This is a genomic window from Streptomyces flavusporus, assembly GCF_046267975.1.
GTDB classification, from domain to species: domain Bacteria; phylum Actinomycetota; class Actinomycetes; order Streptomycetales; family Streptomycetaceae; genus Streptomyces; species Streptomyces flavusporus.
The window spans coordinates 6,070,001-6,127,671 of the sequence record NZ_CP176503.1 but is presented as its reverse complement, the minus strand read 5'-3'; the positions used below and the strand labels follow the sequence as shown (position 1 = coordinate 6,127,671).

Below are 57,671 nucleotides of genomic sequence, written 5' to 3'. Positions count from 1 at the left end.
CCTTGACCGGGGCGCCCGGCGGGGCCCACTCGCGCCCAGGCCGGGCGAAGGGGCCGATCAGTTCCTTCTTCTTGGTGTCCACGCTGATCACCGGGTCCCCGGCGTGGAGGAACTCGGCCACCGTGTCGTTGAGGTGCCGGAACTGTGCGTCCCTGTCCCGGTGGTGGCTGCCGGCCAGCACCCGCGCGTTGCCGCGCAGGCTGAACCCGGCCGCCTTCAGCAGGGCCGCGACGGTGTCGCGGCCCGCCTTCCGGCCCTGGGCGGCGAGCTCGTCCGCGAGGCGGCGCAACGATTTCGTCGTCCACGTCAGCGGCTTCATCGGATCGCCCTGCGTGCTGTCTTCGACCAGCTCCAGCAGGGCCGGCATCAGACCCGGGTCCTTTGTCGCCAGGGCGGGGCGGCCCGCCCCCGGCCGTCGCACCCGCCCGTCCGGTTCCTCGCCCGCAGCGAGATCGGCCAGGCCGCGGCTGACGCAGCCCTTCGAGACGCCCGCGGCCCGTGCCACCGCAGCGATCCCGCCGTGCCCGAGTTGCCGGGCCTCCGCGGCGTACAGGATCCGGCGCTGCCGCTCGTTCAGATGCGGCGTCACCGCCTCCAGCTTCTCCTGCAACGACCCGATCGACCCATCGAAGCGCCCCATACCGCATCAACGAGCCCAACTACCGCAAGAGACGCACTAATTCATCGACAGGCCCCTTCGTCCCTCGGTTGGTGACCTCGAACTCGGCGGAGAAGTCCGCCGCGCATCCGCTCTCCGCACCCCAGGCGTACAGGCCGGTGACCTTTACCCCGTCCTCGCCCGGACCCTCGAGGGAGGGCAGGGGAAGCAGCGTCGGCGTACCGGAGGGGGTGACGGACGGCTCGGAGGACGGCGGCGGACTGCCGTACTGCGAGAAGTCGGACGGGCACAGCGCGTCGGCTCGGACCCGACCGTCGCCGCCGGCACCCGTCGCGTCGTCGCCCTGCGAGGCGCTCTGGGAACCACACGCGGCAAGCAGCAGAGCACCGGCGAGGGCGGCGGGAACGGCGCGCGAGGCGGTAGGCATCCGCCCACCTCACCAGGGCACGCACCCACAGGCTGTGGCGGAACCCACACCTCCGGTCACAGCAGTGTCACAGATCACTCTGGACAAGGCCGTCGCCGCCCACAGCGTGACGAGGATCAGCAGGAACAGGCAATGCCGCCGTGCTTCGCGATTCCGGCACGACAAAGGCCCCGCTGCCCGGAGGCGGCGGGGCCTTTGCCCACATGGGTCAGGGAGGTTCGGAAACCTCCCGATCGTGGAGATGGCGGGAATCGAACCCGCGTCCAACGGTGCAGAATCAGGGCTTCTCCGTGTGCAGTCCGCTGTGATTTTCTCGGCCCCGGCGATCACGCGAACAAGTCGCCGACGGGCCCAGTCACTGTTTGGTTTCCCTCTTCACCCCGTGACCGGGATCAAGGTTTAGTTCCCTAGCTGATGCCAGGATCCGGGTCGGGAACAGCCCCGGGCTGACACTTCGCAGGTCGCTACTTAGGCAGCGAGGGCGAAGGAATCGCGCTTGGTGTTGGCGATTATTTTTTGCGACATATGGTTTACGAGATCATTGCCGCTTCCTCGACACGCTTCCCCTGCTTCAACAGCCGCTGTCGAAACCGATCATCCCCATGTTGATTTTTCAATGCGCCCACCGGGCCGGCCGGTGTTGGTGCCATCGTACGTGACCAACGCACGACGATGCCACTGTATTCCGGCCCGTCAGGCGCTCCGCTGTCGCCGCTTTGCCGCCGCGATCGCCCGGTCCGACTCCCGCCGGTCCTGCTTCTCCCGCAGGGTCTGGCGCTTGTCGTACTCCTTCTTGCCGCGCGCCAGAGCGATCTCGGCCTTCGCGCGACCGTCCTTGAAGTACAGGGCGAGGGGCACGATCGTGTGACCCGTCTCCTGTGACTTGGCCTCCAGCTTGTCGATCTCCTCGCGGTGCAGGAGGAGCTTGCGCTTGCGGCGCGCGGAGTGGTTGGTCCAGCTGCCCTGGTGGTACTCGGGGATGTGGGCATTGTGCAGCCATGCCTCGCCCCGGTCGATCTGGACGAAGCCGTCGGTCAGCGATGTCCGCCCCTCGCGCAGCGACTTGACCTCGGTGCCCATGAGGACGAGGCCGGCCTCATAGGTGTCGATGATGGCGTAGTCGTGCCGGGCCTTCTTGTTCTGGGCGACGATCTTGCGCTTGCCGCCCTTCTCGCCGTCCCTGGCCTTCGCGGTCGCCCCGCCCTGCTTGGGCTGGGACTCCTTCGGTACGTACATTCCCTTGCTCATAGTGCCGTCCATTTTCGCACTACCGAGGGGGTCCGGGGGAAGCCGATTTACGGTGCGGGCGGCTACTGACCGAGACCCGTCAGGACCGTCTCCGCCCGCTGCAGCGCCTGCCGGTCGGCCTCCAGGTCAGGGGTGATGCCGTGGCCGTCGACGCTGCGGCCGGCGGGCGTGCGGTAGTGGCCGACGGTCAGCTCGGCGACGGAGCCGTCGGGCAGCCGGCTCGGCATCTGGACCGAGCCCTTGCCGAAGGTGCGGGAGCCCACGACGACCGCGCGGCCGCGGTCCTGCAGGGCGCCGGTGAGCAGCTCGGCCGCGCTCATCGTGCCGCCGTCGACGAGCGCGACCAGGGGTCTGGTGGTGTCGCCGCCGGGTTCGGCGTGCAGGGCGCGCTGCTCGCCGTCGATGTCGTAGGTGGCGACCAGGCCGCCGTCGAGGAAGGCGGAGGCGGCGGTGACGGCCTCGGTGACCAGGCCGCCGGAGTTGCCGCGCAGGTCGAGGATGATCCCGGAGGCGGCCGGGGCCTGTCGTACGGCGTTGCGGACGATGTCGCCGGAGCCCTTGGTGAAGGCGCCGACCCTGATGGCGGTGACGTCGTCGGAGAGCTTCTGGGAGGTCACGGAGTCGGTGGAGAGGCGGGCCCGGTGCAGGGCCTGGGTCCACGCGCGCGTGCCGCGCTCCAGACCGAGGCGGACGGACGTCCCGGCGGCCGCGTCGATGGCGTCACCGCGCAGTAAGGAGACGACCTCGGTGACGGGACGCCCGTCGACCTTCGTGCCGTCGATGCTGCGCAGCCGGTCGCCCGCGCGGATGCCGGCCGCGGCCGCGGGTGAACCGGCGGCCACCTCGGTCACCTTGATCCGGCCGTCCCGCTCGCGCCGCGCCGACAGTCCGACGCCGGTGTACTCGCCGTCGAGGGCCTCCTCGAACTCCTCGTACTCACCCCGGGAGTAGACGGCGTCCCAGCGGTCCCCGCTACGGCTGACGGCGCGCTGCGCGGCCTCCATCGGGGACTTGCCCTCGGCCATGGCCTCGGCGGCGGCCTCGGTGACCTCGTCCGGCCGGGCTGCGGAGGCGGCGGTACGGGTGGCGCCGGGGGTGGGCTTGCGGTCCGACGTCGGCAGCGAGCCCGTGGCCGCACCGGCGACGAGCACGCTCGCGAACACCAATGTCAGGGCGGCCCCACGGCGCAGGCGGCGGGGCTGACAGAACGGGTCGGGACCTGACATGCCGGTGAGTCTAGGACAACGCGAAGGGCCGCACGGCGGGTTGACCGTACGGCCCTCTTGGCATGCGTCACACCTTCAGGTACTTGCGCAACGCGAAGAACGCGGCCAAGGCAGGCATCAGCAGACTTGTCGCAAGAATGAGTGGGAGCTTCGTCAGAACGGCGTCCCAGCCAATGAAGTTGATCAGATTCAGCTTCTCGGACAGCGCGAGCCCGTGATCGATGATGAAGTACCGCGCGATCACCAGGAACGCGCAGGCGACACCGCCGCCGATGAGTCCGGCGACCGCGGCCTCCATGATGAACGGCGCCTGGATGTAGAAGCCCGAGGCGCCGACCAGGCGCATGATCCCGGTCTCACGCCGTCGGCTGAACGCCGAGACGCGCACGGTGTTGACGATCAGCATCAGCGCGACGACCAGCATGAGCGCCATCACCGCGCGCGCGGCCCAGTTCATGCCGTTGAGCAGCCCGAACAGATTGTCCAGAATGCCCTTTTGGTCCTGCACCGACTGCACACCGTCCCGCCCGTTGAAGGCGGTCGCGATGACTTGGTACTTCTCCGGGTCCTTCAGCTTGATGCGGTACGACTCCTGCATCTGGTCCGGCGTGAGGGAGCTGGCCAGCGGGGAGTCGCCGAACTGCTCCTTGTAGTGCTTGTACGCCTGGTCCTGCGACTCGTGCGTCACCGTGTCGACGACCGACATCTTCTTGAGGTCGGTGAGGATCTGCTCCTTCTGCTCCCCGGTGACCGCACCCTTGGCGCAGTTGGGGTCGGACTCGGCGTCGCTCTTGTTGCAGAGGAAGATCGAGACGTTGACCTTGTCGTACCAGTAGCCCTTCATGGTGTTCACCTGGTCGCTCATCAGCAGCGAACCGCCGAACAGGGCCAGGGACAGGGCGACCGAGACGATGACCGCGAAGGTCATCGTCAGATTGCGGCGGAGACCGACACCGATCTCCGACAGAACGAACTGGGCGCGCATGGCGTCTGCTTCAAGCCTTTCCGTGGACGTCTGCGAGGGGTCTGCGGTTGCTGTCTCAGTGCTGGTAGCCGTAGACGCCGCGGGCCTGGTCGCGGACGAGGCGGCCCTTCTCCAGCTCGATGACGCGCTTGCGCATCTGGTCCACGATGTTCTGGTCGTGCGTCGCCATCACCACAGTGGTGCCCGTCCGGTTGATGCGGTCGAGCAGCTTCATGATGCCGACCGAGGTCTGCGGGTCGAGGTTGCCCGTGGGCTCGTCGGCGATCAGCAGCTTGGGCCGGTTGACGAAGGCCCGCGCGATGGCGACGCGCTGCTGTTCACCACCGGACAGCTCGCCCGGCATCCGGTCCTCCTTGCCGCCGAGCCCGACCAGTTCGAGCACCTGCGGCACGGACTTGCGGATCTCACCGCGCGACTTGCCGATGACCTCCTGCGCGAACGCGACGTTCTCGCCGACCGTCTTGTTCGGCAGCAGCCGGAAGTCCTGGAACACCGTCCCCAACTGCCGCCGCATGTGCGGCACCTTCCAGTTGGACAGACGGGCGAGGTCCTTGCCCAGGACGTGCACCTGCCCGTGACTGGCCCGCTCCTCGCGGAGGACCAGCCGCAGGAAGGTGGACTTTCCGGAGCCGGAGGACCCCACGAGGAACACGAACTCGCCCTTCTCCACTTCCAGGGAGACATCCCTGAGTGCGGGGCGGGTCTGCTTGGGGTAGACCTTGGAGACGTTGTCGAATCGGATCACGGATGCACCACGGGTCGCCGGGGGTAGATGTGCGTGACCATACGCGACCCGGGTGGGGGTGCGCAGTCGCCGGGAGGGGTTGTACCGGGGTTGTACATTTTTGTGAGGGACGGTGCCTCTTGAAGACTGCGGTGCGGCGTCCCCAAGGGGCGCGGGGCTGTGTCGACATGCGGCTCCGCCGCGTGGGCGCGACCAGCCCCCACAACCCGCAGCCGCGAGACAACGCAAAACCACCCCTATCGGACCGCCCCGCGCACCCTCCGGAGGAACCTGGCACAGTGGAGTGGGGAACATTCACGTACCTACAAGCGTTGTCCCGGTGGAACCGTTGGCTAGGAGGGCGAGCGCATGACGTACGACCGGCTGGTGTGCGCGAATTGTGCGTCGCCCGTCAGCGAGGGCCGCTGCCCCGTGTGCCGGGCCAACCGCGAGCGGCTGCAGCAGGAGAACCCGTTCGCCGCGCTGAACCCGATGACGCTGATCGCGCTGCTCGCGGTGCTGATCGCGGCGGTGGCTCTGCTGGCGCACCAGACCGCGTGATCCGGTAATCCGCGCGGCCGTCGGAGACAGCGACTGTCAGAGACATACGAAGGGCCCGGAGCCTGCGCTCCGGGCCCTTCGCTGTACGTCGTGCGTGCGTTCCGTACGACGGTGACTACTGACGGCTACCGTCAGGCAGCCGCACCACCACGGCCGCCCACGAGACGCGGCAGCACACGGAAGCCGATACCGCCGGCGATCATCGTGGCGGCACCGATGACCAGGAACGTGGTCTGCGCGGCACCCGTCTCGGCGAGCTCCTCGCCGCCACCCTGGGCCGAGGTGTCGGCCGAGGGCTCCGTACCGGTGTCGGTGAGGGCCGAGTCGCCCTCACCCTGGGCGGCGTCGCCGGAGCCGCCGTCGGGGTCGGTGTTGTTGTTGCCGCCACCGTTCCCGTTGCCCGGGCCGCCGGTCGGCTCGTCGGTCGGCTCCTCCGTCGGCTCTTCGGTGGGCTCCTCCGTCGGCTCCTCGGTGGGCTCGGTGGGCTCATCCGTGGGATCGGTCGGCAGGTCCGTGGGATCCGTCGGAAGATCCGTCGGGTCCGTCGGCAGGTCCGTCGGCACCGGCGGGTCCGTGGGAAGCTCGGTCGGCGTCGGGGACGGCGTGGCGCACCCGATACCCAGGAAGCCGCAGTCGTCCGCGGAAGCGGCACCCGCGGCGGTCAGCGAAGCGCCGGCGGCGATCACCGCACCGGCAGCGAGCCGCGCGATACGGATCCGCGTCTTGTTGGTCATGTGGTTGCTACCCCCAGTAGCTGATCGTCAGTGAGGCGGCGCTCGGGGCCGTGATCGACGGAGACAGCTATGGTGAAGCCCCCCGGTTCACATGCGCCCCAGAGATACGCATGCCACGCTTCACCCTTCCCATTTTTCAAAGCAACGTCAAGGCCGGTGCGCGCGCGATGTCCAGTTACGCCTTCTTTGCCGGGGGTTAAAGCGTGTGAGTGTGATGTAAAACCCAGACATGCAGGAACAGAAAAGGCAACTGCCGCCGAAAGGGCGGCAGTTGCCTTGTCGACAAAACGCTTCGCTTACTTCTCCTGCTGCTTGCGCCAGCGAATTCCAGCCTCCAGGAACCCGTCGATCTCGCCGTTGAACACGGCCTCGGGGTTGCCGACTTCGTGCTCGGTGCGCAGGTCCTTGACCATCTGGTACGGGTGCAGCACGTACGAACGCATCTGGTTGCCCCAGGAGTTGCCGCCGTCGCCCTTGAGGGCGTCCATCTTGGCCTGCTCCTCCTGGCGGCGCCGCTCCAGCAGCTTGGCCTGAAGGACGTTCATGGCCGTGGCCTTGTTCTGGATCTGCGACCGCTCGTTCTGGCAGGAGACGACGATGCCGGTCGGCAGGTGCGTGATGCGCACCGCGGAGTCGGTGGTGTTGACGCCCTGACCACCCGGCCCGGAGGACCGGTAGACGTCGATGCGCAGTTCGGACTCGTCGATCTCGACGTGGTCGGACTGCTCGACGACGGGAAGCACTTCCACACCGGCGAAGGAGGTCTGCCGGCGCCCCTGGTTGTCGAAGGGCGAGATGCGCACGAGGCGGTGGGTGCCCTGCTCGACGGAGAGGGTGCCGTAGGCGTACGGCACCTGGACGGCGAAGGTGGTCGACTTGATGCCGGCCTCTTCGGCGTACGACGTCTCGTAGACCTCGGTCTTGTAGCCGTGCTGCTCGGCCCACCGCAGGTACATTCGCTGGAGCCGCTCGGCGAAGTCGGCGGCGTCGACGCCACCGGCCTCGGCGCGGATGTTGACGAGCGCCTCACGGGCGTCGTACTCCCCGCTGAGCAGCGTCCGCACTTCCATCTCGTCCAGCGCCTTCCGGACGGCGGCGAGCTCGGACTCCGCCTCGGCACGGGTGTCCGGGTCGTCCTCCTCCTCGGCCATCTCGAACAGCACGGCAAGATCGTCGATCCGCCCGCGCAGCGCCTCCGCCTTCCTGACCTCGGCCTGGAGGTGGGAGAGCTTGCTGGTGATCTTCTGCGCCTCGTCCGGGTTGTCCCACAGGGACGGCGCGGCTGCCTGCTCCTCGAGCACGGCGATGTCTGCCCTCAGCCTGTCGAGGTCCAGAACGGCCTCGATCGACTCCATGGTCGAGGAGAGGGACTTGAGCTCTTCGGATACATCGACGACTGCCACGCTCCCAGCGTAACGGCTCCGCCGGGGAGTGAGTGCCGGGTGAGCGTCGGGCTGGGGCGCACCCGGCGTCGGTGCGGGCCTCGCTGGGGGCTCCGCCCCCAGACCCCCGTTTCGGCCCTGAACGGGCCTCGTCCTCAAACTCCCCCAGAGGGGGCACCCCCAACGGGCTGGTTGTACCTGGCCCGGGCTGGAAAGGAACGCCCAGTACAGCCCAGTACAGAAACGCCCCTGCTCAGGGCGGCGGTGGCGCCGAGTTTTTCGTGTCCTGCGGCGTTGCCCCCGCGTCGTCGCCCGACGTGGCCAGCCAGGTGCCGGTGCCCACCGCGGCCGCGAGGGCCAGCGTCGCCGCGGCCAGGGTGAGGCGGCGGCGACGGGTGGTGGCCTTGTGGCGGGCCGAACCGGGGCGCGGGGCGCCCGTCGCGCGCGGTGCCCGTGCCGTCCCCCGCGCACCGCCCGCCAGCTCGTCCGGGGCCGGCACCCTCATCGACGTATGCGTGTCACGGTTGGAGTCGGGCTTCGCGCCGGGTACCAGGGGCACGGCCCCCCGCCGCACCCGTACCGGCATCTCCGGCTCCCCCGCCACCGGCGCCGCCTCGGCCGGGACGTCGCCGTCCTCCACGTCCGGCTCGTCCACATCCAGCGGCGGCGTGCCCGCCAGCGCCGGAAGCTGCTCCCGCAGCCGCGCCGCCAGCTCCGACGCCCGCAACCGGGACGCCGGTCCCTTCGCCAGGCACTGCACGATCAGCTGCCACAGCTCGTCGGGGATGCCGGGAAGGGGGACGACCGTCTCCGTCACATGCCGGCGCAGCACCGCGCCCGGGTGGCCGCCGCCGAACGGCGTGAACCCGGCCAGCAGCTCGTACAGCACGGTCGCCAGCGCGTAGATGTCGACCGCGGCCCGCGGCGGCAGCCCCTCCACGATCTCGGGCGCCAGGTAGTCCGGCGTACCGATGATCTTCGTGGCGCGCGTCCGCCGTGGAGAATCGATCAGCTTGGCCACGCCGAAGTCCGTGAGCAGCGCTCGATGCGAGCCCCCGGGGCCCAGCGGGCCCTGCATGTCCAGCAGGACGTTCTCCGGCTTCACGTCGCGGTGGACGACCCCCGCCGCGTGCGCCGCCGCCAGCCCCTCCGCCACGTCGGCCACGATCGCGACGGCCGCCTCGGGGGACAGCCGCCGCTCGCGTTCCAGCCGGGTGCGCAGGTCCGTGCCTCGGACCAGGTCCATGACGAGCGCGAGGTCGTTGCCGTCCACCACCAGGTCGCGGACCGAGACGACGTTGGGGTGCTCGAGGCCGAGCAGGGCGGTGCGCTCCTGCACGAAGCGTCCGACGAGCTCCTGGTCTGACGCGAGGTCCTCGCGCAGCAGCTTGATGGCGACGGGACCGTCGGGTCCCTCGCCCAGCCACACCGTGCCGGCGCTGCCACGTCCCAGGATCTGGTTCGCGGTGTACCGGCTGCCGATCTTCCGTGCCAAGGCTGCTCCTACAGACGCGTGTTGTCGCTAAAACTACGCGTCCGAGGAGCCAACCTTCACCGAGGAGGCGGAAATCACCCGCCAGGTGTCGACAAATCAACACACCCGCTACTGCGTGGACGTGCTCCCGGAGCCCCCAGAGGTCCCGGAGTCCCCGCCCAGATCCCCGATCCATCCCGTCACCGTGGTGAACCAGTCCTTGAGCTGCTCCCAGTAGCCCTTGCCCGTGCCGATCCACTCCTGCAACGGGCTCAGCTCCCAGATCAGCCAGCCTGCGACGAACAGGATGACGATCGTGAACAGGCACCCCTTCAGGCAGCCCAGCCCGGGAATCCGCATCGGATTGGCACTGCGCTGCCGCGGCTGCCGCGGCTCACGCGCCGGCCGCTGCGGCTCGGGCGTGGGCGCAGGGGCATACCGCTGGGGCTGCTGGTGCGACGGCGGGGCGTACTGCTGCGGCTGTTGCTGCTGCGGATGGCCGTACCCGGGCGGCGGCCCCTGCTGCGGACGCCGCTGGGGCTGCTGCGCCGGCCGCGGCTGCTGCTGCGGCCGGGCGACCTGCCGCTGCGGGCGGCGGCGCAGCGGGTCCTCGCTGGGGTCGAGGTACTGGACCTGCGTCTGCTCGTTGCGGTCGCGCGCGGCACGCAGCTGCGACTGCCAAGGGTGCGGCTGGTCGGGCTGCTGCCCCTGCTGCCCGCCGGGCTGGTTCGGCGGCACCGGCGGCATCACCGCGGTCGGGTCGGCGGCCCCGGTGTTCGGCAGTACGGCGGTGGGGTCGGCAGCGCCCGCCGGGCCCCCGGTGTGCGGCAGCACGCTGGTCGCGCCGTTCGGGTCGTACGCCCCCGCCCCCGCCGATCCGTGCGGCAGCACCTGCGTCGGGTCGGCGGCACCCGGCGCTCCGGGCACGGGCGCGGGCGCCGGGTCGGGTGCGAGGAGCGCGGCAACGCCCTCGGCCGCAGCGATCTGCGCGGAGTTCGCGTGCACGCCCACGCCCTCGGCGACGACCCGCAGCCCGCGTGCGAGGTTCTCGGCGCTGGGCCGTTCGTCGGGGTTCTTGCGCAGGCAGCGCTCTATGACCGTCCACAGCGGTTCGGGAACCGTGGAGGGGCGGCGCGGTTCCGCGCTCAGGTGCTGGTGCAGCACCTCCAGGGCGGAGCTGCCGGAGAACGGCGGCCGACCGGTGACCAGCTCGTACAGCAGGATGCCGGCGCCGTAGATGTCGACGGCCGAGGTCTGCGGGCGACCCTCGGCGGACTCCGGTGCCACGTACGCGGGCGTGCCCACGAACTCCTGCGTGCGGGTGAGGCCGGGTGAGTCGGCGAGCCGGGCGATGCCGAAGTCGGTCAGCAGCGGGTGCATCTGGCCGCCGTGCTGCTGGAGCAGGACGTTCGCCGGCTTCAGGTCGCGGTGGACGACGCCGTCGGCGTGGCTGGCGGCCAGCGCGTCGGCGATCTGCGCGGTGAGCAGGGCGGCCGCGACGGGCGTGAAGGGGCCGTTCTCACGCAGGTGGCGGTGCAGGTCGGGGCCGTCGACGAGGTCCATGACCAGGGCCAGCAGATCGCCCTCGACGACCAGGTCGCGGACCCGCACGATGTTCGGGTGGGTCAGGCGGAGCAGGACGGACCGCTCCCGCAGGAACCGCATCACGACATCGGGATCGCTCGCGAGCTCCTCCTTGAGGACCTTGATCGCGACGGTCTCACCGGGCTGTCCGGGCACGGCCGCCTCGGCACCCGCGGTCTCCCGCTGGCGGGCTCGCCAGACGGTGCCCGTGGCGCCGCGTCCGAGCGGCTCCTCGAGCAGGTACTTGCTGCCTACCGGCCGCACGTCATGCGCTCCCTGCTGCTTGCTTGCGTGTTCCGACCCACTGTTTCCGACCCACTGTAGTGCCGCAGCCCTCGGTACCGGGCTGTCGTCTGTCCATGCGGCCTACGGACGGGTTCCCGTCTGGTTCCGGTACACGCTCCGTACTTGTTCCGGTACTTGTTCCGGTACTTGTTCCGGCACATCACTCCGGTACATGTTCGAAGGAAAGACGCTCGACCCGATCCGTTGGTTGCCGGACCCGGACGTGACCGATCTCAAGCGGTCATCCGCACGGCCCTGGTCAGTCACTTTTGCGGGCAGAGCCGACCAATCAAGATCACTTGACGGCGGGCGGCGGGCGCGTTGTCAGTGGCAGGTGCGAGGATGCCTCCAGTACTGGCCGACGTGCTCGTGTGGTGGTGGGGGAAGTCCGCGGTGGGGGACCGCGGGGCGGCCTCGGCCCCGTTCCGCGGGCGCCCGCGCAGAAGGGACCGCTGACGGCGATGCAGATCCGGCTGACCGTCGTAGACCCGCTGGGCCCGCCCGCGCCCGCCGACGCGCAGGGCCGCGCCGCGAGCCGCGACGTGCTGGTCACGGCCCCGGCCGGCACGGCTCTGTCGGCGGTGGCCTCGGCGCTGGCCTCGGCGGTCTCCGGAGACGGCGGCGCCCCGCTGTCCGGAGCCGTGGTGCTGTACGCCGGTGCGGAGCGCCTCGACCCACAGCGCTGCACGCTGGGCGAGCCCCCGCTGCTCGACGGCGCCGTCCTGTCCGTGGGCGCTCCGTGCGAGCCCGAGCCGCACCCCGAGGTGGACGACGCCCCGGCCCGCCTCGACGTGATCGCCGGCCCCGACGCCGGCGGCGTCCATCTGCTGCACGGCGGCCAGATCCGCATCGGCCGCTCCGCCGACGCCGACGTCCCGCTCGACGACCCGGACGTCTCCCGGCTGCACTGCGCGGTGACCCTCGACACCGCTGGCCGTATCTCGGTCGCCGACCTCGGCTCCACGAACGGAACCACCCTGGACGGCACGCGCGTGGGCACCCGTCCGGTCCGCTTCGCACCGGGCGTGCTGCTGCGGATCGGCGAGTCGGCCCTGCGGCTCGCGCCCGCTGGGGGGCCGGGTGCGCGGATGCGGACGACCCCTGACGGTGAAGGACACGTACGGGTGTCTCCGACCCCGGACGAGACCCACGCGCGCGCGAACACCCCGACCGACGGGACCCGGCACGCCTACGGCCCGGCGGCGGACCTGGAAGCGCCGGGCGAGCGGGGGGACGACGGTTCGGCGAGCGGGGGGCGTGGTGGCGCGACGCAGGGCGAGCCGTCGGCGGGCACGGTTCACGACGAGCTGCGGTCGAATCCGGCGGGCACGGCACAGGACAGGCGGTCCAACCCGCGGTCGGATCACGCAGCCACGGCTCAGGACAGCCGCCGGAGCACCCCAGCAGCCGCACCCCCCGAGAGCCGGCGGACACCCCCGGGCGGTGCACCCCAGGACGGCCGCCGCCCCTTCCCCACGTCCGCCGCAGCGCCCGGCGGCTCGGAGCACGGGCCCGGCGAGGCGCCCCTCGTGCCGGAGCAGGGCGGCGCTCCACGGATCGAGACCCGACAGGATCTGCACCCCGACCCGCACCCGGGCTCCGGCCCGGCGGCGCCCCCCGGCGGTGAGACGCACGCCGGATTCGGCGTAGGACACCTCGACGGCGTGCCGGCCGACGAGGGCCGCCGCAAGGGCACCCCGCTGCGGGGCATGGACGTACCGCAGGGCGTGCGCAGGCGCGGAGGGCTCACGGCGTGGGCGCGGCGGCTGGCGGGTGGGCGGGCCGAGCAGGGGGCGACCGGACGACGCGGGGTGTACGACGCCGAAGCGGCCGCCGGAGCGGCGGGGCCCGCCGCCGGGGCCACGGCACCGGAGACATGGCCGGACCCGGCGGCCCTGCTGCTGACGGCCCTGGGGCCGGGGCCGCGGCTGTGGGAGCGCGGGCCGGGCCATCCGGAGGCGCTCACCGTGCGGCTCGGCACGGCCGACCGGGCCGCGCCCGACGGTTCCGGACTGCTGCCCGCGGTGCCGGTGACCGCCGACCTGCGCGAGGCCGGGGCGCTGGGCCTGGCCGGGCCGCGCCCCCGACTGGCCGGGCTGGCGCGCGCGGTGCTGGCCCAGCTCGCCGCCCTGCACGCGCCCGATGCCCTGGAAATCATCCTGATCAGCACGGACCGCTCGCGCTCCGTCGAGGAGCGCACCGCCGAGTGGTCCTGGCTCGGCTGGCTTCCGCATGTCCGCCCGGCGCACGGCCAGGACTGCCGCCTCCTCCTCGCCCACGACCGCGAACAGGCCGCGGCCCGCACCGACGAACTCCTGCGCCGCCTGGAGGACCACCTCGCGGACCGGCCGAGCGCCACCCGGCCCCGCGGCACCGCCCACCCGGCCCCCCGCCCGGCGGACCACCTCCCCGAGCGGCCGAACAGCACACCACCCGCCGGCGCCGCCCCCGCCACTCCCCCTCGACGCCCCTCCTGGGCCCGGGACGACGGGCCGGAGGGCGAGGAGCCGGGCGGCGGCTTCGCGGGGCCGTACACCGTGGTCGTCGTGGACGGCGATCCAGGCGGTGCGGGACTGCGGGACGCGGTGACGCGGCTGGTCGTGGAGGGCCCCCGCGCCGGCATCCACGTGGTGTGTCTGGCCGAGACGGACCCCGCCTCGCCCGCCTCACCCGTCACCGAAACGTACGAGGCGGCCTGCGCGGTGGCGCCGGCGTTCCGGGAGTGCGGGGCCGTCGCGCTGCTCAGCGGTGACGTGGCGACGGCGTTGCGGCTGCTGCGGGTCGCACGGGCGGGGACAGCGCAGGGCGACCGGCCGGGCCCCGTCGGGCACGGCACGGTGGCCGCCGTGGACGCCGTCTCCCCCGCGTGGGCGGAGCGGTTCGCGCGGGCGCTGGCGCCGCTGCGGACGGATGCCGCCGCCGATGGGCGGCACGCGCGCGTGTCGGCGCCGTTGCCGCAGGCGGCGCGGCTGCTGGACGAGCTGGGGCTGGCCCGGGCCACGCCGGCGTCGCTGATGGCACGCTGGGCGGACGCGGCCGACGACACCGAGGCGCTCGGCGGCCGGGCGTGCGCCGTGCTCGGCGCCGGGCCGCGCGGGCCGGTCGGCGTGGACCTCGTCACCGAGGGCCCGCACCTGCTGGTCGAGGGCCCGCCGGGCAGCGGACGTACGGAACTGCTGCGGGCGATCGTCGCCTCGCTCGCCGCGGCCGAGCGGCCGGACCGGCTGAGCATGGTCCTGATGGACGGCCGGGACGGCGTGAGCGCGGGCCGTGGGCCCGGCGACGGACTGCGCGTCTGTACGGACATTCCGCATGTCACCACCCATCTCCTCGCCAACGACCCGGTCCGTATGCGGGAGTTCGCGCAGTCCCTGTCGGCCGAGCTGAAGCGGCGTGGCGAGCTGCTCGGCCGGTCGGACTTCACGGAATGGCACACCGGGCGTGTGGTGTCGGGCCGGATGGTCGCCCAGCGCTCGGCGAGCACGGCCGGTGCCGGGGATCTCGACACCCCGCCCAGTTCCACCCTGCGGCTGCGGCCCGCAGCTCGCCGGGAGGCGGAGGCGGGGCCGCCGCTGCCCCGGCTCGTCGTGGTCGTCGACGATCTGGACGCCCTGGTGTCGCCCCCGCTGGGCTCGCCGGGACGGCCCGCGGCCGGGTCCGTGATGCGTGCGCTGGAGGCGGTGGCCCGGGAAGGCGAGCGGCTCGGCGTCCACCTCGTGGCCGCGGCGGGCCCCGGGGGCCGTACGGCGGAGACGGAACCCGCGCGGAGGGCCTCCCTCCGCGTCACCCTCGACGCGCCCACCGCGGGGCCGGACGAACCGGCGCCGGGGCGCGGCCGGCTGACCCGGCCCGACGGACGGCTCACGCCCTTCCAGGGCGGTCGGGTCACCGGCCGCATCCCGCGCACGGCGACGCTGCGGCCGACGGTCGTTCCCCTGGAGTGGCAGCGGATGGGCGATCCGCCGACGCGCCGTCCCGTACGGGAGTTGGGGAACGGGCCGACGGACCTGGCGCTGCTGGCGAGCGCGTTGGAACGGGCGGCGCGGGAGGTTGCCGCGCCTGAGGTGCCGTCACTCCTCTAGCTGCCCGACGAGTCACGACGCGGTCACGATCACCCTCTTGACACCGTATGCGCTCTTGCCGACCCCACCTCCCCGGCGTAGACCAGAGCGCACGGGACAGCGCTCGAACGTTCGACGAGGAACGAAGAACGGGGCCGTGATGCACAGCAGGAGCAGCACCACCAGCCGGACACGGACACGCAGGGCCGCTCGGGCCGCCGCAGCCGCATTGGCGGGAGCGCTCGCGTTCTCGCTCACCGCCTGCGGGGGCGACGACGGCGATGGCGGCAACGAAACCGACGGCGGCGCGAACGAGACCGCCAACACCGTCACCCTCCCCAAGCTGAACGGCGAGACCCTGGAGGTCGCCGCCGTCTGGACCGGCCCGGAGCAGGCCAACTTCAAGAAGGTCCTTCAGGAGTTCGAGAAACGCACGGGCGCCAAGGTCACCTTCGTCCCCGCGCAGGACCCGATCATCAACTTCCTCGGCTCGAAGATCGCCGGCGGCGCACCGCCGGACGTCGCGATGCTCCCCCAGGTCGGGGCGATCAAGCAGGCCGTGGACAAGGGCTGGGCGAAGCCGGTCGGTACGGAAGCCCAGGAGCAGTTGGCCAAGAACTACTCGCAGGGCTGGCAGGACCTCGGCAAGGTCGACGGCAAGCAGTACGGCGTGTACTACAAGGCCGCCAACAAGTCCCTGATCTGGTACAACACGCAGGTCTTCGAGAACGCGGGCGCCGAGGAGCCCAAGACCTGGGACGACCTGCTCACCACCGCACAGACGGTCTACGACTCCGGTGTCACCCCGTTCTCGATCGGTGGTGCCGACGGCTGGACGCTGACCGACTGGTTCGAGAACGTCTACCTCTCGCAGGCGGGCCCGGAGAAGTACGACCAGCTTGCGCAGCACGAGATCAAGTGGACGGACCCCTCCGTGGCTGAGGCGCTGACGACGCTCGCGGAGATCTGGGGCAAGAAGGACTACATCGCGGGCGGCGCGGACGGCGCCCTGCAGACGGAGTTCCCGGCCTCGGTGACCCAGACCTTCACCGGCGGCGACCAGCCGAAGGCGGGCATGGTCTTCGAGGGCGACTTCGTGCAGGTCAACATCGCGGAGACGGACGCCGAGGTGGGGACGGACGCGAAGGTGTTCTCGTTCCCGGCGGTCGGCGACACCGCGCCGGTGGTCTCCGGCGGTGACGCGGCCGTCATCCTGGAGGACTCGAAGGCGGCGCAGGCGCTGGCCACCTTCCTGGCCTCGCCGGACGCGGCGACCATCCAGGCGGAGCTCGGCGGCTATCTGTCGCCGAACAAGAACGTGGACCCGTCGGCGTATCCGAACGCGGTGCAGCAGGAGATGGCCAAGTCGCTGGTCGCGGCAGGCGACGACTTCCGCTTCGACATGTCCGACCAGGCCCCGCAGGCGTTCGGCGGCACGCCCGGCAAGGGCGAGTGGAAGGCGCTGCAGGACTTCCTGAAGAACCCGAAGGACGTCAAGGGCACCCAGGAACAGCTGGAGGCCGACGCGGCCGCGGCGTACGGGAACTGAGCCGACGATGATGTCGTCGGCGCCGACGGCAGGGGTCCCGGAACCGAAGATTCCCGGGACCCCTCCCCGTAAGCACAAGAGCGTGACCGGCACCCGCAGGACCGTGGCAGCCCTCTTCCTGCTGCCCGCCCTGGTGCTGCTCGGCGCGCTCGTGGTCTACCCGATCGGGTACTCGGTCGTCCGCAGCTTCTACGACCAGTCCGGCGACGGCTTCGCCGGATTCGACAACTACAAGGCCCTGTTCACCGACGACGGCATCCGCACCGCGCTGAAGAACAACATCATCTGGGTGGTGTTCGCCCCGACGATCGCGACCGCGCTGGGGCTGATCTTCGCGGTGCTGACCGAACGGGTGCGCTGGGGCACGGCGTTCAAGCTGGTCGTCTTCATGCCGATGGCGATCTCGATGCTCGCGGCGGGCATCATCTTCCGCCTGGTGTACGACCAGGACCCGGACAAGGGCATCGCGAACGCGGTATGGGTGGGTGTACACGACACGTTCGCCCAGTCGTCGGCGTTCCCGAAGGCGCATCCGGGCCGTGAGTCGCCGCTCGAAGCGGCCGGCGGCGGCGCCTTCATCACCAAGGAGCCGGTCCGCCTGGGCGAGCCGGTCACCCTCCCCCTGGTCGGCGTCGCCCCCGACCAGATGCCCGACGACGCCACCAGGGCCGTAGCGGCGAAGCCCGACCCCGGCAAGGTCACCGGCACGACCTGGCAGGACTTCACGCGCGGCAAGGGCGTCGGCACCCTCGGCGCCCCGGACGCCTCCGAGCTGGGCTATCCCGGCATGAGGATCGAGGCCGTCAAGGACGGCAAGGTGGTCGCGTCGACCACGGCCGCCGACGACGGCACGTTCACGCTCCCGGCCGCCGCCGAGGGAGCCCAACTGCGGCTGCCCGCCGACAACTTCAAGGATCCGTACAACGGCCTGGACTGGCTCGGCCCGTCCCTGGTCACGCCGGCCATCATCGGCTCGTACATCTGGATGTGGGCGGGATTCGCGATGGTGCTGATCGCGGCGGGACTGGCCGGTGTCCCGCGTGAACTGCTCGAAGCGGCCCGCGTCGACGGCGCCAACGAATGGCAGGTGTTCAGACGGGTCACGGTCCCGCTCCTCGCACCTGTCCTCGCGGTCGTCACTGTCACCCTGATGATCAACGTCCTGAAGATCTTCGACCTTGTCTTCATCATCGCCCCCGGCTCCTCCCAGGACGACGCGAACGTGCTCGCCCTGGAGCTGTACCGCAAGGGCTTCTCCGAGGACCAGCCGGGCATCGCCAGCGCGATCGCGGTGTTCCTGCTGCTCCTGGTGATCCCGGTGATGTGGTTCAACATCCGCAGGCTCAGGCGGGAGGTGCGGCGATGACCACGCAGGCCGTGACCAAGAAGTCCGGCAAGGCCAGGGCATCCCTCGGCTCCCGCCTCGCCGAGGGCGTCAGCGGCGGTCTGGTCCGCGTCTTCCTGATCGTCGTCGGACTGTTCTGGCTGGTGCCGACGATCGGTCTGCTGCTCTCCTCGCTGCGCACTCCGGCGGACATGAACGAGAGCGGCTGGTGGACGGTGTTCACCGAGCCCGCCCAACTCACCTTCGAGAGCTACGACAAGCTGCTCCAGAACAGCGACATCACCGACTCGTTGGTGAACACGATCCTGATCACGGTGCCGGCGACCGTGCTGGTCGTGGTCATCGGCTCGCTCGCGGGCTACGCCTTCGCGTGGATGGAGTTCCCGGGCCGCGACTGGTGGTTCCTGGGTGTGGTCGGCCTGTTGGTGGTGCCCGTGCAGGTCGCGCTGATCCCGATCGCCGAATTCTTCGGCAACATCGGCCTGTTCGGCTCGATGCTGGGCGTGATCCTGTTCCATGTCGGCTTCGGCCTGCCCTTCGCGGTGTTCCTGCTGCGGAACTTCTTCGCGGAGATCCCACGGGAGCTGCTGGAGGCGGCCCGGCTGGACGGGGCCGGTGAACTGCGTCTGTTCGCACGGGTGGTGATGCCGCTGGGCGGGCCGGCGATCGCGAGCCTGGGCATCTTCCAGTTCCTGTGGGTGTGGAACGACATGCTGGTCGCGCTGGTGTTCTCCGACTCCGGCAGCCAGCCGATCACGGTGGCGCTGCAGACGCAGGTACGGCAGTTCGGCAACAACATCGACGTTCTGGCGCCCGGCGCGTTCATCTCCATGGTGATCCCGCTGGCCGTGTTCTTCGCGTTCCAGCGGCAGTTCGTGTCCGGTGTGATGGCAGGCGCGGTGAAGTAACCGCAGAAGCAACACCATTGGGGCGGGCCGACCGGCCCGCCTCTTCGCGTTCCCGGTGAATCCCCCACATGCCGCACACACCGTAACCAAATCACTCGATCGGCCGTTGCCGGGCAGAACGCCCGCGCAGACCCGAGGCCGGCGCCGTGGGCGGCAGCTTCACGTGACGCCCTCCCGGTAGCCACTGTTCCGCAACCTTCTGGTCACTTCACCGTCACCGAAAGCCACTGATCGCCGTTTCACCTGACAGGAGCCCGTATGTCCCGTAGTTCGACGCAACCCACCCTGAAAGACCGACATGCCCCGTTTCAGCATCATCGTCCCCTCGCACGGGGTGGAGGGCCTGCTGCCCCGGACCCTTGACTCGGTCCTCGCCCAGTCCTACGGCGACTTCGAGCTGATCACGGTGTGCGACGAGCCGGAGACCCCCGCAGCGGACATCACCGCCGGATACGCCGAGCAGGACAGCCGGGTGACGCCCGCGTACTCGCCGCCGTCCGCCGGCCTGAGCGCGGCGCGCACCACCGGCCTGCGCGAGGCCACCGGCGCCTATCTGCTGTTCCTCGACGGCGACGACGCCCTCGCGCCGGGCGCGCTGGCCGCACTGGACGCACGGCTGCGGGAGACGGGCCCGGTGGACGTACTGCACTTTGAACACGAGCGCGTGCACTGGCGGGGCGCCCCCACGCACACTCCCCCGCTCCCGCCGACCCCCGCGGGAACCTTCACTCCCGAAGCGGCACCGCGGCTGACGTCGGTGGACCGCCCCGCCTGGAGCGCGGCCTATCGCCGCGGATTCCTCACCGCCCACCAACTCGTCTTCCCCTACGGGCACTTCACGGACCTCGGCTGGGGCGGGGTGGTGACGGTGACGGCCGAGCGGATGGCGGTGCTCCGCTCGGTCGTCGTACGGCATCTGCTGCGCCCGCAGGGCAGCCGGCTCGATCTTCCGGGCGCGCACCAGCTCGATCTGCTCGACCAGGTCGAGCTGGTGCTGTTCCAGGCCACCGAGCAGCGTCTGTCCGCGGCGCGGCGCGACGCCCTGTTCGACCAGCTCTTCGCCGTGATCCTGAGGACGGCGGCCGATCCCCGCCGGCTGCCCGCGCGGCATCGCCGCGCCTTCTTCCGCCGGGCGGGCATGCTCTACCGCCGCCATCTTCGAGCCGGCCACCGCGCACCCGGCGGCAGCGTCGGCGTACAGCACCGGCTGCTGGCGCTGGGGGCCTACACAGCGTTCCACGCCCTGTGTCACGCCCACCGGTCGGCGTCGAGGGTCCGTGACGGCATCTCGTCACCGGGTTGGCGTAGCGGCGGTGCGGCCTGGCTGCGGGCCGGGATCCGCGGGGTTACTCGATGACGAGCTCGACCGGGATGTTGCCGCGGGTGGCGTTGGAGTACGGGCAGACCTGGTGGGCCTGCTCGACCAGCTTGCGCCCGGTCGCCTCGTCCACGCCTGCGGGCAGCTCGACGCGCAGGGTGACGGCCAGCCCGAAGCCCTCGCCCTGCTTGCCGATGCCCACCTCGGCGGTGACCGCGGCATCGCTCACGTCCACCTTGGCCTGCCGGCCGACCAGGCCGAGGGCACTGGCGAAGCAGGCGGAGTAACCGGCGGCGAAGAGCTGCTCGGGGTTGGTGCCCTGGCCATTGCCGCCCATTTCGGTCGGGATGCCCAGCTGCAGGTCGAGCTTGCCGTCGGAGGAGACGGCACGGCCCTCGCGGCCGTGGGTGGCGGTGGCGACAGCGGTGTAGAGCGCATCCATGGAGAAACATCCCTCTTAAGTCGTCTTCCGGCGGCCTGTCCGGCCGGCCTGACCCGCTAAGTAGAGCACACAATTCAATTGCGCACAACTAAATAGCGGGCAAGAGCTACCCTGGAGCCATGACGACCACGCCCACAGCGGACTGGCTCCGCCTCGACCAACAGATCTGCTTCTCCCTGAACGCGGCGTCGCGCGCCTTCGGCGGTGTCTACCGCGTGGTCCTCAAGGATCTCGGGCTGACCTACCCGCAGTACCTGGTGATGCTCGTGCTGTGGGAGCACGGCGACCTGCCGGTCAAGAAGCTGGGCGAACACCTGCGCCTCGACTCCGGCACCCTGTCACCGCTCCTCAAGCGGCTGGAGGGGGCCGGACTGGTGCGCCGGGAGCGCAGCGCCCACGACGAGCGCTCGGTCGAGGTCCACCTGACCGAGGACGGCGCCGCCCTGCGCGAGCGGGCACTTCAGGTACCGCGCCGTATCGCCGCGGCGACCGGCTTCGACGTCGACGAGATCCGCGAGCTGCGCAACCGCCTCGACCAGCTCACGACAGCGCTCGACGCGGCGGCCCGGGCGGAGGCATCGGGCGCCGGCTGAGCGCACGCCACGTCACCTGCTTCACTGAAGGCGGACACCACACGGGCCAACTGACGAGGGGACGGCCGTACATGACCTGGCTGATCACCGGCGGCGCCGGCTATATCGGGGCGCACGTCGTACGCGCGATGACCGAGGCGGGCGAACAGGCGGTCGTGTACGACGACCTGTCGACCGGCATCGCCGAGCGCGTGCCGGACGGCGTGCCGCTCGTGATCGGCTCGACGCTGGACGGTGAGCTGCTGGGGCGCGTACTCACCGAGCACTCCGTCACCGGGGTCGTCCACCTGGCGGCGAAGAAGCAGGTCGGCGAGTCCGTGGACCTGCCGCTGCACTACTACCGGGAGAACGTCGAGGGCCTGCGCGTCCTGCTGGAGGCGGTGACGGCGGCCGGCGTGCCCTCCTTCGTGTTCTCGTCGTCGGCGGCCGTGTACGGCATGCCGGACGTGCACCTCGTCACGGAGGAGACGCCGTGTGCGCCCATGTCGCCGTACGGCGAGACGAAGCTGGCCGGTGAATGGCTGGTCCGTGCGACGGGACGCGCCACCGGCCTGTCCACGGCGTCCCTGCGTTACTTCAACGTGGCGGGTGCCGCGAGCCCCGAGCTGGCGGACGTCGGCGTCTTCAACCTCATTCCGATGGTCTTCGAGAAGCTCACGGAGGAGGCGCCCCCGCGCATCTTCGGCGACGACTACCCCACCCCCGACGGGACCTGCATCCGGGACTACATCCACGTGGTGGACCTGGCCGAGGCCCACGTGGCGGTCGCCCGCGCTCTGCAGGCCTCCCCCGGCCGCGACCTCACGCTCAACATCGGCCGTGGGGAAGGCGTTTCGGTACGCGAGATGATCGACCGCATCAACGCCGTCACCGGCCACCACCGCCCGCCGACGGTCACCCCACGCCGCCCGGGCGACCCGGCCCGCGTCGTCGCCTCCGCCGACCGCATCACCGCCGAACTGGGCTGGAAGGCCCGGCACGACGTCCAGGACATGATCACATCGGCGTGGGATGGCTGGGTACGGCAATATCCGGGGGCGGCGCGGGACTAGTAGGGCTTTGTTAGGTCCTGTGGTGGGGTTCGGGTGCTGGTGCGGGTTGGCCGCATATCGAGCAGGCGCCGGTCCAGGTGGCCAGGAGGGCCTGGAGTTCGCGGAGGACCGCGTAGAGGGTCAGGCCGGCGCAGGGGCTTTTGGGTCGAGCCTGAGCATGGTGCAGAAGGCCTGGGCGAGGGACGCGAGGGTGACGTGGCGGTGCCAGCCGAGGTAGTTGCGGCCCTCGAAGTGGTCCAGGCCCAGACCGTCCTTGAGCTCGCGGTAGTCGTGCTCAACTCGCCATCGGATCTTGGCGATTCGTACCAGTTCGCGCAGTGGGGTGTCGGCGGGAAGCGTCGAGAGCCAGTAGTCGGTTGGCTCGGCGGAGTCGGGTGGCCACTCGACGAGCAGCCAGCAGTCGGGCAGGGAGCCGTCGGCGGCGCGGCGGATGGTGCGGTTGGCCGGTCGGACCCGCAGGGCCAGGAACTGCGAGCGCATCTCGGCGTTCGGGTTGCGTCTGGTGGCCTTGCTGCCCTGGCGCCAGGTGACGGTGCGGGTGGCCGCTCGGCCGACGGCCAGGGCCAGGGCGCGCAGGGTGGTGTGCGGTTGGGGGTAGGCGGACACGGGAGGGCGGCCCTGCCCGGAGTACGGCGGGCGTTGGGGTGTGGCATTGCCGGGGTGCGCGGTCGTGGTGGCTTTGACCGCGACCGCGTAGGTCAGGCCGCGCTCGGTCAGGCCCTCGCGAAAGCCGGTGGCGTCGCCGTATCCGGCGTCGGCGGCGACCGGAAGGTCGGGCAACTCCCAGTTGTCGCGCACCTCGTCGAGCATGTCCAGCGCCAGGCGCCACTTCTCCCGGTGCCGCTCGGTGTCCGGGATTCCCGCCTTGGCGCGGCGGCGCCGGATCGCCTCGGCCATCAGCGCGTCCTCGCCGTACTTGGTGTCGTCCCAGCTCTCGGGCAGGAACAGGCGCCAGTCGACAGCCGATGACGCACGGTCACTGACCAGGTTCACACTGACGCCGACCTGGCAGTTGCCGCGCTTACCCAGGGCGCCGCAGTACATCCGCGCCACCCCCGGTGAGTCGTAGCCGTCCTTGGGGAAGCCGACATCATCGATCGCGTACGCCTCGGGAGAAATGTGCGCGGCAGCCCAACGGGCCAGCCGCTCACGGACCTTGGAGTAGTCCCAGGTGGACGATGAGACGAACTGCTGCAGCTGCTGGTGGTCCACGCCCAGGCGCTCGGCCATCGGCTGCATGGACTTGCGCTTGCCGTCCAGCATCAGCCCGCGCAGATACAGCTCGCCCTTGGCCCGCTGGTCCCGACGCGCCAGCGAACCGAGCATCTCCGCCGCGAACGCCTCCAGGCGCGGGCGGACCGTCTCCATCTCCTCAGGTGTCACACCTGACAGAACATCACAATCTACCTGACGATGATCAATCGGGGTACCTAACAAAGCCCTACTAGGTCTACTGTCTCCGGTCACAGCGCCTTGACCGCTGCCGCGGTCGCCCGGGCCAGGGACGCCAGGTATCCCTTGGGCAGCTTCGGGCTGCGGATCACCACCGATCGCCAGTACAGCGGCCCCGAGATCAGGTCGAGAGCGAGCTCCTCGTCGACGCCATCGCGGAGCTCTCCGCGCTGCTCCGCCGCCGCCACGATCTTGCTGGCGACCCCCTCCTGCCCCTCCCGCAGGGCCTTCTGCAGGGCCTCGGCGATCTCCGGGTTGCGGGCCGCCTCCGCCTGGAGGTCGGGGATGATCTGCGAGGCCACCGGGTGCCGCAGCGCACGGGACGTCACCTCGTACAGCAGCCGCAGATCGCCCTCCAGCGAGCCCGTGTCCGGCGCGGGCAGGCCCTGCACCGCTATCGCCGAGACGACATCGAGCACCAGGTGCAGCTTGGAGCGCCACCGGCGGTACACCGCGGTCTTGCCGACGCCGGCCCGGCGGGCGATCCCCTCGATCGACATCCGCGCATAGCCGACGGCGGCGAGCTCCTCGAACACGGCTGCCCGGATGGCTTCCGTCACGTCCTCGCGGAGTACGGCCGCTCCTGCGGGGGTCCGGCGGCGCGGACGCGTCTGGGGCCCGTCGGCGTTCGTCGTCATGCGGACCAGCATAGGGCGTTACGACGAAACGGTTGCGTTCTGACGCTGGTGACGTCACGACGATACGGTCCCGTCCTGACGGATACGGTTCGACGAAACGGTTGCGTTCTGACGCCCACTGGCCATACGCTCACGTTGCGACGATACGGTCCCGTCCCGACGTAAGTAAACGTGCAGAGACGCGTAAGAAAACGCCGGAAGACACACACCCCGACCGCACGCACGCATCCCCCACCCCCGACCGAAAGCAGCGGATGTGAGCCAGGTCCTCGACACACCGCCCCTGAAGACGGCCCCCACCCCGGCGGCCCCGGCCGACGACGACCTCGCGGCCCTCGCCGCCCGCCACGGCCTCTCGGTCAGCGGCGCCCGCCCGTCCCTGCCCCAGTACGTCCGCCAGCTGTGGGCCCGCCGCCACTTCATCGCTGCGTTCTCGACGGCCAAGCTCACCGCCCAGTACAGCCAGGCGAAGCTGGGCCAGGCCTGGCAGGTGATGACCCCGCTGCTGAACGCGGCCGTCTACTACCTGATCTTCGGCGTGCTGCTGCAGACCAAGAAGGGCGTGCCGGACTACGTGCCGTTCCTGGTCACGGGCGTGTTCATCTGGACGTTCACCCAGAGCTCGATCCTCGCCGGCACCCGCGCGATCTCCGGCAACCTCGGCCTCGTCCGCGCCCTGCACTTCCCGCGCGCCGCGCTGCCGATCTCCTTCTGCCTCCAGCAGCTCCAGCAGTTGCTGTTCTCGATGGCGGCCCTGGTCGTCATCCTGCTCTTCTTCGGCGTGCCGGCCGCCGCCTCCTGGGTGCTGGCGATCCCGGCCCTGGCACTGCAGTTCACCTTCAACGCGGGCGTCTCGATGATCCTGGCCAGGCTCGGGGCGAAGACGCCGGACCTGGCACAGTTGATGCCGTTCGTGCTGCGGACGTGGATGTACGCCTCCGGCGTGATGTTCAGCATCGACCACATCCTCAGCCGTCACACCGATCTTCCGTCCTGGGTGGGCACCGTGCTCCAGGCCAACCCCGCCGCCGTCTACATCGACCTGATGCGGTTCGCGCTGATCGACAGCTTCCATGCGAGCCAGCTGCCCCCGCACGTCTGGCTGATGGCGACGGGCTGGGCGCTGCTCGCCGGAGTCGGCGGCTTCATCTACTTCTGGAAGGCTGAGGAGACCTACGGCCGTGGCTGAGCACACCAACGGGAACACGCCCGACCTGACCCCCACCGTCATCGCCGACCACGTCGACATCGTCTACCGCGTCAATGGCACGGGCGCCGGCCGGGGCTCCGCGACTGCCGCCCTCAACCGCATCCTGCGCCGCAAGCAGACCGAGAAGGCGGCTGGCGTGCGCACGGTGCACGCGGTCCGGGACGTCTCCTTCGTCGCGTACAAGGGCGAGGCGATCGGCCTGATCGGAACCAACGGATCCGGCAAGTCGACCCTGCTCAAGGCGGTCGCCGGCCTCCTCCCCGTGGAGAACGGCCGGATCTACACGGGCGGCCAGCCCTCCCTCCTCGGCGTCAACGCGGCCCTGATGAACGACCTGACGGGTGAGCGCAACGTCCACCTCGGCGGCCTCGCCATGGGCATGTCCCGCGAGCAGGTCAAGGAGCGCTACCAGGAGATCGTCGACTTCTCCGGCATCAACGAGAAGGGCGACTTCATCACCCTCCCGATGCGCACCTACTCCTCCGGCATGGCCGCCCGCCTGCGCTTCTCCATCGCCGCCGCCAAGGACCACGACGTCCTGCTCATCGACGAGGCCCTCGCCACCGGCGACCGCAAGTTCCAGAAGCGCTCCGAGGAACGGATCCGTGAACTGCGCAAGGAAGCCGGCACGGTGTTTCTGGTCAGCCACAGCAACAAGTCCATCCGCGACACCTGCGACCGTGTCCTGTGGCTGGAACGCGGCGAGCTGCGCATGGACGGCCCCACCGAGGACGTCATGAAGGAGTACGAGGCCTTCACCGGGGACGCCAAGCCGAAGCCGAAGCCGAAGGCCGCAGCCAAGCCGGCGCAGCCGACGGTCGCCCAGCCTTCCTGACGTCGCGACGGCCACCGACGTAAGACAGCGGGGCGCCCCGAGCCGTTCAGGCCCGGGGCGCCCCGCTGTCTTACGTACCGACGCCGGACGTCGGATGCGTACCTCGACTGCCGACTACGAGTGACTCCGCAGCAGCGTCCGCATCGTGCGCATCGCCACCGACAGGTTCGCCAGGTCGAAGGACTCCGAGCTCTTGATCTCCTCCAGGGTGGCGCGGGCGCGGCCGAGGATCGCCGCGTTCTTCTGCTCCCAGACCTTGAAGCGCTGCTCGGGGGTCGAGGCCCCGTTGCCCACCGCGAGGACGTCGGCCGTGACGGCCGCATGGGCCGCGTACAGGTCTTCGCGGATGGCCGCGCGGGCCATGGACTGCCAGCGGTCGGCGCGGGGCAGCTCGATGATGCGGTCCATGAGCTGGGTGATGCCGAGGCGGTCGGCGAGGTCGTAGTAGACATCCGCGACGTCCATCGGGTCCCGGCCCATACGGTCGGCCACCAGCACGATGTCCAGCGCCGGGAAGGCGGAGGAGAACCCGGCCACCCGAGTGGCGAGTTCGTCCGGCACGCCGGAGCCGGTCAGCTCCTCGTAGATCTTCTGCCACCACTCCAGGTCCGCGCCGCGCAACAGCTTGGGCAGCTGCGACCAGACCTGCTCGACGCGGTCGGCGAAGAAGGTGACGGTCTCGGCGAGCTGGAGCGGCTGCGGCCGGTTGTTGAGCAGCCAGCGGGTGCCGCGCTCCACCTGTCGGCGCGAGTGCAGCCGGATCCGGGTCTGGACGGCGGCCTCGACCTTGTTGTCCAGCGCCTCGACGGCGTCCCACACCGCCGCCGAGCGGAAGATCGTGCGGGCCGCGGTCTGCGCCCGGACGATCTCCTCCAGCGACGCGCCGGTTTCCTCGCGCAAGCGGTGCAGGTACGTCGTACCACCGGTGTTGACCGTGTCGTTGACCAGCACGGTCGTGGTGATCTCGCGGCGCAGCGGGTGGCTGTCGATGTGCTCGGGGAACTTCTCGCGCAGCGCGGTCGGGAAGTACGCGTAGAGCAGCCCGCGCAGGTACGGGTCGTCGGGCAGCGAGGTGTGCAGCAGCTCCTCGGCGACCGTGATCTTCGTGTACGCCAGCAGGACGGCCGTCTCCGGACCGGTCAGCCCCTGGCCCTGGCCGAGCCGCTCGCGGATCTGGCGGTCGGTGGGCAGGAACTCCAACGCCCGGTCGAGGTGGCCCTCGCGCACCAGGTGGCGCATGAAGCGCTGCTGGGCGTGGAGCATGTCCTTGGACTGGGCGAGCGCGTTGGCGATCGCCGTGTTCTGCGCGTAGTTGTTGCGCAGGACCAGACGGCCGACCTCGTCGGTCATGTCGGCGAGCAGCCTGTTGCGCTGCTTGACGGTCATGTCGCCGTCCGCGACCAGGCTGTTGAGCAGGATCTTGATGTTCACCTCGTGGTCGGAGGTGTCCACGCCTGCGCTGTTGTCGATCGCATCCGTGTTGATCTTGCCGCCGTGCAGAGCGAACTCGATCCGGCCGAGCTGGGTCAGGCCCAGGTTGCCGCCCTCGCCGACGACCTTGACGCGCAGGTCGGCGCCGTCGACGCGGATCGGGTCGTTGGCCTTGTCACCGACATCCGCGTGAGACTCGGTCGAGGCCTTCACGTACGTACCGATGCCGCCGTTCCACAGCAGGTCCACCGGCGCCTTGAGGATGGCCTTCATCAGCTCGGCCGGGGTCATCTTGGTGACCTTGCCCTCGATGCCGAGGGCGGCGCGGATGTGCGCGTTGACCGGGATCGCCTTGGCGCTGCGGGGGAAGACGCCGCCACCGGCCGAAAGCAGCTCGGTGTTGTAGTCCTCCCAGCTGGAGCGCGGCAGCTCGAACAGCCGGCGCCGCTCGGCACAGGAGGTGGCCGCGTCCGGGTTCGGGTCGATGAAGATGTGCCGGTGGTCGAAGGCGGCGACCAGACGGATGTGCTCGCTGAGGAGCATGCCGTTGCCGAACACGTCACCGGACATGTCACCGATGCCGACCACCGTGAAGTCCTCGACCTGGGTGTTCACACCCAGCTCCCGGAAGTGCCGCTTGACGGACTCCCAGGCGCCGCGGGCGGTGATGCCCATCGCCTTGTGGTCGTAGCCCGCGGAGCCGCCGGAGGCGAAGGCGTCGCCGAGCCAGAAGTTGTACTGCTCCGCGACGCCGTTGGCGATGTCGGAGAAGGTGGCGGTGCCCTTGTCGGCCGCGACCACGAGGTACGTGTCGTCCTCGTCGTGCCGTACGACGTCGGCGGGCGGGACGACCTCACCGGCCACCATGTTGTCGGTGATGTCGAGCAGCGCCGAGATGAACGTCTTGTAGCTGGCGATGCCCTCCGCCATCCACGCGTCCCGGTCCACGGACGGATCCGGCAGCTGCTTGGCGACGAAGCCGCCCTTGGCGCCGACCGGCACGATGACGGTGTTCTTCACCATCTGCGCCTTGACCAGGCCGAGGATCTCCGTACGGAAGTCCTCCCGGCGGTCCGACCAGCGCAGACCACCCCGGGCGACCTTGCCGAACCTGAGGTGCACACCTTCGACGCGCGGCGAGTACACCCAGATCTCGTACGCCGGACGCGGCGCCGGCAGGTCCGGGATGGCCTGCGGGTCGAACTTCATGGACACGTACTCGTGCGGCCGGCCGCCCCACGTCTCCTGGAAGAAGTTCGTGCGCAGGGTCGCCTTGATGACCGTGAGGAAGGACCGCAGGATCCGGTCCTCGTCGAGCGAGGCCACCTGGTCCAGGGCCGCGTCGAGCTCCTCGAGCAGAGCGTCGACGATCTCGCGCCCGGCGCGCTGCCGGTCCGGCGACATCCGCGCCTCGAACAGGGAGACGAGCAGCCGGGTGGTGTGGACATTGTTTCGGAGGGTGTCCTCCATGTAGTCCTGGCTGAACGTCGAACCCGCCTGGCGCAGGTACTTGGCGTACGCCCGCAGCACCATCGCCTGCCGCCAGCTCAGCCCGGCGCTCAGCACGAGGGCGTTGAAGCCGTCGTTCTCCGCCTTGCCGGTCCAGGTGGCGGCGAAGGCCTCCTGGAACCGCTCGCGGGCGTCGTCGCCGAGGTAGTCGCCGCCGGTCTGCGCCTTGGGCATGCGCAGACCGAAGTCGTAGATCCAGGAGACGCTGCGGTCTGAGCCGCGCAGTTCGTACGGCCGCTCGTCCACCACCTCGACGCCGAGCCGGTTGAGGACCGGCAGGACGGCGGACAGGGAGACGGCCTCGCCCTTGCGGTAGATCTTGAAGCGGCGCTCGTCGAGGGCGGCGCCCACCGGCTCGTACAGGCTGAGCGCGAAGTCGTTGTCCTCCTCGAGCCGTTCGATCTGGCCGAGGTCGGCGACCGCCGCGCGCGGGTTGTGGTCGGCCTTGTAGCCCTCCGGGAAGGCGTTGCCGTAGCGGCGCAGCAGTTCGGCGGCGCGCTCCTCGCCGAACTCGGCGTTCAGCGCATCGGCGAATCCGTCCGCCCAGGAGCGCGCGGCCTCGACGAGGCGGGCCTCGATACGTTCCTTGTCGGCGTCGGACAGCTGCGGCAGCTCGGTGCCCTGCGGGACCCGGACCACGAAGTGCAGCCGGGAGAGGATCGACTCGGTGTTCCAGGCGGTGAAGTCGACGCTGATGCCGCCGAGTTCCTCCTTCAGGATGTCGATGATCCTGAGTCGGACGCCCGTGGTGTAGCGGTCGCGGGGCAGATAGACCAGGGCCGAGTAGTAGCGGCCGTACTCGTCCTGGCGCAGGTAGAGCCGCAGCCGCCGCCGCTCCTGGAGGTAGAGGACCGAGGTGACGATGGACTGCAGCTCGTCGACCGGTGTCTGGAACAGCTCGTCACGCGGATACGTCTCGAGGATCTGGAGCAGATCACGTCCGTCGTGACTGTTGGGCGAGAACCCGGCGCGCTTGAGCACCTCGTCGACCTTGCGCCGGATGACGGGAACCCGGCGGACGGACTCGGTGTAGGCGGCGGAGGAGAACAGTCCCAGGAAGCGCCGCTCACCGACGACATTGCCCTGCTCGTCGAACTTCTTGACGCCGATGTAGTCCAGGTACGACGGCCGGTGCACGGTGGCCCGGCTGTTCGCCTTGGTCAGTACGAGGAGCTTGTGCTCGCGGGCCTTGGCGCGGGCATCGGCCGGCAGCCGCTCGAAGGACGGGCTGACCGGGTGGTCCTCGCCGGTCTCGTGGTGCGGGTCGGCCCGCAGTATGCCGAGACCGGTGCCGGGCACCGCGGCGAGGGAGTCGTCGTCGCGCAGCTCGTACTCGCGGTAGCCGAGGAACGTGAAGTGATCGGCGGCCAGCCAGCGCAGCAGCTCACGGGCCTCCTCGATCTCCTGCTCGGGCAGGTCACCGGCGATGGGCTCCTCGGGCAGGCCCTCGGCGATCCGCAGCGCCCCGTCCCGCATCTTGCCCCAGTCCTCGACGGCCTCGCGGACGTCGGACAGGACACGCAGCAGATCGGCGGTGATCTGCTTCAGGTCGGAGCGGTCGGTCTCGCGGTCGATCTCGACGTGGATCCAGGACTCAATGTGCGCGTCGTGCGGGAGGTCGCCGGTGGGCGGCGTGGTGAGCACCTCGTTGAGCTTGCCGGTGACATCGCGGCGCACCACCATCTGCGGGTGGATGACGACGTGGATGCCGCGTCCCTGGCGCGTCAGCTCGTTGGTGACGGAGTCGACCAGGAACGGCATGTCGTCGGTGACGACCTCGACGACGGAGTGGCTGCACGTCCAGCCGTTCTCCTCGACCGTCGGGGTGTGCACGCGCACGTTGGCCGTGCCCTGGGGGCGGTTTTCGGCCAGCCGGTAGTGGGAGTAGGCGGCTCCGAAGATGTCGACCGGGTCGCGGTCGGTGAGGTCCTCCGGGGCGGTGTGCAAGTAGTAGCGCTGGAGGAACGTGAGCACGGCCGCCCGGTCGGGGATGCCGTGTTCCGTCGTCCCAGTCGGTAGGTGCCCCCCGACCGGGCTGTGCTCAGCTACCCGGGCGGCCCGATCGAGCAGCTCGGCCTTGGCTTCGTCCAGCTTGGTCTGCATTGTCCTCTGGCTCCTGTCGCGCGCCGTTGCGTGACGTAGAAGGAAGTACGGTCTCTGCCCTTCCGACGCGACGCCGTGACGCGGGGTGTCCGGTCCGTTCCGACGCTATGCCGCAAGGTGAGATGAGCGGGGGGTTATCAGCCATTTCCAACGCAATCGAGGCATGTGACGCTGCTCTCCACAACGTCTGCGCCCCCAGTGTGCGCATCACCGTGGAGCCCTTCGGGGCCCCGACCCGCCCGCGAAGACCAGCGACCACTGCCCGGACACGGATGTCGTCCGTGCTCTCCGGGCGCAGAGCAGGGACACCAAGGCCCCCGCGAACTATCGCGCTGATCACGCCACAAGGCTATCGCTCATTACCGGGGGCCCGTCATGAGCCGTATGTGTACAAAACCGGGACCGGAACTTTGACAGTCTGCACAGGGACAAGCGCACCCAGCTGCGCCGGGCTGCGCGCCCCGCAACCCCACCTCGCCCGGAAACCGGCGCGTACCCTTGGCAACCCCCCGCCCCCGGAGGCACCTTGCCCCTGAACGCCCCACGCAGCCGGAAGCCACCCACGAAGGGCAGCCCACCGCCATGACCACCAAGATCCTCATCGTCACCGGCGACGCAGCAGAGTCCCTCGAAGTCCTCTATCCCTACCAACGCCTCCGCGAAGAAAACTACGACGTCCACATCGCAGCCCCCACCCGCAAGAAACTGCAATTCGTCGTCCACGACTTCGAACCCGGCTTCGACACCTACACCGAAAAGCCCGGCTACACCTGGCCCGCCGACCTCGCCTTCTCGGAGGTCGACCCCGGCCAGTACGCCGCCGTGGTCATCCCCGGCGGCCGCGCCCCGGAGTACCTCCGCAACGACCCCGAACTCCGCAAGATCCTCAAGTCCTTCTTCGACGCCGACAAACCCGTCGCCCAGATCTGCCACGGCCCCCTGCTCACCGCCGCGATCGACGGCCTCCGCGGCCGCCGCGTCACGGCGTACCCCGCGCTGGAACTCGACATGCAGGCCGCCGGCGCCACCTTCCAGGACGCCGAGGCAGTGATCGACGGCACCCTGGTCTCCTCACGCGCCTGGCCGGACCACTCCGCCTGGATGCGCGAGTTCCTCAAGGTGCTGCGCGCCAAGGCCCCGGCAACCTGAGCCCCGCACACCAGCAACGCCCCGGCGCCGCGCCGCCGAGCTGCGGGCAGTCGTGCCGGTAGGGCGGTTCGCGCAGCCCTACCGGCACCAACGCCCGCACCCCTCAGGCCGCCAGCTCCTCCGCCACCGCGACCGCCTCCCCGAGCGAGTCCACCACCGGCACGCCCGCTTCCTCCAGGCTGGCCCGGCTGTGCGAGCCCCCGGTGTAGAGCACGGCCCGCGCTCCCACGTGCCGCGCGGCCACCACGTCATCCGCGGCGTCGCCGATCACCACGGTCCGACCGGGCTCCACCCCGGCGAGCGCCGCGAGGTGCCGCACCATGTGCTCGGCCTTGCTGCCCCCGGAGGGCCCGGTCCGCCCGTCGACGCGTATGAAGTGCGTCTCGATCCCGAACCCTCGTACCAGCGGGACGAGTTCGTCATGGACGTACATGCTGAGGATCGACTGGCTGCGCCCCGCCGACTGCCACTCCGCCAGCAGCTCGATCGCCCCCTCGGTCAGCCCGCACCTAACCCGGTGCTCCGCGTAGTACCGGTGGAAGGTCGCATCCATGACCTCCCACTCGGCATCGGTGGGCAGCCGCCCCAGCAGCCGCTCGTAGAACTTCGGCACCGGCACGCAGTACAGCGCCCGGTACTGCTCCATCGTGATCGGTTCCAGCCCCAACTCGGCGAACGCCGCGTTCGTCGCCCCGATGATCGCGTCATTGTCGTGGAACAGCGTGCCGTTCCAGTCCCAGACAATGTGCTCAGCTCCGTGCTTCCCCATGCCCAAAAACGTTACCCGCCACCACTGACAATCAAGAGATTCCCAGGTCAGCCTGGCATCAAGCAGCCGTGAGCAGTCGTGCCACGGCGAGCGTCAGTCCTGCGAGCCGACCAGGTTGGGGATCTCCTGCGTCGCGTACCACAGCAACTCGTGGTCCTCGGCCCCGTCCACGACGAACTGCGCGTCGTCGTCCCCGCCGTCCGCCGCCTGAAGCGCCTCGGCGGCTGCGGCGACATCCGGCTCCGCCTCGTCCGAGTCGACATGCACCGAGGCCGCCTTGGCCAGCGGTACGGCGCCGACGATCCGCACCTCGCCGAGCGCGGCCGGGTCGGGCCCCCGTCCTGGGTCGGCGGCCGCCTGTCCGTCAGGTACGTCGATGGCGACCACCACTCGCCGCCGGGGTGCCCCCGGGTCCGCGGCGAGCAGCCGCAGCGAGGCCAGCGCGGCCCGGCTCAGCGCCGCGTACTCCAACTCCTCGATGTCGTCGGAGAGGTACCACTCACGCAAGGCCGGCGTGACGGCGTAGGCGACGAGCGGCCCCGCGCCGACCTCGCCCGTCTTGTACGCCTCGGCGAGACCGGAGAGGGTCAGGGGGACGTAGACGCGCATGGTTGGCCGCTTTCGTGGTCGGAGGGCCCCCACAAGGCCCCGGTGAGAGCCTTCAGGATACGTGTGGGGTCCCCTTTCGAGTCCCTGCCCGCGCCCCGCAGGGCGTCCACTCGACGCCGGAAAGTCACCCGGTGCACCCCGCTCCCCACGGGCTCCCGCCCCCGCTCCTCACCCGGATAGGTGAACATTCCGGCCACCCCCGTCCCCGCCCTCACTTGTTTGCCCGCCATCGACCAGGGCCCGTACAAGATCCCCAACAGCAAGTTACTGCCCGGTACGCACCGCGCGCCGAGCCCACCGAACGGGGACCCCCATGAACAAGGTCATGACCAGGACGCCACAGCACCACCCCGGCACCCGTCCCCCAACCCGCCGCGACTCCCGCCGCCCCGGCAGCAACCCACCCCGCACTCCAGGCGCGGGCCCCTCCCGTACGACCCCAACGGGCACCCGCCCCGCCACCACATCCACCACGCCCCCAGCCACCCAACGCCCCCTCACCGCCCCCGCCCCGAGCCCCGCCGCCGCCCCACGGCCCCTCCGCACCCCATCCACGCCCCAAGCCCCCGCCCCACCCCGCAGCGCCTCCCACACCCGAAGGCCGGTCGTCCCACAGCCCCGCCCCACCGACCTCTTCGCCGATCGGCTGCTGCTCGTCCTGAGTGGGCAACGCCCCGTCCACGCCATGCTCCGGCACACCGCCGGCCCCGCCTACGACGAGCTGGCCCGCCTCGCTGAACGCGGCCCCCTGCGCACCCGCGGCCCGCGCCCCGTCGTCCGCGACGTCGGCTACTACGAACCCCGCCCGGGCGCCATCGAGGCCTTCGCCCGTATCGGCGCGGGCGACCGCCTGCGTGCCATGGCGTTCCGCCTGGAGCTGGGCCGAGACCACCGCTGGCGCTGCACGGCCGTGGAACTGGGCGGCCCTCGCACACGCACCGCCGTCGGCAACTGACCACTACGTAACCCACTCACGCCGAAGGGCCGGGCACCCTCAGGTGACCCGGCCCTTCCGCCGCTACGACGCCTCAGGCGCCGTCACTTCTTGCGGCGCCGCCCGCCCTTGGCCTGCTTGCGACGCTCCGCGCGCGTGAGGCCGTCGGCCGCGGACCGCACCGGCTCCTCCTCGCTGAAGTCGCCCTCGATGGTGCCGCCCTCGCCGTCCACGGTCGGCGCGGTGAAGTGCAGGTTCCGCCGCTGCGGGGCCTCCAGGCCCTTGGCGCGGATCTCGGGGCGCGCCCCCGCCTGCGCGGGCACCGCGTCCTGCTTCTCCAGGGTCGGCTTGGCGTCCTCGACGGGCACCTCCTCGACCTGCTGCTCGACCTGGACCTCCAGGTTGAACAGGTAGCCGACGGACTCCTCCTTGATGCCCTCCATCATGGCGGTGAACATGTCGAAGCCCTCCCGCTGGTACTCGACCAGCGGGTCCTTCTGCGCCATCGCGCGCAGGCCGATGCCCTCCTGGAGGTAGTCCATCTCGTAGAGGTGCTCGCGCCACTTGCGGTCCAGGACCGACAGCACGACCCGGCGCTCCAGCTCACGCATGATCTCGGAGCCGAGCTGCGCCTCACGGGCCTCGTACTGCTCGTGGATGTCGTCCTTGATGGACTCGGCGATGAAGTCGGCGGTGAGCCCGGCCCGGTCGCCGGCCGCCTCCTCCAGCTCCCCGATGGTGACCTTCACCGGGTAGAGCTGCTTGAAGGCGCCCCACAGCCGGTCCAGGTCCCACTCCTCGGCGAAGCCCTCGGCGGTCTCCGCGGCGACGTAGGCGTCGATCGTGTCGTCCATGAAGTGCTGCACCTGCTCGTGCAGGTCCTCGCCCTCCAGGACGCGGCGCCGCTCGCCGTAGATGACCTCACGCTGCCGGTTGAGGACCTCGTCGTACTTCAGGACGTTCTTACGGGTCTCGAAGTTCTGCTGCTCGACCTGCGACTGGGCGGACGCGATCGCGCGCGTGACCATCTTGTTCTCGATCGGCACGTCGTCCGGGACGTTCGCCATCGCCATCACGCGCTCGACCATCTGCGCCTTGAACAGCCGCATCAGGTCGTCGCCGAGGGAGAGGTAGAAGCGGGACTCGCCGGGGTCGCCCTGACGGCCGGAACGACCGCGCAGCTGGTTGTCGATACGACGCGACTCGTGTCGCTCGGTGCCCAGCACGTAGAGGCCGCCGAGGCTCTTGACCTCCTCGAACTCCGCCTGCACCGCCTTCTCGGCCCGCTCCAGGGCGGCGGGAAGCGCGGCGGCCCACTCCTCGATGTGCTCCTCGGGGTCGAGGCCACGCTGGCGCAGCTCGGCCTCCGCGAGGTCGTCGGGGTTGCCGCCGAGCTTGATGTCCGTACCACGGCCGGCCATGTTCGTCGCCACGGTCACGGCGCCCTTGCGGCCGGCCTGGGCGACGATCTGCGCCTCCCGGTCGTGCTGCTTGGCGTTGAGCACCTCGTGCTGGATGCCGCGCTTGCTGAGCTGCTGCGAGAGGTACTCGGACTTCTCGACCGAGGTCGTACCGACCAGGATCGGCTGGCCCTGGCCGTGCTTCTCGGCGATGTCGTCGACGACCGCGTCGAACTTCGCGACCTCGGTGCGGTAGATCAGGTCCGACTGGTCCTTGCGGATCATCGGCTTGTTGGTCGGGATCGGCACCACACCGAGCTTGTAGATCTGGTGGAACTCGGCGGCCTCGGTCATCGCCGTACCGGTCATGCCGGAGAGCTTGTTGTAGAGGCGGAAGAAGTTCTGCAGGGTGATCGTGGCGAGCGTCTGGTTCTCGTCCTTGATCGGCACCCCTTCCTTCGCCTCGATCGCCTGGTGCATGCCCTCGTTGTAGCGACGGCCGGCGAGGATACGGCCGGTGTGCTCGTCGACGATCATGACCTCGCCGTCGATGACGACGTAGTCCTTGTCCTTCTTGAAGAGCTCCTTGGCCTTGATGGCGTTGTTCAGGTAGCCCACCAGCGGCGTGTTCACCGACTCGTAGAGGTTGTCGATGCCCAGCCAGTCCTCGACCTTGCTGACACCGGCCTCATGGATGGCGACCGTGCGCTTCTTCTCGTCGACGTCGTAGTCGCCGGTCTCCTCGATGCCCTTGAGCGGCTGGCCGGCCTCACCGCGCTTGAGACGGGTGACGAGCTTGGCGAAGTCGCCGTACCACTTGGTGGCCTGGTCGGCCGGGCCCGAGATGATCAGCGGTGTACGGGCCTCGTCGATGAGGATGGAGTCGACCTCGTCGACGATGGCGAAGTTGTGCCCGCGTTGGACGAGCTCCTCCTTCGACCACGCCATGTTGTCGCGCAGGTAGTCGAAGCCGAACTCGTTGTTCGTGCCGTAGGTGATGTCGCACGCGTACTGCTCGCGGCGCTGGGCCGGCGTCATGTTGGCCAGGATGCAGCCGACGCTCAGGCCCAGGAACTTGTGGACGCGGCCCATCATCTCGGAGTCGCGCTCGGCCAGGTAGTCGTTGACCGTGATGAGGTGGACGCCGTCACCGGACAGGGCGTTCAGATACGCGGGCAGCGTGCCCACGAGGGTCTTGCCCTCACCGGTCTTCATCTCGGCGACGTAGCCGAGGTGGAGGGCGGCGCCGCCCATCATCTGCACGTCGTAGTGCCGCTGGCCGAGGACGCGCTTGGCGGCCTCGCGCACAGTGGCGAAGGCCTCGGGCAGCAGGTCGTCCAGGCTCTCACCGTCGGCGTAGCGCTGCTTGTACTCATCGGTGAGGGCCCGCAGCTCGGCGTCGGAGAGGTCGACGAAGTCCTCTTCGATGGAGTTGACCTGGTCCGCGATACGGTGCAGCTTGCGCAGGATCTTGCCTTCGCCTGCACGCATGATCTTCGAGAGGACGGACACGGGGCTTGGTCTCCTTGCCGGTCGGGCCTGGGACGGTCGGTTTTCCTTCGACGTACTGAGCAACGGCCATCGTATGCGAGGACCCGGCCGCGCCGGGAGGCCTGCCGGGCGACGACAGTCCACTGCTGCACATCGACGTCGTATCCGACGTCAGACCTGCCTTCAATTCTGTCTTCACACGGAACAACGGCCGGGAGTCCCGGATAGTGCCGCGACCCGCCCACGAATTGCGCGAATCGTGATCACGTGGTCACACGCAGCGAAATGCATGGCATTGTCATGCCCTCCCGAGCAGAATCGGCCGATGGAGCCCGTCACCATCCCCACCGCCCGCCTCCTCCTGCGCACGGTCGGCCAGGACGACACGGACGCCGTCTTCGCCGCCTGCCAGGATCCCGTCATCCAGCGCTGGACCACGATCCCGTCGCCCTACCTCCATGAACATGCCCAGAGCTTCACGGAGCACCTGGTCCCCGACGGCTGGGCGACCGGCTCGATGTTCACCTTCGGAGTCTTCCTCAGCCAGGGGGAACTGGCAGGAATGCTCGGCATCACCATGCGTTCCCTCGGCGTGGGCGAGCTCGGCTTCTGGGCGACCGAACGCCACCGCGGCAACGGCTACATGACCGAGGCCACCCTCGCCGCCGCCCGCTGGGCTTTCACCCACCAGTCGATCGACCGCCTGGAATGGCGCGCCGAAGTGGGCAACACCGCCTCCCGCGCGGTCGCCGAACGCACCGGCTTCACCATCGAGGGCACGCTGCGCGCCGCGCTCAACAACAACGGGGTACGACGGGACTGCTGGGTGGGTTCCCTCCTGCCCTCGGACCTGGGGCTGCCGTCGACGGCGCCCTACCTGCCGCCCCGCCAGTAAGTCCGCGGGCATTCGTGCCTCCCCCAGTGCCTTAAGGGCCTGGGGCCCCAGGGCGATGGGGGTCCCCTCGCTCGAGCGAAGCCGAGGGTGGGGGAGGGCGGGCGCGGGCGGCACCCCGTCGCGCCGGGCTGCGCACCCCCTCGCTCGGCCACACAGGGCCCCGGTTCACGAATCCCCAGCTCACCCCGCATTGTCAGACCCACCGCCTATCGTTCGACGGCATGACGACCCCGCGCCCCACGGACCTCACCGCAGACGAAGCCCGCCGCATCGCCCTGCGCGCCCAGGGCCTCCTCGGCACCCCCAACCGCAAGGTCGGCGTCCGCGGCATACTCCGCCACCTCGGCGCAGTCCAACTCGACACCATCTCTGTCCTCGCCCGCTCCCACGAGCTCATCCCGTACGCCCGCCTCGGCGCCGTGGGCCGCAGAACCGTCGAGAACGCCTACTGGACGACTGCATCCATCGGCGCGCCTTCGGCACAACCCCACGCCTTCGAATACTGGTCCCACGCCGCCTGCATCCTCCCCATCGAGGAGTGGCCCCACTTCGCCTTCCGCCGCCGCGCCTACCGCAACCGCCCTCACTGGAACCACGAACTCCCGGACGGTGCCTACGACCAGGTCATCAAGCAACTCCGCGCGGAGGGCCCCCTCACGGCCACGCAGCTGGGCGGCGCGAAGCGCACCAGCGAGTGGTGGGACTGGTCCGGCGCCAAGGTCGCCGTCGAACGGGCCCTGATGTACGGCGAGGTGGTCTGCGTTGAGCGCCGCGGCTGGAAGCGGATCTACGACCTCGCCGAACGCGCGATCCCCGACGCCCTGCTGCACGACGAGCTCGACGACACCGAATGCCTGCGCCGTCTGGTCCGGCTCGCCGGCCAATCCCTCGGTGTCGGCACCCGCGCGGACATCGCCGACTACCACCGTCTCAAGGGCGAGCAGGTCGACGCGGTGATCGCCGATTCGGGCCTGGTGCCGGTCACGGTCGAGGGCTGGGGAAAGCCTGCCTGGGCGGACCCGGCGGCCTTGGAGACACCCCCACGCGGCCGCCACCGCACCACACTCCTGTCCCCCTTCGATTCGCTGATCTGGGAACGGGCGCGCACGGAGCGGATCTTCGGCTTCACCCACCGTCTGGAGGCCTACGTCCCCAAGCAGAAGCGGGTGTACGGCTACTTCGCGATGCCGGTGCTGGCCGGCGGCCGTCTCGTCGGCCGTGTGGACCCCGCCCGCGAGGGCCGCACCCTGGTGGCCAAGCAGGTCACGCTGGACGGCCCGAAGGCTGTTCCGGCGGTGGCCCAGGCCCTGATCGAGGCGGCGAGCTGGGTGGACTGCACAAACGTACGCGTGGAACGGGTGGACGCCCCGGAACTGCACGCCCCGCTCACCACGGAACTCGCCCGCGCCCTGGCCTGAAGCCCGGCCCGGTCACCGGATTTCGAGAATCTTCTCCCGCATCGCGTACACCACCGCTTCCATCCTGGAGTGCAGCTGCAGCTTCTCCAGGATGTTGCGCACATGGTTCTTCACGGTGTTCTCGGAGATGAACAGTTCCTTGGCGATGTCCCGGTTGTTCATACCCGTGGCGACGAGCTTGAGCACTTCCAGCTCCCGGTCGGTGAGCCGCGGCGCGGGCACCAGTCGGCGTTCGTCCGTCCGCTGGATCATCGATTTGAACTCGGTGAGCAGTTTCGACGCCATGGAGGGGCTGATCTGCGACTGCCCGTCGGCCACCGCGCGAATGGCCGTGGCCACCTCGTCTGTGGAGATCTCCTTGAGGAGATAACCCGTCGCGCCCGCCTTGATGGCGTCGTAGAGATCTGCTTCCTCGTCGCTGATCGTCAGCATGATGATCTTGGCGCTGGGTGCCACCTCCTTGATGGAGGTGCACGCCTCGATTCCGCCCCGCTTCGGCATCCGTACGTCCATCAGGACGATGTCGGGCAGCAGGTCGGCGGCTTTCTCCACCGCCTCGGCCCCGTCGCCCGCCTCCCCGACGACCTGGATGTCCTCCTCGGCCGCGAGCACGATCTCCAGGCCACGGCGGAACAGGGCATGGTCGTCCACGACCAGAACCTGGATCGGCTCCTTGCGTGGAGAGCCCGCGTCCGGCCCCATGCCGACGACACCGTCGTCGGCGTCCCCGTCCTGCATTGGTCCGAAGCTGTCCGCCATCGTTCCTCCCCCTGAAGGCTGTGGCCCGTGGTCCTGTGCCATCGCCAACCCAAGGCAACGGCCCACCGGTTGGGCCGTTGCCGCCATGATTTCATGCCCGGACGACACTCCGGTGACCGAGCGGCGGACGAAGTGGTCGCGCACCGGTGCCCCTGGGGGCGCACCCGCACTCCAGGGGCACCGGATCAGCTGTCGTCCGGTTGTGGTCAGCCGCCCAGCGGGCCACCCGCTTCAGGAGCGGGCGCCTGGGTGACCATCGTGTCCGTTTCGAGGTGGATCACGCCGTAGTCGTACGCATGCCGTCGGTAGACAACGCTGGGTGCCTTGGTCTCGGAGTCGACGAACAGATAGAAGTCGTGCCCCACCAGCTCCATCTCGTAGAGAGCCTGGTCAAGGGTCATGGGGGCGGCGACGTGGGTCTTCTCACGGACCACCAGGGGGCCTTCACCCTGCACCTCCAGCGAGCCGATCCTCTTGGTGGGCACCCCGCCCGGCTCCTCCGCCTGGAAGGCGCCGCCGTTGCCGTTGAGCGTGGCCACGCCCGGAACGTGGTCGGGGACCTCGGCTGCCGTGAGCCGGCGCACACCCCGGCGCGTGTGACGCTTGTCGTGCTGCCTGCGCAGCCGGGCTTCCAGCTTCTCTGCCGCCATGTCGAGTGCCGCGTACGGATCGCTGGCCGCTGCCTCCGCCCGGATCACCGGACCGCGAGAGCGGAGCGTGATCTCCACTCGGTCGCTGCGGTCCGCCTGTCGGGGATTGGGCTCCTTGGACACCTCGACGTCGAGGCTGATCACCTTGCCATCGAGCTTCTGGATCTTGTCCAGCTTCAGCTTCTCGGCCACGTGCTTGCGGAACCGCTCGGGCACCTCGGTCTTGCGGCCCTTGACGACGATGTCCACGCAGAACTCCGTTCCCGGATCGCTCCGCTCCAGTGGCGGAGCATCTCCCTTGTGCACCCGGTCCCGGGGAACCCCGGAACCTCGGACTCGGTGACGTCCACCTCCTCCTCCCCCATGGGCAAGATCTCCACCCAGCCGGCCCGGGTGATTGCGGAATACCCGCGGCACGGCATTCAGATTTGCGAGGTGTGGCCTGCGGCTTTCCCTCACAACCGAACATATCTCGCCCGGACGGATGTCGTCACCCTCTACTGCCGCGTACCTCCGTTCAGGTGAATACCCCCTCTCACTACCTGCAACGATGCAAGATCGCAGTCAGTTCCGGTTCATTTCGAAAGAATCCGGCGTTGCCGCGACCACAGCCGCGCAGATCACCTCGCCGGCACCGGCCGGCCTCGTCATTCCCGGGACGACACGGCCCAGGTCCGTACTCCCGTCCATTGATCCCGTCATCCGTTCCCCTGTCCTTTCCCGATTGCCTCTCCCGTACACGACCGTCTCCACATCTGCGCGTATCACGGACGCCACACGTCCGTGAGCGACCGCCCTGTCCGCCACCGCCGCCCGCACGGCACGCGCAGCCTCCGCGAGGGAGGACCCGGTGGTCATCAAGTCGTCCACCAGCACCACCGGACCGCCGCCCAGCAGCCCTGTACCACCGGCCGCCACCTGGAGAGCACCGGCGAGGTTCTCCAGCCGCTGCCGGGAGGTGAGCTCGGACTGGTCAGCGACGGCCCGCCGTTGCCGCAGTACGGTGAGCACCCGTGTGGGTGTCCCCGTTTGCCGCAGCTCGGCAGCCGCCGCGAGCGCGATCCGGCGCGCCGGATCATGCCCTCGCTTCCGCACGGCTCCTCGGCCGGACGGTACGGGAACGAGCAACACCGTCCCATCGACAGCACCGCGCCGCATCCCGGCCGAGCCCGCCGCAACCCCCGCACGCCCCGACGCCGCACCGCCCACCGCCGTCCGGCCCTCCCGCGCGTCCCGAAGCCCCGTCCGCACCGCCCCGGCCAGAGCGACGCCGAGCGGCCCGGCGAGGGTCAGCGCGCCCCGCTCCTTGTGGGCCAACAACACCGCCCGTACCTCGTCCGCGTACCGAGCGGCCGCGTACACCACCGGCAGCCCGGGCGGCTCCGGCGCCGGTCGCACCCGGCACGGTGCGGCCCCACTCAGGGCGGCACGGCACTCCGGGCAGAGCACCGTGCGAGGCCTTCCGCAGCCTCCGCACTCGGCCGGCAGCACCAGGTCGCTGAGGTCCTGCCACCACCCCCGCATGCCCACCACTGTGCCAACGCCCGCGCCGAGCGGCCACCCCTGTGGACAACTGCCTGTGGATAACTCCCCGTCGCCCACCACCAGCAGAAACGGCCGTCTCCGCCGAGTCTCTCCCCGACGAAGACGGCCGCCCTTCAACGCGTCACAACGCAACCCTGACCGGCGCCATCACCAACACGGCGCAACAACCGCACCGCGCCGGGCGCCGATCCACCACCCCTGACGCTGGCTCAGCGCCGCGCCAAAGCCTCACCCGGACAGGAGTCACCCCGGATAAACCGGCGCAGAGCCGTCCTTGACCACCGTCTGCCACTGCGCCCCGTCCGGCAGCCGTACGATCCCGTCCTCCGAGTACGCCACCAGCGGCAGCCGGTCGTCCTCGGCGGCGGCAATCGCCTTCACCCCGGTCAGAGCGTCGGGCGCCGGCCCCTCCGGCGTGGAGCCGTCGACCTGGACGTACTGCATCTGCTGCACGCCGCCCTCCTCGCGTCCGACCACCACGAGCCGCCCGTCACCGGCCCACGACATGGTGGTGACCTCCTCCAACGCCGGGGCGGCGGGCCGTAGTTCGAAAACAGAGACCCCGGGCTGTTCGCCGTCCTTCTCGCGCGTCTCGTCCTTCGCCGCCCGCTCGATCCGCCCGACCAGCAGGGACTGCTTGCCGTCGTTCTCCACGACCAGCGCGATCCGCACCCCGTCGGCCGCCACCCGCACGGACTTGATCCGCCCGTCCAGCCCCGGGGCTTCCACCTCCACCGGCTCGCCCTTGCCTTCCTGGAGCATGAGCAAGCGCGGCTTCTCGGGGTTGCGGTCGGCCACCCACAGGTCGCCCCGCGCGTCCCAACTGGGCGCGGTCAGCCGGTCCTTCTCCGTCCTGCCCGTACTGCGCACCACCGGCTCCCCGAGCGAACCGCCCGACACGAGCGAGCCGACGTACAGCTCCTTGCCGTCGATGGCGACCCCGGCCGCGGTGTCCTCGTCGCGTGACACTGCCACCGACCGCAACGCCTGTGCGCCCTCGCCCAGTTCGCCCGGCACCGGTTCGGTGTTTGAGCTCCTGCTGCCGCCCGGAATCCGTACCAGGCGGTGCTCACCGTCGATGAAGTACAGGTACTCGGGGCGCTCGGCCGAACCGCGTGCGGCGACGGCCGCTGCCCCGTCCTCGTCGAGCACGCACAACTGCGCTCCGCCGGCCTGCACTTCGACCTCGTCCACCGCGGTCGTGAGGCTCTGCAGCGTGAACAGCAACTGGGCTGCCATCTCGTTGCACTTGGCCAGCCCCACGCGGGTGGCCTTCCCGTTCAGAGGCACCGTCAGCTTGTTCTGGTCGTCGGGCGTCAGCGAGCCGGCGCCCTTCTCCAGGGCCGTACCGGTCGGGAAGCTCGACCGGACCACGGGCCCCAGCCAGGCCGTGGGCCCGTTGAGGAGCGAGCGCACCATGTGCGTCATCGGATCCACGCGCCGGCGCACGTACACGGGATCGGCGACGGCAGCCGGCTGCGAGGCCGCCCCGACTGCGGAGTTCGAGGCGAAGTAGTACTTGTTGACGGACATGTAGTTGCGCTGGAAGTCCGACTGCCCCATGACGACACCCGGCGGCAGCCCGTCGATGCGCCACTGCCCGTTCTTCTTGTCCCGCGTGAGGTACACCTGCCTGCTGTAGGCACCCTCGGCCGGCGCATACGACTGCTCCGCGTCCACCAGAGCGACCTTGGTGCCGGTGAGTGTGAAGGAGACGTTGTCGCCGCCCTCCCGGCCTCCCGCAGGACCGGCCTCGGTGTCCGGCCCGTCCGCGAGCACCATCGTGGACAGCTCCGGCCGCCAGCTCTTCGCCGCCTGCGCGGTCAGATACTGCTTCGCCGTCGCATAGTGCGGATCGTCACTGGTCAGCGCCTCGAGGAAGCCCTGCACGATCTCGGAGGGCGGGGCGTCCTCCCGGGGCGGCATGGCGAAGACCCGCACCTGGGTGTCCTGGCGCGGGGTCGACTCGACGCCCCGCAGGTCCCCGTTGTCCGGCATCGAGGCACACCCCGTCAGAAGTACGGCACCACAGGCGACGTACGCCACCGCGCGCGCCGACGTCCGCCGGGCGCCCCCCTCGCGGTCAGCGCCCACGAAATGCCTCCCCTTGATCGTTCGCTTCGTCCGGCCCTGCCTCCGTCGAACGGTTCAGGGCTGCGCTGCGTGCCGCCTCCACGGCGGGCTGGTCGTCCTGCCGTCGTGCGCCCCCCGCGGGTCGCGGCACCACCCGCGCGCCGTTGCCGGGCAGCGCCGTCGGATCGGCCGTGGGGGCAACGGCGGCCAGCCTGGGCGTGATCGGATCCCGCGGCGGCAGCGGTCCGCTGCCCGTCGTCTGTGCGGGCACCGTGGCGGTCTTCGCCCCGCCGCCGCGCGGCAGACCCGCGTCATTGAGCCCACGATTCCGGCGCGAGTCCTTGGGCTCCAGCGGTATCGGCGAGCCCCGCAGCGGCTCGTCCGCGGTCCGCGGCAGCGTCAGCCGGAACTGCGATCCACCGCCCGGCTCACCCCATGCCTGCAGCCAGCCGCCGTGCAGCCGCGCATCCTCCAGGGCGATCGACAGACCCAGGCCCGTACCACCCGTCGTACGCGCGCGTGCCGGATCGGCACGCCAGAAGCGGTTGAAGACCCGGGTCGCCTCGCCGGGCTTGAGCCCGACGCCGTAGTCGCGCACCGCGACCGCAACCGCCCCGCCCGCCGCGGCGAGCTTGACGACGACGTCCTTGCCCTCGCCGTGCTCCACGGCATTCACCACGAGGTTGCGCAGCACCCGCTCCACTCGCCGGGCGTCGGCCTCGGCGACGACGGGCTGCTGATCACCCACGATCCGGATCCGCGTGCCCTTGCGCTCGGCGAGCGGCTCGGCACCGCTGACGACCCGCCGTACGACCTCCCTGAGGTCGATCGCCTCGGCCTCCAGCGCCGCCGCGCCCGCGTCGAAGCGGCTGATCTCCAGCAGGTCCGACAGCAGCGACTCGAACCGGTCCAGCTGGTCGGCGAGCAGCTCCGCCGACCGCGCGGTCACCGGGTCGAAGTCCTCCCGCGCCTCGTGGATGACATCGGCGGCCATCCGCACTGTCGTCAGCGGCGTCCGCAGCTCATGGGAAACGTCCGACACGAACCGCCGCTGCATCCGCGACAAGTCCTCCAGCTGCTGGATCTTCAGCTGCAGGTTCTGCGCCATCTTGTTGAACGCCTCACCGAGACGTGCGATGTCGTCCTCGCCGGTGACCTTCATCCGCTCCTGCAGCCGCCCCGCGGACAGCCGCTCGGCGATACCGGCCGCCATCCGCACCGGCGTGACAACCTGGCGCACCACGAGCCAGGCGATCGCCCCGAGGAGTACGACGACGAAGACGCCAGCTGTCGCGAGCGTCCCCTTGACCAGGCTCAGCGACTTCTCCTCCTGCGTGAGCGGGAAGAGATAGTAGAGCTGGTACGGGTCGCCGTTCGGGTCGTCGACCTCCTTGCCGATGACCAGCGCCGGCTGGGATTCCTTCTCCCCGCTGTAGACGATGCGGGTGTAGCTCTGCGCGGCCGCCGTACTGCTGCTGACCTTTGCGCGCAGCGCCTCCGGCACGCTCTCGTTGGGGTCCACGCCGCCAGAGGCACGCGGGCCACGCCCACCGCCGCTGTCGTCCCCGGCCGGGAGCGTCACCACATCGAAGGCGCCCTGACCACCACTGGACAGCGAGGAGACGAGATCGCTCATCCACTGGATCACGTTCTGGGAGGGCCGGCCGTCGACCTGGGCCGCCCCGTCACCGGTCCCGCTCGCCGCCTCCTCGGCCTTCTGCTTGGCCACCGCGAATCCGCCCGTGGCCTGGCTCTGCGACGCCTTCACCTTGGCGTCCAGCAGTCCGTTGCGCACCTGCCCGATGACGACGAAGCCGAGCAGCAGGACGACACCCAGCGACATCAGCAGCGTCGTGACGACGACCTTGAGCTGGATGTTGCGCCGCCACAACCGCATGACGGGCAGCAACGGCCGACGCACCCAGCGCATGAACAGACGCAGGACCGGGCTGCCCTGGACCCCGCCCTGCAGCAGCCCACTCTCGAGAAAACGTCCCCAGCGGGAGCCCGCCGTCTTCCGGCCGACAGGCCGCCCCGCACCGCCCCCGGACCTGCCGGGCGCCGAAGCGGCACTGTCCCCGGACATGTCAGCTCGGCCCCGCCTTGTAACCGACACCACGCACGGTCACCACGATCTCCGGCCGCTCCGGGTCCTTCTCGACCTTGGAGCGCAGCCGCTGCACATGGACGTTGACCAGCCGCGTGTCTGCCGCGTGCCGGTAGCCCCACACCTGCTCCAGGAGCACCTCGCGCGTGAACACCTGCCATGGCTTACGGGCCAGCGCGACCAGCAGATCGAACTCCAGCGGCGTCAGCGCAATGGACTGCCCGTCCCGCTTCACGGAGTGTCCGGCCACGTCGATGACCAGGTCACCGATGGCGAGCTGCTCGGGAGCGGGCTCCTCGGACCTCCTGAGCCGCGCCCGGATCCGGGCGACGAGCTCCTTCGGCTTGAACGGCTTCACGATGTAGTCGTCGGCGCCCGACTCCAGGCCCACCACCACGTCGACGGTGTCGCTCTTGGCCGTGAGCATCACGATCGGCACCCCGGACTCCGCCCGGATCAGGCGACATACCTCGATGCCGTCCCGGCCGGGCAGCATCAGGTCGAGCAGTACCAGATCGGGTTTGGTCTCCCGGAAAGCGGCCAGCGCCTTGTCGCCGTCGGCTACGAAAGACGGCTCAAAACCTTCACCACGCAGCACGATGCCGAGCATCTCGGCCAGTGCGGTGTCGTCGTCGACGACAAGGACTCGTCCCTTCATAAACGACATCATCCCATTCTCGTAACAGTGACCGGGCCGCTGGTGAGGGAGGTCACTGGCCCGTGACGATAGTCGTACGAGGTCGCTACTGTCTGCCCTCGCCCGTCGCCGTTGATCTCAGCGGGGGATCCCGGGCCGCGCCTCGTGCGCACAGCAATCGGCCCCGACCTCCCGCTCCAGGGCCACAAGGACGGTGCTCGTCAGCCGATCACGGCCTGGCCCGACCTGGCACACATCTCGGCCAGGGCCTCAGCGGTCACCGGCGACACGGCTCCCTCCTCGGTCACGATCGCTGTCACCAGCTCGGGTGGTGTGACGTCGAACGCCGGGTTGTACGCCTGCGTCCCCAGCGGCGCCACCGGCACCCCGCCGCCCGCTCCCGTCACCGGCACGTTGGGGGCCGCGACCTCGGTCACCTCGTATCCCGGCCGCTGCTCGACCTCGATGGACGCCCCGTCCGGCGTGTCCGGATCCACCGTCGTCACCGGCGCCACCACAATGAACGGCACATGGTGGTACCGCGCGAGCACCGCGAGCGGATAGCTCCCGACCTTGTTCGCCACCGAACCGTCGGCCGCGATGCGATCCGCCCCGATCAGCACAGCGTCCACCTCCCCGGCCGCGAACAACGAACCCGCCGCGTTGTCGGTGAGCAGGGTGTAGGCCATGCCGCTGCGCGCCGCCTCGTACGCCGTCAGACGGGCCCCCTGCAGCAAGGGACGCGTTTCGTCCACCCACAGCCGCCTGAGCTGTCCTTGCCGGTGTGCGGCGAGCGCCACCGCGAACGCCGTCCCCGAGCCGCCCGACACCAGTGACCCGGTGTTGCAGTGCGTGAGGATCCGGTGACCGCCGCCGGGCAGCAGCTCGTCCAGCAGCGCCAGTCCGTGCGCAGCCATCCGGGCACTGGCCTCCGTGTCCTCCCGGTGCAGCTGCCGCGCCGCCGCCAGCGCCGCCTCGGCGGCCGACCCGGCACTCCCGCCCCGGGCGAGGGCCGCCAAGTACGCGGACCGGGCCCGGCGCACGCCGACGGAGAGGTTCACCGCGGTGGGCCGGGCGCCCGCCAGCGCGTTTGCGGCCTCGTCCACGTCGAACCCGCGCGCGGCGGCGAGCGCGACGCCGTACGCGCCCGCGATGCCGAGCAACGGCGCCCCGCGCACGGCGAGCGAGCGGATCGCCTCCACCAGCGCGGGTGCGTCCGTACAGACCATCTCGACCTCTTCGGCCGGCAGCCTTGTCTGGTCGAGCAGGACCACGACCGGACCCTCGGGGGGCTCTTCCCAACGGATCGCCGGTATCCCGGTCGGCGGTTTGTCCTCGCCGGATTGCGCGTACTGATCAGCCATGCGGTCAGTCTGCCCGTAGTACGGCGGACAATTGAAGGTGTGCAGCCCATACCGCGGCCGGTCCCTGGGTCAGCACCCCATGGCACGATGTCTGCCAACCTGCCGCCGCGACAGCGGACGGGCACCGTGAAGGAGCGACGATGAAAGACACGCCGGGCTGGGCCTCGCCCGGATCCGCCCCGTCCGACGGGCAGGAACCCGGCACGTCCGGCCCTGCCGAGCAGCCAGACCAGCCGACCCCCGCGCAGCCCGCGGATCAGCCGGGCCCGCAGTCGCAGGACCCCGGTTCGAAGTGGTCCAAGGAGCAGCCGCCACCCGCCCAGTGGTCCGCCCCCGGCGGCTCCCCGGGCCCGGGCCAGGCACCGCCGCCCCCACCACCCGGCCCCGGCTGGGGCAGCCGCCCCCCCGGCGGGTACGGCGGGGGCCACGGCAACTGGCAAGGCCCCGGAGGACACGGCGGCTGGGGCGGCCAGTGGGGCGGTCCCCCGCCCGCGGCCAAGCCCGGCGTGATCCCCCTGCGCCCGCTCGGCGTCGGCGAGATCCTCGACGGCGCCGTCTCCACGATGCGCACCTATTGGCGCACCGTGCTCGGCATCTCGCTGACGGTCGCGGTCGTCACGGAGATCGTCGTCATCCTGCTCCAGGGCCTCGTCCTGAACGACAGGACCAGCACGGAGGCCCTCAACGACCCGAGCGCCACCCTCGGCGAGCTGACCCGCGCCCTGGGCGACGCGCTGCTCAGCTCCGGAGTCGTCTTCCTGATCTCCCTGATCGGCACCGTCGCGGCGACCGCACTGCTCACCACCGTGACCAGCCGTGCGGTCCTCGGCAAGCCCGTGACCACAGCTGAGGCCTGGGGCGACGCCCGCCCGCGGGTGGTGAAACTGTTCGGCCTGATCTTCCTGTTGCTCCTCATCGCCGTTGGAGTCGCCTTCGTAGGTGCCGTCCCCGGCATCCTTGTGGCACTGGCAGGAGGAGGCGCCGCCGGCGCTGGACTCATCGTCCTGGGCAGCCTGTGCACCAGTGTCGTCGCCCTGTGGCTGATGATCCGCTTCTCCCTGGCCTCCGCGGCGCTGATGCTGGAGAAGCAGGGCATCATGAAGGCGATGAGCCGCTCCGCGAAGCTCGTGCGCGGCTCCTGGTGGCGGGTCTTCGGTATCCAACTGCTCGCCACGATCATCGCGAACATCGTCGCTGCGATCGTCGTCATCCCCTTCGGGTTCCTCGCCGCAGCGCTCAGCGGTGACGGCGTCAGCGGCTTCCTGGAGGGCACCGGCGACTTCGGCTGGACGTTCCTGATCATCAGCGGGATCGGCTCGGTGATCGGTTCCATGATCACGTTCCCGATCACGGCAGGCGTGACCGTGCTCCTCTACATCGACCAGCGCATCCGCCGCGAGGCCCTCGACCTCGAACTCGCCCGCGCCGCCGGTGTCCAGGGCTACGGCTCCGGCACTGCCGACTCCACGCCCGGGAGCTGATGCGGTGAGCCTGGCCGGGGACGTCCTCACAGCCGCGCCGGCCCTGCCGCGCGCCGCCGACACGGCCGTACGTGCCTGGCTCCGCGTCGGCGACCATGCCGTGCGCCCGTCGCACCACGGCGGCGGCACGTCTGTGTCGGCCCTCGCCGGCTCGAGCGACGAACCGCCGCTGACGATCCCGCGGGATCCCGCGCGGGAGGCGGCCCGGCGCGAGCTGTCCGAGCGGCAGTACCACGAGGACGACCCCGGCCTCTTCCAACGGGCCCTCGATGCCTTCTGGGGCTGGGTCAACGACCTGTTGGGCGCCGCGTCCGCTGCCACACCCGGAGGCGCGCTCGGCCTCGTCGTCGTCATCATCGCCGTCGTCGCCGTCCTGGCCGCCCTGTGGTGGCGCCTGGGCACCCCGCGCCGCCAACCGACCTCTTCCGCCACCCTGTTCGACGACCGCCCCCGCAGTGCAGTCGAACACCGCGCGGCCGCCGAGGCCCACGCCGCCCAGCACCACTGGAACCGGGCCCTCCAGGAACGCATGCGGGCCATCGTCCGCTCTCTGGAGGAACGCGCCCTCCTCGACGCCCGCCCCGGCCGCACCGCCGACGAGGCAGCCGCGGAAGCAGGCCGCGCCCTGTCCTCCCACACGGACCGACTGCGCGCCGCCGCCCGGGACTTCGACGACGTGACATACGGCGGACGCGCGGCGACCGAGCAGTCGTACCGCCGCATCGCCGAACTCGACCGCGACCTGGAACGCACCAAACCACAGCTCACCAGCACCAGCGCCCACCACGCCACCCGCCAGGGAGCCGCCGGATGACCGCCGAGGCCACGCTCCCGTCCACCTCGACCTCGCCCACCCCCCGCCAGGTGTGGACCCGCACGCGAGGCGTCGCACTCGCCCTCGTCCTCCTCCTGGCGGCCGCCGTCGCGATCGCCCTGATCCGCTCCGACACCCACCGCGGCAGCCTCGACCCGCGCTCCGCAGACCCACAGGGCAGCCGCGCCGTCGCCGAACTCCTCGCCGAACGCGGCGTGTCCACCCGCGTGGTCACCACCCTGGACGCGGCACGCGCTGCAGCCGCCCCGGACACCACTCTCCTGGTCGCGGTCCCCGACCTGCTGGCGGACCGTCAACAAACCCTGCTGCGTTCCACGATCGCCGAATCCGGCGGACGTACCGTCCTCGTTGCCGCCGGCAGCTCCTCCGTCGAGCAGCTCGCCCCCGGCGTCACCGCGGACCCCGCCACCAGCCTCGAGTCGACACTCGCCCCCAACTGTGACTTCCCCGCCGCGCAGCGCGCCGGCACCGCCGACACGGGCGGCCTGCGCTACACCACCACCCACCTCGATGCCGACCAGTGCTACCCCAGCGAACGCCTGGCCACCCTGATCCGCGTCCCGGACGCATCCGGGGACGGAGACACCGTCGTCCTCGGCGCGCCCGACATCCTCTTCAACGACCGCCTCGACGAGCAGGGCAACGCCTCGCTCGCCCTCCAACTCCTCGGCTCGCGCCCCCATCTGGTCTGGTACCGCCCCTCGCTTTCCGACACCTCGGCCGCCGACCAGGACGACGACCAAACCCTTTTCGACCTCCTCCCCTCGGGCTGGCTCTGGGGCACCCTGCAGCTCTTCATCGCCGCAGCCCTCGCCGCCCTGTGGCGAGCACGCCGACTCGGCCCTCTGGTGCCCGAAAAACTCCCCGTGGCGATCCGCGCCTCCGAAACCGTCGAAGGCCGCGCCCGCCTCTACCGCAAGGCCAACGCCCACAACCGCGCGGCCGCCGCTCTCCGCTCCACCACCCGCACTCGCCTCGCTCCGCTCGTAGGCGTCCCCGTCGCCCAGGCGCACGCGCCCGAAGCCCTGCTCCCCGCCCTGTCCGCCCACCTCCACAGCGACGGTCAGTCCCTGCATACCCTCCTCTTCGGCCCGCCGCCCAGCGACGACGCGGCCCTCATCGCCCTCGCCGACCAACTCGACGCCCTCGAAAGAGAGGTACGCCGTCCATGATGGACCCGACCACTGACAACGCCGGGCAGGCCGGGGAGCCGGGCAACGCCCGAGCCGCCCTGGAGGCCCTGCGCGCCGAGATCGCCAAGGCTGTGGTCGGCCAGGACCCCGCCGTGACCGGCCTCGTCGTCGCGCTCCTCTGCCGCGGACACGTGCTACTGGAAGGAGTCCCCGGGGTCGCCAAAACGTTGCTCGTCCGCGCCCTCGCCTCGGCACTCGAACTCGACACCAAGCGCGTCCAGTTCACCCCCGACCTCATGCCCAGCGACGTGACCGGCTCTCTGGTCTACGACACCCGCACCGCCGAGTTCTCCTTCCAGCCCGGCCCGGTCTTCACCAACCTCCTCCTCGCCGACGAGATCAACCGCACCCCGCCCAAGACCCAGTCGTCCCTCCTCGAAGCCATGGAGGAACGCCAGGTCACGGTCGACGGCGTCCCACGCCCCCTCCCCGAGCCGTTCCTGGTCGCCGCGACCCAGAACCCCGTCGAGTACGAGGGCACGTACCCACTCCCCGAAGCCCAGCTGGACCGCTTCCTCCTCAAGCTCACCATCCCCCTCCCCTCCCGCCAGGAAGAGATCGACGTCCTCACCCGCCACGCCGAGGGCTTCAACCCTCGCGACCTGCGCGCAGCCGGCGTACGCCCCGTAGCGGGCCCAGCCGTCCTGGAGGCCGCCCGCGCGGCAGTCGGCAAGACCACGGTGTCCCCGGAGATCACCGCCTATGTGGTCGACATCTGCCGAGCCACCCGCGAATCGCCGTCGCTCACCCTCGGCGTCTCCCCTCGCGGAGCCACCGCCCTGCTTGCCACCTCCCGCGCGTGGGCCTGGCTGACCGGCCGCGACTACGTCATCCCGGACGATGTGAAAGCCCTGGCCCTTCCCACGCTCCGCCACCGCGTCCAACTCCGCCCGGAGGCCGAGATGGAAGGCGTGACAGCCGACTCCGTCATCAACGCCATCCTCGCCCACGTCCCCGTACCCCGCTGATGGCACTCACCGGACGCGCCGCCCTCCTCGCGGCCCTCGGCTCTCTCCCCGTCGGCCTGTGGGAACCCAGCTGGACGGGCATCCTCGCCGTGAACGCACCCTTGGCCATCGCTTGCGCCTGCGACTTCGCCCTCGCAGCACCCGTACGACGCCTGCGCCTGACCCGCTCCGGCGACACCTCGGTACGCCTGGGCGAAACAGCCGACGTCACTCTCATGGTCAGCAACCCGTCCCGCCGGCCACTCCGCGCCGACCTCCGCGACGCCTGGCCCCCCAGCAGCTGGCCCCCCGGCACCGAGGTGACATCCTCCCGCCACCACCTGACGGTCCCCGCCGGCGAACGCCGCCGCATCACGACCCGCCTACGCCCCACCCGCCGCGGCGACCGCCAAGCCGACCGAGTGACCATCCGCTCATACGGCCCCCTGCGCCTGTTCACCCGCCAGGGAATCCATAAAGTCCCCTGGACGGTACGCGCCCTTCCCCCCTTCACCAGCCGCAAGCACCTCCCCTCCAAACTCGCCCGCCTACGCGAACTCGACGGCCGCACGAGCATGCTGCAGCGCGGCGAGGGCACGGAATTCGACAGTCTTCGCGAATACGTCCCCGGCGACGACACCCGCTTGATCGACTGGCGCGCCACAGCCCGCCAGTCCACAGTCGCCGTACGCACCTGGCGCCCCGAGCGCGACCGCCACATCCTCCTCGTCCTCGACACCGGCCGCACCTCCGCCGGCCGCGTAGGCGACGCCCCACGGCTCGACACCTCGATGGACGCGGCCCTGCTCCTGGCGGCCCTCGCGTCCCGTGCCGGCGACCGCGTCGACCTGCTTGCATACGACCGCCGAGTGCGCGCCCTCGTCCAGAGCCGTACAGCAGGTGACGTCCTCCCTTCCCTGGTCAACGCCATGGCGACCCTCGAGCCCGAGCTGATCGAAACGGACGCCCGGGGCCTCACGGCCACAGCACTCCGGACAGCCCCTCGCCGCTCCCTGATCGTGCTGCTCACCACCCTCGACGCGGCCCCGGTCGAGGAAGGCCTGCTGCCCGTCCTCCCTCGACTCACCCAGCGCCACACAGTCCTGGTGGCATCAGTGGCAGATCCCCATATCGCCCGCATGGCAACGTCTCGCGGCAACGTCGAATCCGTCTACAACGCCGCAGCCGCTGCCCAGGCCCAATCCGAACGCCATCGCACCGCCGAACAACTCCGCCGACATGGCGTTACGGTCGTCGACGCGACCCCCGACGAATTGGCCCCTGCCCTGGCCGATGCGTATCTGTCCCTGAAGACGGCGGGGCGGCTGTGAGGAAAACGCAGAAAACCCCCGTGCCGTCCGGCACGGGGGTTTTCTCAATGATTGTTCGGCGACGTCCTACTCTCCCACAGGGTCCCCCCTGCAGTACCATCGGCGCTGTGAGGCTTAGCTTCCGGGTTCGGAATGTAACCGGGCGTTTCCCTCACGCTATGACCACCGAAACACTATGAAACTGTGAACGCCGCACCACGCGTGGCGGCGCGGGGCTGTTCGTGGTTTCAGAACCAACACAGTGGACGCGAGCAACTGAGGACAAGCCCTCGGCCTATTAGTACCGGTCAACTCCACACGTTGCCGTGCTTCCATATCCGGCCTATCAACCCAGTCGTCTACTGGGAGCCTTACCCCATCACGTGGGTGGGAGTCCTCATCTCGAAGCAGGCTTCCCGCTTAGATGCTTTCAGCGGTTATCCCTCCCGAACGTAGCCAACCAGCCATGCCCTTGGCAGGACAACTGGCACACCAGAGGTTCGTCCGTCCCGGTCCTCTCGTACTAGGGACAGCCCTTCTCAAGACTCCTGCGCGCACAGCGGATAGGGACCGAACTGTCTCACGACGTTCTAAACCCAGCTCGCGTACCGCTTTAATGGGCGAACAGCCCAACCCTTGGGACCGACTCCAGCCCCAGGATGCGACGAGCCGACATCGAGGTGCCAAACCATCCCGTCGATATGGACTCTTGGGGAAGATCAGCCTGTTATCCCCGGGGTACCTTTTATCCGTTGAGCGACGGCGCTTCCACAAGCCACCGCCGGATCACTAGTCCCGACTTTCGTCCCTGCTCGACCCGTCGGTCTCACAGTCAAGCTCCCTTGTGCACTTACACTCAACACCTGATTGCCAACCAGGCTGAGGGAACCTTTGGGCGCCTCCGTTACCCTTTAGGAGGCAACCGCCCCAGTTAAACTACCCATCAGACACTGTCCCTGATCCGGATCACGGACCCAGGTTAGACATCCAGCACGACCAGACTGGTATTTCAACGACGACTCCCCCCGAACTGGCGTCCAGGGCTCACAGTCTCCCAGCTATCCTACACAAGCCGAACCGAACACCAATATCAAACTGCAGTAAAGGTCCCGGGGTCTTTCCGTCCTGCTGCGCGAAACGAGCATCTTTACTCGTAGTGCAATTTCACCGGGCCTATGGTTGAGACAGTCGAGAAGTCGTTACGCCATTCGTGCAGGTCGGAACTTACCCGACAAGGAATTTCGCTACCTTAGGATGGTTATAGTTACCACCGCCGTTTACTGGCGCTTAAGTTCTCAGCTTCGCCCACCCGAAGGTGAGCTAACCGGTCCCCTTAACGTTCCAGCACCGGGCAGGCGTCAGTCCGTATACATCGCCTTACGGCTTCGCACGGACCTGTGTTTTTAGTAAACAGTCGCTTCTCGCTGGTCTCTGCGGCCACCCCCAGCTCAGGGCGCAAGGCCCATCACCGGGTGTGGCCCCCCTTCTCCCGAAGTTACGGGGGCATTTTGCCGAGTTCCTTAACCATAGTTCACCCGAACGCCTCGGTATTCTCTACCTGACCACCTGAGTCGGTTTAGGGTACGGGCCGCCATGAAACTCGCTAGAGGCTTTTCTCGACAGCATAGGATCATCCACTTCACCACAATCGGCTCGGCATCAGGTCTCAGCCGTATGCAAGGCGGATTTGCCTGCCTTGCGGCCTACACCCTTACCCCGGGACAACCACCGCCCGGGATGGACTACCTTCCTGCGTCACCCCATCACTCACCTACTACCAGCTCGGGTCACCGGCTCCACCACTCCGCGCTTGTCCGAAGACGCACACGGCGGTTTCACGGGCTTAGCATCACCGGATTCGATGTTTGACGCTTCACAGCGGGTACCGGAATATCAACCGGTTATCCATCGACTACGCCTGTCGGCCTCGCCTTAGGTCCCGACTTACCCTGGGCAGATCAGCTTGACCCAGGAACCCTTGGTCAATCGGCGCAAACGTTTCTCACGTTTGTATCGCTACTCATGCCTGCATTCTCACTCGTCAACCGTCCACGACTCGCTTACGCGGCCGCTTCACCCGGCAGACGACGCTCCCCTACCCATCACAGCGGGCGTTGGCCCTCATGCTGCAATGACACGACTTCGGCGGTACGCTTGAGCCCCGCTACATTGTCGGCGCGGAATCACTTGACCAGTGAGCTATTACGCACTCTTTCAAGGGTGGCTGCTTCTAAGCCAACCTCCTGGTTGTCTCTGCGACTCCACATCCTTTCCCACTTAGCGTACGCTTAGGGGCCTTAGTCGATGCTCTGGGCTGTTTCCCTCTCGACCATGGAGCTTATCCCCCACAGTCTCACTGCCGCGCTCTCACTTACCGGCATTCGGAGTTTGGCTAAGGTCAGTAACCCGG

General features: G+C 70.0%; 42 protein-coding genes, 2 rRNA genes, 1 other RNA gene and 1 pseudogene (2 of these 46 running past the window's edge). 19 read left to right on the top strand and 27 right to left on the bottom strand.

Annotated features, from left to right (window positions below; all coding sequences use genetic code 11):
• The 7 genes from ACKTSN_RS28970 to ftsE all read right to left on the bottom strand — a co-directional run.
• A protein-coding gene (locus ACKTSN_RS28970) for an ISAzo13 family transposase (RefSeq protein ID WP_409467190.1) crosses the window boundary here: on the bottom strand, positions 1-640 show its start. The gene continues 1,010 nt to the left of window position 1, outside the view; 640 of the gene's 1,650 nt are visible here — the first part of the coding sequence; the start codon lies at positions 638-640; its stop codon lies beyond the left edge, outside the window.
• Positions 641-659: 19 nt separating this feature from the next.
• Positions 660-1,046, bottom strand: a complete 387-nt coding sequence (locus ACKTSN_RS28965) for a hypothetical protein (protein WP_409471790.1) — start codon at positions 1,044-1,046, stop codon at positions 660-662.
• Between the two features lie 233 nt (positions 1,047-1,279).
• Positions 1,280-1,648: a transfer-messenger RNA gene (gene ssrA / locus ACKTSN_RS28960) on the bottom strand.
• Between the two features lie 91 nt (positions 1,649-1,739).
• Positions 1,740-2,282: an SsrA-binding protein SmpB gene (gene smpB, locus ACKTSN_RS28955; protein WP_409474951.1), complete on the bottom strand. Its 543-nt coding sequence runs from the start codon at positions 2,280-2,282 to the stop codon at positions 1,740-1,742.
• A gap of 74 nt (positions 2,283-2,356) precedes the next feature.
• Positions 2,357-3,520 carry a S41 family peptidase gene (locus tag ACKTSN_RS28950; protein ID WP_409471789.1) on the bottom strand — a complete coding sequence of 388 codons (1,164 nt, stop codon included), beginning with the start codon at positions 3,518-3,520 and terminating at the stop codon, positions 2,357-2,359.
• Positions 3,521-3,587: 67 nt separating this feature from the next.
• Positions 3,588-4,505, bottom strand: coding sequence for a permease-like cell division protein FtsX (ftsX, locus tag ACKTSN_RS28945; RefSeq protein ID WP_409471788.1), 918 nt, complete (start codon positions 4,503-4,505; stop codon positions 3,588-3,590).
• A gap of 55 nt (positions 4,506-4,560) precedes the next feature.
• Positions 4,561-5,250, bottom strand: a complete 690-nt coding sequence (gene ftsE, locus ACKTSN_RS28940; RefSeq protein ID WP_129799789.1) for a cell division ATP-binding protein FtsE — start codon at positions 5,248-5,250, stop codon at positions 4,561-4,563.
• 348 nt (positions 5,251-5,598) lie between these two features.
• Here ftsE and ACKTSN_RS28935 point away from each other — a divergent pair, with 348 nt between their 5' ends.
• Positions 5,599-5,790, top strand: a complete 192-nt coding sequence (locus tag ACKTSN_RS28935; RefSeq protein ID WP_129799790.1) for a hypothetical protein — start codon at positions 5,599-5,601, stop codon at positions 5,788-5,790.
• Positions 5,791-5,921: 131 nt separating this feature from the next.
• Here ACKTSN_RS28935 and ACKTSN_RS28930 read toward each other — a convergent pair whose 3' ends face one another.
• The 4 genes from ACKTSN_RS28930 to ACKTSN_RS28915 all read right to left on the bottom strand — a co-directional run bounded on the left by ACKTSN_RS28930 (position 5,922) and on the right by ACKTSN_RS28915 (position 11,228).
• Positions 5,922-6,524 carry a hypothetical protein gene (locus ACKTSN_RS28930; RefSeq protein WP_409471787.1) on the bottom strand — a complete coding sequence of 201 codons (603 nt, stop codon included), beginning with the start codon at positions 6,522-6,524 and terminating at the stop codon, positions 5,922-5,924.
• Between the two features lie 296 nt (positions 6,525-6,820).
• Entirely contained in the window at positions 6,821-7,927 is a 1,107-nt protein-coding gene (gene prfB / locus ACKTSN_RS28925) for a peptide chain release factor 2 (protein WP_409471786.1), read from the bottom strand.
• Between the two features lie 232 nt (positions 7,928-8,159).
• The gene (locus ACKTSN_RS28920) at positions 8,160-9,401 is read right to left on the bottom strand and encodes a serine/threonine-protein kinase (RefSeq protein WP_409471785.1); all 1,242 of its coding nucleotides are present in this window, start codon (positions 9,399-9,401) and stop codon (positions 8,160-8,162) included.
• 108 nt (positions 9,402-9,509) lie between these two features.
• Positions 9,510-11,228 (bottom strand): serine/threonine-protein kinase, encoded by a 1,719-nt coding sequence (locus tag ACKTSN_RS28915; RefSeq protein WP_409471784.1) that lies wholly within the window; start codon positions 11,226-11,228, stop codon positions 9,510-9,512.
• Between the two features lie 482 nt (positions 11,229-11,710).
• On the opposite strand from ACKTSN_RS28915, the gene ACKTSN_RS28910 reads away from it, so the two are divergent.
• From ACKTSN_RS28910 to ACKTSN_RS28890, 5 genes and pseudogenes are all read left to right on the top strand, one after another.
• Positions 11,711-15,331 carry an FHA domain-containing protein gene (locus ACKTSN_RS28910; RefSeq protein WP_409474950.1) on the top strand — a complete coding sequence of 1,207 codons (3,621 nt, stop codon included), beginning with the start codon at positions 11,711-11,713 and terminating at the stop codon, positions 15,329-15,331.
• A gap of 139 nt (positions 15,332-15,470) precedes the next feature.
• The gene (locus tag ACKTSN_RS28905) at positions 15,471-16,859 is read left to right on the top strand and encodes an ABC transporter substrate-binding protein (protein ID WP_409474949.1); all 1,389 of its coding nucleotides are present in this window, start codon (positions 15,471-15,473) and stop codon (positions 16,857-16,859) included.
• Positions 16,860-16,941: 82 nt separating this feature from the next.
• Positions 16,942-18,225, top strand: a complete 1,284-nt coding sequence (locus ACKTSN_RS28900) for a carbohydrate ABC transporter permease (RefSeq protein WP_409471783.1) — start codon at positions 16,942-16,944, stop codon at positions 18,223-18,225.
• The gene (locus tag ACKTSN_RS28895) at positions 18,222-19,112 is read left to right on the top strand and encodes a carbohydrate ABC transporter permease (RefSeq protein WP_409471782.1); all 891 of its coding nucleotides are present in this window, start codon (positions 18,222-18,224) and stop codon (positions 19,110-19,112) included. Before ACKTSN_RS28900 ends, ACKTSN_RS28895 begins: the two co-directional genes overlap by 4 nt.
• A 298-nt stretch (positions 19,113-19,410) precedes the next feature.
• Positions 19,411-20,409: pseudogene (locus ACKTSN_RS28890) on the top strand (glycosyltransferase family 2 protein); the annotation flags it as partial.
• 49 nt (positions 20,410-20,458) lie between these two features.
• Here the strand turns inward: ACKTSN_RS28890 and ACKTSN_RS28885 are convergent.
• On the bottom strand, positions 20,459-20,872 hold the full coding sequence (locus ACKTSN_RS28885) for an organic hydroperoxide resistance protein (RefSeq protein ID WP_385512734.1): 414 nt from the start codon (positions 20,870-20,872) through the stop codon (positions 20,459-20,461).
• 119 nt (positions 20,873-20,991) lie between these two features.
• Here ACKTSN_RS28885 and ACKTSN_RS28880 point away from each other — a divergent pair, with 119 nt between their 5' ends.
• Both ACKTSN_RS28880 and galE read left to right on the top strand, forming a co-directional pair.
• A complete protein-coding gene (locus tag ACKTSN_RS28880) occupies positions 20,992-21,465 on the top strand; it encodes a MarR family winged helix-turn-helix transcriptional regulator (protein WP_409471781.1) in 474 nt (157 codons plus the stop codon).
• A gap of 71 nt (positions 21,466-21,536) precedes the next feature.
• The gene (gene galE / locus ACKTSN_RS28875) at positions 21,537-22,517 is read left to right on the top strand and encodes a UDP-glucose 4-epimerase GalE (RefSeq protein WP_409471780.1); all 981 of its coding nucleotides are present in this window, start codon (positions 21,537-21,539) and stop codon (positions 22,515-22,517) included.
• Positions 22,518-22,637: 120 nt separating this feature from the next.
• Here the strand turns inward: galE and ACKTSN_RS28870 are convergent, their stop codons facing one another.
• Positions 22,638-23,900 carry an IS701 family transposase gene (locus ACKTSN_RS28870; RefSeq protein WP_409467247.1) on the bottom strand — a complete coding sequence of 421 codons (1,263 nt, stop codon included), beginning with the start codon at positions 23,898-23,900 and terminating at the stop codon, positions 22,638-22,640.
• An 80-nt stretch (positions 23,901-23,980) separates the two neighbouring features.
• Positions 23,981-24,619 (bottom strand): TetR/AcrR family transcriptional regulator, encoded by a 639-nt coding sequence (locus tag ACKTSN_RS28865; protein WP_129799801.1) that lies wholly within the window; start codon positions 24,617-24,619, stop codon positions 23,981-23,983.
• Between the two features lie 244 nt (positions 24,620-24,863).
• On the opposite strand from ACKTSN_RS28865, the gene ACKTSN_RS28860 reads away from it, so the two are divergent.
• Both ACKTSN_RS28860 and ACKTSN_RS28855 read left to right on the top strand, forming a co-directional pair.
• A complete protein-coding gene (locus tag ACKTSN_RS28860) occupies positions 24,864-25,796 on the top strand; it encodes an ABC transporter permease (protein WP_409471779.1) in 933 nt (310 codons plus the stop codon).
• A complete protein-coding gene (locus tag ACKTSN_RS28855) occupies positions 25,789-26,652 on the top strand; it encodes an ABC transporter ATP-binding protein (protein WP_409471778.1) in 864 nt (287 codons plus the stop codon). The genes ACKTSN_RS28860 and ACKTSN_RS28855 overlap by 8 nt, the downstream gene beginning before the upstream one ends.
• 114 nt (positions 26,653-26,766) lie before the next feature.
• Here the strand turns inward: ACKTSN_RS28855 and ACKTSN_RS28850 are convergent, their stop codons facing one another.
• On the bottom strand, positions 26,767-31,695 hold the full coding sequence (locus ACKTSN_RS28850) for an NAD-glutamate dehydrogenase (protein ID WP_409471777.1): 4,929 nt from the start codon (positions 31,693-31,695) through the stop codon (positions 26,767-26,769).
• A gap of 582 nt (positions 31,696-32,277) precedes the next feature.
• On the opposite strand from ACKTSN_RS28850, the gene ACKTSN_RS28845 reads away from it, so the two are divergent.
• The gene (locus tag ACKTSN_RS28845; RefSeq protein WP_409471776.1) at positions 32,278-32,844 is read left to right on the top strand and encodes a DJ-1/PfpI family protein; all 567 of its coding nucleotides are present in this window, start codon (positions 32,278-32,280) and stop codon (positions 32,842-32,844) included.
• Positions 32,845-32,947: 103 nt separating this feature from the next.
• Here the strand turns inward: ACKTSN_RS28845 and ACKTSN_RS28840 are convergent, their stop codons facing one another.
• A complete protein-coding gene (locus ACKTSN_RS28840) occupies positions 32,948-33,613 on the bottom strand; it encodes an HAD family hydrolase (protein ID WP_409471775.1) in 666 nt (221 codons plus the stop codon).
• 93 nt (positions 33,614-33,706) lie between these two features.
• On the bottom strand, positions 33,707-34,222 hold the full coding sequence (locus ACKTSN_RS28835; RefSeq protein ID WP_409471774.1) for a DUF6912 family protein: 516 nt from the start codon (positions 34,220-34,222) through the stop codon (positions 33,707-33,709).
• A gap of 313 nt (positions 34,223-34,535) precedes the next feature.
• On the opposite strand from ACKTSN_RS28835, the gene ACKTSN_RS28830 reads away from it, so the two are divergent.
• Positions 34,536-35,177, top strand: coding sequence for an Rv3235 family protein (locus ACKTSN_RS28830; protein ID WP_409471773.1), 642 nt, complete (start codon positions 34,536-34,538; stop codon positions 35,175-35,177).
• 83 nt (positions 35,178-35,260) lie between these two features.
• On the opposite strand, the gene secA is transcribed toward ACKTSN_RS28830, so the two are convergent.
• Positions 35,261-38,068 (bottom strand): preprotein translocase subunit SecA, encoded by a 2,808-nt coding sequence (secA, locus tag ACKTSN_RS28825; protein ID WP_409471772.1) that lies wholly within the window; start codon positions 38,066-38,068, stop codon positions 35,261-35,263.
• 304 nt (positions 38,069-38,372) lie between these two features.
• On the opposite strand from secA, the gene ACKTSN_RS28820 reads away from it, so the two are divergent.
• Complete coding sequence (locus ACKTSN_RS28820; protein WP_409471771.1) at positions 38,373-38,942, top strand: GNAT family N-acetyltransferase; 570 nt, start codon at positions 38,373-38,375, stop codon at positions 38,940-38,942.
• A 221-nt stretch (positions 38,943-39,163) separates the two neighbouring features.
• Positions 39,164-40,360 (top strand): winged helix-turn-helix domain-containing protein, encoded by a 1,197-nt coding sequence (locus tag ACKTSN_RS28815; protein WP_409471770.1) that lies wholly within the window; start codon positions 39,164-39,166, stop codon positions 40,358-40,360.
• Positions 40,361-40,372: 12 nt separating this feature from the next.
• On the opposite strand, the gene ACKTSN_RS28810 is transcribed toward ACKTSN_RS28815, so the two are convergent.
• The 7 genes from ACKTSN_RS28810 to mtnA all read right to left on the bottom strand — a co-directional run bounded on the left by ACKTSN_RS28810 (position 40,373) and on the right by mtnA (position 49,495).
• Entirely contained in the window at positions 40,373-41,119 is a 747-nt protein-coding gene (locus ACKTSN_RS28810; protein WP_409471769.1) for a response regulator, read from the bottom strand.
• Positions 41,120-41,325: 206 nt separating this feature from the next.
• A complete protein-coding gene (gene hpf / locus ACKTSN_RS28805) occupies positions 41,326-42,018 on the bottom strand; it encodes a ribosome hibernation-promoting factor, HPF/YfiA family (protein WP_409471768.1) in 693 nt (230 codons plus the stop codon).
• A 315-nt stretch (positions 42,019-42,333) separates the two neighbouring features.
• A complete protein-coding gene (locus tag ACKTSN_RS28800; RefSeq protein ID WP_409471767.1) occupies positions 42,334-43,293 on the bottom strand; it encodes a ComF family protein in 960 nt (319 codons plus the stop codon).
• Positions 43,294-43,557: 264 nt separating this feature from the next.
• Positions 43,558-45,408 (bottom strand): LpqB family beta-propeller domain-containing protein, encoded by a 1,851-nt coding sequence (locus ACKTSN_RS28795; RefSeq protein ID WP_409471766.1) that lies wholly within the window; start codon positions 45,406-45,408, stop codon positions 43,558-43,560.
• Positions 45,398-47,473, bottom strand: a complete 2,076-nt coding sequence (mtrB, locus tag ACKTSN_RS28790) for an MtrAB system histidine kinase MtrB (RefSeq protein ID WP_409471765.1) — start codon at positions 47,471-47,473, stop codon at positions 45,398-45,400. The genes ACKTSN_RS28795 and mtrB overlap by 11 nt, the downstream gene beginning before the upstream one ends.
• Position 47,474: 1 nt before the next feature.
• Complete coding sequence (gene mtrA / locus ACKTSN_RS28785) at positions 47,475-48,164, bottom strand: two-component system response regulator MtrA (RefSeq protein WP_015659998.1); 690 nt, start codon at positions 48,162-48,164, stop codon at positions 47,475-47,477.
• A gap of 188 nt (positions 48,165-48,352) precedes the next feature.
• Positions 48,353-49,495 carry an S-methyl-5-thioribose-1-phosphate isomerase gene (gene mtnA / locus ACKTSN_RS28780; protein WP_409471764.1) on the bottom strand — a complete coding sequence of 381 codons (1,143 nt, stop codon included), beginning with the start codon at positions 49,493-49,495 and terminating at the stop codon, positions 48,353-48,355.
• 140 nt (positions 49,496-49,635) lie between these two features.
• Between mtnA and ACKTSN_RS28775 the strand changes: the two genes are divergently transcribed.
• From ACKTSN_RS28775 to ACKTSN_RS28755, 5 genes are read left to right on the top strand one after another with little or no spacing between them, the layout of a single operon-like run.
• Positions 49,636-50,976, top strand: a complete 1,341-nt coding sequence (locus ACKTSN_RS28775; RefSeq protein WP_409471763.1) for a hypothetical protein — start codon at positions 49,636-49,638, stop codon at positions 50,974-50,976.
• 4 nt (positions 50,977-50,980) lie between these two features.
• Positions 50,981-51,790, top strand: a complete 810-nt coding sequence (locus ACKTSN_RS28770; protein ID WP_409471762.1) for a DUF4129 domain-containing protein — start codon at positions 50,981-50,983, stop codon at positions 51,788-51,790.
• Positions 51,787-52,983 (top strand): DUF4350 domain-containing protein, encoded by a 1,197-nt coding sequence (locus tag ACKTSN_RS28765; RefSeq protein WP_409471761.1) that lies wholly within the window; start codon positions 51,787-51,789, stop codon positions 52,981-52,983. The genes ACKTSN_RS28770 and ACKTSN_RS28765 overlap by 4 nt, the downstream gene beginning before the upstream one ends.
• Positions 52,983-53,972: an AAA family ATPase gene (locus tag ACKTSN_RS28760; RefSeq protein WP_409474948.1), complete on the top strand. Its 990-nt coding sequence runs from the start codon at positions 52,983-52,985 to the stop codon at positions 53,970-53,972. The genes ACKTSN_RS28765 and ACKTSN_RS28760 overlap by 1 nt, the downstream gene beginning before the upstream one ends.
• On the top strand, positions 53,972-55,282 hold the full coding sequence (locus ACKTSN_RS28755; protein ID WP_409471760.1) for a DUF58 domain-containing protein: 1,311 nt from the start codon (positions 53,972-53,974) through the stop codon (positions 55,280-55,282). Before ACKTSN_RS28760 ends, ACKTSN_RS28755 begins: the two co-directional genes overlap by 1 nt.
• Before the next feature lie 53 nt (positions 55,283-55,335).
• Here the strand turns inward: ACKTSN_RS28755 and rrf are convergent.
• Both rrf and ACKTSN_RS28745 read right to left on the bottom strand, forming a co-directional pair.
• A 5S ribosomal RNA gene (gene rrf / locus ACKTSN_RS28750) occupies positions 55,336-55,452 on the bottom strand.
• Between the two features lie 87 nt (positions 55,453-55,539).
• Positions 55,540-57,671: ribosomal RNA gene (locus tag ACKTSN_RS28745) — 23S ribosomal RNA — on the bottom strand; it runs 990 nt beyond the window's last position.

Coding starts and splice junctions, on each gene's coding strand:
- ACKTSN_RS28965 (WP_409471790.1), bottom strand. CDS start 1,046: ATGCCTACCGCCTCGCGCGCCGTTCCCGCCGCCCTCGCCGGTGCTCTG.
- smpB (WP_409474951.1), bottom strand. CDS start 2,282: ATGTACGTACCGAAGGAGTCCCAGCCCAAGCAGGGCGGGGCGACCGCG.
- ACKTSN_RS28950 (WP_409471789.1), bottom strand. CDS start 3,520: ATGTCAGGTCCCGACCCGTTCTGTCAGCCCCGCCGCCTGCGCCGTGGG.
- ftsX (WP_409471788.1), bottom strand. CDS start 4,505: ATGCGCGCCCAGTTCGTTCTGTCGGAGATCGGTGTCGGTCTCCGCCGC.
- ACKTSN_RS28935 (WP_129799790.1), top strand. CDS start 5,599: ATGACGTACGACCGGCTGGTGTGCGCGAATTGTGCGTCGCCCGTCAGC.
- ACKTSN_RS28930 (WP_409471787.1), bottom strand. CDS start 6,524: ATGACCAACAAGACGCGGATCCGTATCGCGCGGCTCGCTGCCGGTGCG.
- ACKTSN_RS28910 (WP_409474950.1), top strand. CDS start 11,711: ATGCAGATCCGGCTGACCGTCGTAGACCCGCTGGGCCCGCCCGCGCCC.
- ACKTSN_RS28905 (WP_409474949.1), top strand. CDS start 15,471: ATGCACAGCAGGAGCAGCACCACCAGCCGGACACGGACACGCAGGGCC.
- ACKTSN_RS28895 (WP_409471782.1), top strand. CDS start 18,222: ATGACCACGCAGGCCGTGACCAAGAAGTCCGGCAAGGCCAGGGCATCC.
- ACKTSN_RS28885 (WP_385512734.1), bottom strand. CDS start 20,872: ATGGATGCGCTCTACACCGCTGTCGCCACCGCCACCCACGGCCGCGAG.
- ACKTSN_RS28880 (WP_409471781.1), top strand. CDS start 20,992: ATGACGACCACGCCCACAGCGGACTGGCTCCGCCTCGACCAACAGATC.
- galE (WP_409471780.1), top strand. CDS start 21,537: ATGACCTGGCTGATCACCGGCGGCGCCGGCTATATCGGGGCGCACGTC.
- ACKTSN_RS28865 (WP_129799801.1), bottom strand. CDS start 24,619: ATGCTGGTCCGCATGACGACGAACGCCGACGGGCCCCAGACGCGTCCG.
- ACKTSN_RS28850 (WP_409471777.1), bottom strand. CDS start 31,695: ATGCAGACCAAGCTGGACGAAGCCAAGGCCGAGCTGCTCGATCGGGCC.
- ACKTSN_RS28845 (WP_409471776.1), top strand. CDS start 32,278: ATGACCACCAAGATCCTCATCGTCACCGGCGACGCAGCAGAGTCCCTC.
- ACKTSN_RS28840 (WP_409471775.1), bottom strand. CDS start 33,613: ATGGGGAAGCACGGAGCTGAGCACATTGTCTGGGACTGGAACGGCACG.
- ACKTSN_RS28835 (WP_409471774.1), bottom strand. CDS start 34,222: ATGCGCGTCTACGTCCCCCTGACCCTCTCCGGTCTCGCCGAGGCGTAC.
- ACKTSN_RS28830 (WP_409471773.1), top strand. CDS start 34,536: ATGAACAAGGTCATGACCAGGACGCCACAGCACCACCCCGGCACCCGT.
- ACKTSN_RS28820 (WP_409471771.1), top strand. CDS start 38,373: ATGGAGCCCGTCACCATCCCCACCGCCCGCCTCCTCCTGCGCACGGTC.
- ACKTSN_RS28815 (WP_409471770.1), top strand. CDS start 39,164: ATGACGACCCCGCGCCCCACGGACCTCACCGCAGACGAAGCCCGCCGC.
- ACKTSN_RS28810 (WP_409471769.1), bottom strand. CDS start 41,119: ATGGCGGACAGCTTCGGACCAATGCAGGACGGGGACGCCGACGACGGT.
- ACKTSN_RS28800 (WP_409471767.1), bottom strand. CDS start 43,293: ATGCGGGGGTGGTGGCAGGACCTCAGCGACCTGGTGCTGCCGGCCGAG.
- mtrB (WP_409471765.1), bottom strand. CDS start 47,473: ATGTCCGGGGACAGTGCCGCTTCGGCGCCCGGCAGGTCCGGGGGCGGT.
- mtrA (WP_015659998.1), bottom strand. CDS start 48,164: ATGATGTCGTTTATGAAGGGACGAGTCCTTGTCGTCGACGACGACACC.
- mtnA (WP_409471764.1), bottom strand. CDS start 49,495: ATGGCTGATCAGTACGCGCAATCCGGCGAGGACAAACCGCCGACCGGG.
- ACKTSN_RS28775 (WP_409471763.1), top strand. CDS start 49,636: ATGAAAGACACGCCGGGCTGGGCCTCGCCCGGATCCGCCCCGTCCGAC.
- ACKTSN_RS28765 (WP_409471761.1), top strand. CDS start 51,787: ATGACCGCCGAGGCCACGCTCCCGTCCACCTCGACCTCGCCCACCCCC.
- ACKTSN_RS28760 (WP_409474948.1), top strand. CDS start 52,983: ATGGACCCGACCACTGACAACGCCGGGCAGGCCGGGGAGCCGGGCAAC.
- ACKTSN_RS28755 (WP_409471760.1), top strand. CDS start 53,972: ATGGCACTCACCGGACGCGCCGCCCTCCTCGCGGCCCTCGGCTCTCTC.